Source organism: Lutimonas sp., from assembly GCF_051011215.1.
GTDB lineage: Bacteria > Bacteroidota > Bacteroidia > Flavobacteriales > Flavobacteriaceae > Lutimonas.
Window position 1 is genome coordinate 1 of the sequence record NZ_JBPCUJ010000008.1, and the last position, 57,671, is coordinate 57,671.

The window sequence follows — 57,671 nt, forward strand, 5'->3', positions numbered from 1 at the left end:
GTGTTGACTTAATGGGTAATATTTCATCGAGCCCATCTGAATCTCCAGATCCTTGGGGAATTACAGATTGTTATATAAAAGGTGGTTGTTCATCAGAAGAAGCGCATAGAGATTTTGATATCAATGATTGGACCTTTATCGTATTAGACGATGTAAATGATGCAGATCCAAATACGAATTTGGCTCTTGGAACACAAGTGACGGGTACTACAGAATTCGATGGTTCAACTTGGTCTAATGGAGAACCAGATCAGTCAAGGACGGCGGTAATCACAGGATCTTTTTCAGGTGCTCCTAATAACTTTACTGCTTGTAATTTACAGGTTAATCCGGGTGTTGTTGCCAATTTTAATTCAAATGGAGCAACCAGTAATAGTATTATTTTATACGGAGATTTAATTGTTGATGGAAGTTTGACTATCGGAGATACAGAATCGTTGGTAGTTTTAGATGCCTCCGCAACATTAGGAGTTATTACTAAAATTGAGAATTCTACTCAGTTAGATGATATTAATGACTTGACGTATTGGGCATCTCCAGTGGAAAATTCACAGATTACTACAGTTTTTGCGGGATCTGATCAAAGTCGAATCTTTGATTATAGAGCAGGTAATTTAAATACTGTTCCTAATTGGGGCTATTGGTATAATTCTTCCGGTGCAATGGCACGAGGAAAAGGATATGCCGCTCCAGGACCAGCAACAGGAATTCATACATTGAATTTTGTAGGAGTCCCACATAACGGAACCTGGTCTACAAACTTATACTATAGTGGTACAGCTGATATAGGACCAACCGCGAATGAAAATTTCAATATGATTGGTAATCCTTACCCTGCTGCTGTAGATATTTTAAAGATTATGGAGGATAACGGAAACGTTTCGGAAATAGCCTTATGGACACATGGTACAGAAATCGATCCAGATACGGGTGAATATTTTGATGGAGATTATGTGTATTACAATTCTTTCGGAGAGTCGGTTGATGGAGTGACTCAAAACATTTCATCGAGTCAAGGATTTATGATCAGAACGATTGCAGGAGGTGGATTTAATGTAAATGCATCACATTTATTGATAGGTCAAAATGATCAATTCTATAAAGGAACCAGTAAAAGTAAGGATGTTGTGAATTCAACTGATGAAGGTAAGATATGGTTGCGATTGGTTCATGGAACCGAAAAGAATGATATTTTAATTGGTTTTGACGAAAGAGCTACCGATGATTATGATAAGTATTTTGACGCTGTTGGAAATTTATACGATTCGGAGATTTCGCTGATCGAAAAGAATACCAAGTTTTATTCTAAGATTGCAGACAATAAGTTTGTGATTCAGGGGCTGGGTGTTTTTGGAGCAACAAAGGATGTGAATTTAGGATTTGATACCAAGAAAACAGGGTGGTTCAAATTAAGTATTAATAGAAAAGAAGGCGTTTTAAACGATTCGGACATTTATTTAGTTGATACTTACTTGAATATTAAACATGATCTTTCGAAATCAACGTATGAATTTGAAGCGAATAAAACGGGTGAATTCTCGGATAGGTTTAGATTGGAGTTTGTAAACAAGAATTTTGATCTTGGACCAGATATTGACATTGAAGAAGATCGATTTACAGTTACTAATGAATTTGATACAATGAGTGTTATTTCAGGTAAATCTGTAAGTGAAATCAAAGTATATGATCTACTCGGTAGAATGATCATAATTGATGCTCCTGGAAAGAATTCATTCCAATTGAATACAGGAAATGTCAAAGTAGGAACTGTAATGTTGATCGAGGCAAGAATGGAGGATGGAAGTATGGTCAATACCAAATCAATCAAGTATTAGAATAATTTTGCCAAAATAAACTAACCCTTTAAAAACCGCCAATTGGCGGTTTTTTTTTGATGTATATGTGATTTCAGAATTATGAATGTTCAGGGATTTAATGGCTATCCGGCTGAAAGATTAAACAATTTGTGTTTTTTTTAGTAACTTAGAAACAATAATCTTAAAATCAAACCTTTAGAATATGCCAATATATATGGACAGACACGATCTGGATGATAATATAGATGCAGAACATGTAGCTAGAATTCACCAGGCTGATTTAAAATTTGAAGATGAATTCGGTTGTAAGGGGCTAACCTATTGGTATGATGGGCAGAAGAAGACTGCTTTTTGCCTGATCAAGGCACCTAATAAAGAGGCGCTGAGTGCCATGCACGATAAAGCACATGGTGGAATCCCAAACAGCATCATAGAGGTCAACCCTGGAATTGTTGAATCTTTTTTAGGTCGGATTGTTGATCCTGTTTCAGATACAAAAGTTATAGATGACCCGGCCTTTAGAATTATAATGATGTTAGAAGTTTCTCCGAAAAGTTTGAATGGGATGAATGGTGCCACTCAAAATGATGGCCTTTCTGATTTTCATGGATTCATCATAGATCAAATCTCTAATTTTAACGGACGTTTGGTAAAAAACACCCCACGATCTAATTTGGTGTCTTTTAGATCCGTTTCTGATGCCATTGATTGCACCACTTCCATTTATTCAAATTATGAGTCATTAACAGCGATAAAGAATGCACATTCCTTGCATATCGGAATTAGCTGTGGTTTGCCGGTTGCTGAAGGAAAAGGTTTTTTTGAAGGAACTATTGCTGATGCCAAACGCATGTGCAAAGAAGTGCAGGGAGGTATCGTACTTTCTTCTAATGTATTGGAACTTTGTAGTAATAGTATCTTGAATGAGAAAATTAAACTACATTATTTCCGATATTTAAAACCCCAGGAAGAAAAGTTTCTAAGTTCTTTAATGGAGTTTACTGAGAAGAAATGGAACAAGACCAATTTGAAAGTCGATCATTTTAGTGCTGCATTGGGGTTAAGTAAATCTCAATTATATAGAAAAGTTAAATTTTTAACCGGAAAGTCTTTAAATATTTTTTTAAAGTCATACCGATTGGAAAAAGCAATTAAAATGATTGAGAATCATTCAGGAAATATTTCGGAAATAGCTTTTGATTCTGGGTTTAATTCTGCCGCTTATTTCTCTAAATGTTTTGCAGATACGTATGGCATATTGCCTTCTGATTATTCTAAGAACAGACTGGCTTCCTAATAAAGAATGACCTAATTTTTTACTTCCTTGAATTGTTTATGGCAGAGACTTCGGATTGGATAGGCTAATTTTAGATTCATTTATGGATGTATCCATCCTTTTTGTTTAACTTTTAATCTCTAATTATGAAAACAGCCAACCTTCAGTTCAAACAGCAATTCCTTTTATGTATACTCTCCTTATGTTCAATGGGGTTTGTTTATGCCCAGCAAGCTTCATCAGATGTGGATGAAAACTCAGTTTTACGCTCTTTTAAAGACAAATCCTTGGAATGGGGTGATTGCCCTCCTTTTATGCCTGAAGGATGTAACATTGCCGTTCTGCATGGTGATCCAAGTAAATCGGATTCAGATGTGTTGTTTAAAGTGGAAGGAAAATCAAGTATCCCGAATCATTGGCACAATTCACATGAGCGCATGATTTTACTTACCGGTAAAATGGAAGTAACTTATAAAAATGAAAAAAGTATTACTATGAATGTTGGTGATTTTGCCTTTGGACCAGCCAAAAAGCCTCATTCAGCAAAATGTGTCAGTAAAGATCCTTGTATACTGTATATTGGTTTTGGAGCGCCGGTGGACGCTTTTGCCATAGAGGAATAAGCAATAGTTTATGGTTCTATATATTCCAGTTTGAGTTTGGAAAATAATTCAACTACTTTGTCTTTGTTCGAAATTTCGCAAACAATGTAATCAAAATGGTAATTGTAAATGAGAATGACCAGGCCTCTCTTTTTCAGTAAGGCATTATTTCTATGCAGATAATCATAGGCGTATTCGTCTGGTTTGGCTTGATAAAATTTTAATTTACTCAGCACGATCAACTCGTTAATGGCCTTTTGTGCCACTTTCGCTTTTTCACTATAGGCCATTAAACCTTCAAACGTGAGAATCTGTGTAATTGCCCAATGCATATATATAAATTCATCGGCCGTAACGGTCCATTTAGCAAGATAGGGGTTGGGTTCAAAGTTTGGGTCTTCGAACTTAATTTTAACGCCCCAGTTTTTGATCGTTTTAAGAGAGTAATCTTTGTATACAAAGTCAAACTTTTGTGGATTCGAAACAGCGAGCCAGAGTTTATTGGCCAGGTCAGTTTTTTCATTTTCAGTATAGATGTCCAAAGTGAGAAGATCAGCCAGCTGTACGAATACTTCCTTGTCAATTCCAAATTCCTTGGTTTTAGGTAGTACCTTCGTATAGTTTCTGAGCTTACTCTTGAATTGGATTTCAGTATAATCTTTTTGTTGTGCAAGAATACAGACACCATATAGAAGGGTGAAATATAAAAATATGGCTTTTCTCACATTATCTCGATTTAACACGTTGAATCTGATTTCATTTAAAACGATAAGAAGCATCGAATATTGGGTAAATTTAAAAAAAAAAATCTGCTTTAAATTAGTAAAGCAGATTAATGAGGGGAACTTTAGAAAGAAATTAGGGTTGTACTAATTCCCATCTAAACTTTTCGAATAAATCCGTAAGTTGTTGCTTGCTTTCAATATCACAAACAATAATATTGTAATAACCTTTGGTAACCAATGCCACCAGGCCTTCTTTTTGTAATTCAGTATTCACACTTTCTATGTAGGAATAGGCCCAGTCATCATCTTTAGGTGCTGAAAACTGAAAGTCCTTGGTAATTAACAGTTCGTTGAATGAAGAGGCAACACTATCTGCATCATCTCCATAGGTCATCAATTGAAAATGTTCCAGAATTTTATTCAGCGCAAGTTGAAAATATGGGTATTCATCATCACTTACTGTCCAATCTGTAAGATATGGATTCGGTTCAAGCACAATCTCACCATTGGCATTCTCAGAGCCCCAGTTTTTATTGGAAGTAACCGCAAAATCTTTGTATACATAATCAAAAACCTTTGGTTTTGCCATGGCTAACCAGGTTTTATAAACAATTTCATCCTGCTCCGCCTTTGTGTAAATATCTTTACCAAGTAATTTGACGATTTCAGTAAGTAATTGTTTTTCGATACCAAGCTCCGAAGTTCTGGGTTCTGCCTCTTTGTATTTGTAGATATAGCTTCTAAATTCCACATTAGAGTAATCCATCTGTCCAAATGAGACATAGGTGCATGCTATCAATAAGTAAATTGAGAGTAGTTTTCTTTTCATAGGCGCAATTTCGTTCAACTTCCTTTCTATGATAAACATAAAACACTAATATTTAGGTTATTACCTTAATACTAGCTGATCAGTTTTACTAAAAAATACATTGAACTTTAGGGGATTCAACTATTTTCTTAAGGCGAATATACTAATAACAGTTGAATTGACAAAATATTGCCATGAGTTAATGATAAGAAAATTAGGCGATTAGCTAATTTCGGGCCTTAATTACTAAGCATAACCGGCATAACAAGCATGGTGATTTCCTCTCCTTCTTCCAAACCATCAATCGGTGTTAAGATTCCAGCTCGGTTAGGAAGTGACATTTCCAACAGGATATCATTTGAGTTTAAATGATTCAGCATTTCAAGTAAAAAGCGTGAATTGAATCCAATTTGCATGTCATCTCCTTCGTAGCTACACAACAATCTCTCATCCGCTTTATTCGAAAAATCAAGATCTTCTGCAGAAATCTTCAATTCTGTTCCAGCCATTTTAAGCCTTATTTGATGCGTCGTTTTACTGGAGAAAATAGAGACTCTGCGTACAGAGTTATAGAAAGAATTTCTGTCAAGTGTTAGCTTGTTTGGATTCTCTTTTGGAATAACAGCTTCATAATTAGGATATTTACCGTCAATTAATCGGCAAATCAAGGTGCTGGTACCAAAAGTAAATTTGGCGTTTGTGTCATTGTATTCTATCACAACATCTTCATCATTACCAGAAAGGATATTTTTAAGTAATGTCAAGGGTTTTTTAGGCATGATAAACTCGGCAACTTCACTGGCACTTACATCTTTACGTATATATTTGACCAATTTATGGGCATCTGTCGCTACAAAAATCAGGTTTTCAGGACTCAATTGGAAGAATACGCCGCTCATTACCGGTCTAAGATCATCATTACCTGAAGCAAAAATGGTCTTTGAGATACCACTTGATAATATACTTGCTTTTAGCGTAGTGCTGCTAGGTGCTTCTAATTCTACTGCTTTTGGGAATTCTTCTCCATCGGCGTAAGCCAAAGCATATTTACCACTATCAGAACTTATTTCTATGGTATTGTTATCCTCTACCTTAAAAGTAAGTGGCTGTTCAGCAAATGTTTTAAGAATATCAAGAAGAAGTCTGGCAGGAACAGCAATGGCTCCCGTCGCATCAGCTTCAACATCGATCGAAGTACTCATTGTTGTCTCCAAATCAGAAGCAGAGATTCGCAATTGAGTGTCAGTTAACTCGAAAAGGAAATTATCGAGAATGGGTAAGGTGTTGTTGGTATTGATTACGCCACCTAAAATTTGTAACTGCTTCAATAATTGAGAACTGGAAACTATAAACTTCATCCTTTTATTTTTATGATTTGTTTGAAAACTGTTACAACAAGGGTTTTAATTTTTGATCTAACCACATCTGAAATTCGATATTGATTAGATTCTTTTTACGACCCAAAACAACAGGCTTACAAATATATTATTTTAATGTTTAAAATTGAAAATTTATTTGGCTAGTTAATCAACATTTTAAAAATGTTAAGTTTTTCTTAATACGCATGAAACCACGCGATATTTCTTTAGATTTGTTCCATTATGCCATAGCTATGCGTTTCGTTCATATCTTTTTTTTAGATATGTATACGCAATATGATACATCGTGGTTTAAATTAACAATTAGCTCATATTATTCCCATTTTATTCGATTATGACCAAATATATTGTAACATTATTTTTGTGTTTATTTTTAATTCAGTCTTCATTTTCTCAAGCTCCGGAAAAACCAAATTCGTCAGAAATTCACGAGTCCATTAAAAAACTCAATTTTTTAGGTTCTGTATTGTATTTGGCAGCGCACCCGGATGATGAGAATACGAGGATGATCTCATACTTTTCAAATCAGGTCCATGCACGTACCGCCTACTTATCTATCACCAGAGGTGATGGTGGACAAAATTTGATCGGACCCGAGATAAGAGAATTATTGGGTGTTATTCGTACGAATGAATTGTTGAAAGCACGTCAAACGGATGGGGGAGAGCAATTCTTTACCAGAGCCAACGATTTTGGATATTCGAAACACCCTGATGAAACCCTGGATATTTGGAATAAAGAATTAGTGATGAATGATGTGGTGAAAGTGATTCGTAAATTTAAGCCAGACATCATCATAAATCGGTTTAATGCCGAATCTGCAGGAAAGACTCACGGGCATCATACCTCTTCGGCGATGTTGAGTACTGAGGCTTTTGATTTGGCAGCAGATGAATCCTACATAACAGCATCCTATAAGGCCTGGACAACGCAGCGATTGTTTTTTAACACCCATTGGTGGTTTTATGGAAGTCGTGAGGAATTCGAAAAGGTTGATAAATCTGAAATGCTTTGGTTTGACACAGGTGTTTTTTATCCTTCTTTAGGCTTGTCCAACTCTGAAATTGCTTCCTTGAGTCGAAGTATGCATAAATCTCAAGGATTTGGTAGCACAGGGACCCGGGGAACGGACAAGGAATATGTCCAATTATTGAAAGGAGACATGCCAAAAGACAAGTCTAATGTTTTCGAAGGAGTTGATACGAGTTGGAACCGTGTTGAAGGAGGTGCTGAAATTGAAATAATACTGGCAAAAGTTGAAAGCGAATTTGATTTTTCAAATCCATCGAAAAGTATACCGGAATTAGTGCAGGCATATGTCTTAATTCAAAACTTGAAGGATGAACATTGGAGGGCGTTTAAATCAAATCAAATAAAAGAAATCATTGCAGCATGTTCGGGGCTGTATTTGGAAGCAGTAGCCTCACAAAGTTTTATTACACGGGGAGGAGAAATGTCTGTTGCGATAGAGGCTATCAATAGAAGTCAGCAAAAAATGACATTGAAATCCCTAAATGTTGTGCCTCAAAATAGTTCAGTTCAGCTGAACATGCTACTTGAGAATAATAGTTCTAACAAAGAAGAAGTTTCATTTAAAGTGGCTGATAATGCCACATATACATCGCCGTATTGGTTGGAGGAAAAAGGTAGTTTAGGGATGTATACTGTAAAAGACCAGAACTTGATAGGTAATCCGGTATCAGAACCTGTGGAAAAGATTGTATTTACTGTTGAAATTGCGGGAACCTTGATAGAATTCGAAAGGGATGTTATTTACAAATACAATGATCCTGTTAAAGGTGAAGTTTATCAACCCTTCGAAATATTACCCGATGCAGTAAGTGAAATTGCCTCAAAGGTGGTAATTTTTAATGATGATCAACCCAAAGAGATACCGGTTAAGATCAAGGCTTATAAAGATAGTGTTTCGGGTGTTGCCAGCTTAGGTGCTCCTGAAGGATGGAAAGTGAGTCCTGATAAAATTGATTTTCAAATACAGACAAAAGGAGAAGAAGTAACGGTCGTTTTCACCGTAATTCCTACCAAAGATCAAAGTGAAGGATCTATTAAACCGCAGCTTACCATTGGTACCGAAGTTTTTGATAAAACAATGGTAGCGATTAATTATGATCACATTCCGAAACAATCGGTGTTATTACCATCTGAGTCTAAAGTTGTTCGTTTGAATCTTCAGAAGAAGGGGCAGTCAATTGCCTACATAAAAGGTGCCGGTGATGAAGTGCCTAAGTATTTAAGACAGGTGGGTTATGAGGTAAGTGAAATTGCACCTGAGGATATTTCAATAAATAAGTTGCGTGCATATGATGCAGTGATTTTAGGAATCAGGGCTTATAATACAGTTCCTGAGTTGGCCTCAAAACAGGCTGATATTTTAGGGTATGCAGAACAGGGAGGAAACGTAATTGTTCAATACAATACGAGTCATCGTTTGGTTGTTACAGATAATCTTGCCCCTTATGAATTACAATTGTCAAGGGATCGAATCACTGATGAAAATGCAAAAGTTACTTTTATAGATCAGAAGCATGAGGTTTTGAATTATCCCAATAAAATTACTTCAGAAGATTTTGATGGTTGGGTACAGGAAAGAGGCTTGTATTTTCCTAATAAATGGGGAGATGAGTTTAGCGCGGTGCTTTCCTTTCAGGAAAATGGGGATGCTCCTATGAATGGAAGTCTTTTGGTTGCTAAATACGGAAAAGGACACTATATTTATACAGGACTATCGTTTTTTAGAGAATTACCCGCTGGAGTTCCCGGAGCTTATAAGCTCTTGACCAATATGATCTCCATTGGTAAGAATAATTTTGAGAAGGATATCAAGGAATAATACCATGAAAGAATCAAAAGAAGTATCGGGAAAATGGACAAAGATGTATACCTATCTGCTGGTGGCTAACGCCTTATACATTGTTGCTTTTTATTTAATTACACAGTTTTATTCTTGATGCATGGCAACTTTAGATTGGTCAGTTCTGTTATTTACGCTATTATTTATTGTCATCTATGGTTCCTGGAAAACCAGAGGAAGTAAAAATGTAAAAGATTTTATCAAAGGAGGTAGTGAAGCCAAATGGTGGACGATTGGTCTATCAGTTATGGCAACACAGGCAAGTGCGATCACCTTTTTATCAACACCAGGACAGGCTTTTCACAGCGGAATGGGATTTGTTCAGTTTTATTTTGGACTTCCCCTGGCTATGATCATTATTTGTGTGGTTTTTATTCCCATTTATCATCGTCTCAAGGTCTATACTGCCTATGAATATCTGGAAAGTCGGTTCGATCTAAAAACACGTTCCCTGGCAGCTATTTTATTTCTGATTCAGCGAGGGTTGGCGGCAGGAATTACCATATTTGCTCCGGCGATTATTCTTTCTGCAGTGTTGGGATGGGACTTATTAAGTCTGAATATTATTATAGGTGTTTTAGTGATTATTTACACGGTCAGTGGAGGTACAAAGGCAGTTAGTGTTACCCAAAAACAGCAAATGGCCATTATTTTTGTTGGTATGTTTGCTGCTTTCTTTATCATTTTGAGTTATTTGCCTGAAGATATTTCTTTTTCCAAGGCTTTGCAGATTGCAGGAGCCAGTGGAAAGATGGAAGTGCTTGATTTTTCATTTGACCTCAATAATCGATATACAATCTGGACGGGATTTTTGGGTGGTACATTTTTGATGTTGTCCTATTTTGGGACTGATCAATCTCAGGTTCAGCGGTATTTATCTGGAAAATCGATTCGGGAGAGTCAGTTAGGTTTGTTGTTCAATGGTTTTCTTAAAGTACCTATGCAGTTTTTTATTCTGTTGGTAGGAGTCATGGTATTTGTTTTTTATCAGTTTAATGCATCTCCTTTAAACTTTAATCCGGCGGCTACCAAAGTTGTAAAGAATTCCTCCATGGCAGCAACCTATGCTTCCTTAGAAGAAAAACATAACGAAATTTCCATTCAGAAAAAAGAGCTACAGTTCAATTTGGTGAATACACCTGAAAATGAGCAGATAAAGGCAGCGATAAAAAAACTGAACAAACAGGAGCTTGAAAATCGTGAGGCGGCAAAAGAAGTGATTCTTCAGGCAGATTCGAGTCAGGAAGTGAATGATAAAGACTATGTGTTTATACATTTTATTCTAAACAATCTTCCAAGAGGACTCATTGGCCTTTTGCTTGCCGTAATTCTTTCTGCCGCCATGTCTTCCACCGCATCAGAACTAAATGCATTGGCGGCCACTACGACTATAGATTTGTATAAAAGAAATGATAAGAAAGAGCGAACCGATATGTATTATGTTCGTGTCACCAAATGGTTTACACTGGCTTGGGGAATCTTAGCTATTCTTGTGGCGAGTATCGCGAATTTGTTTGACAATCTGATTCAATTGGTCAATATCATAGGTTCTATTTTTTACGGCAATATCCTTGGCATATTTTTAATTGCTTTCTTTATTAAAATGGTTCGAGGAAATGCTGTGTTTTTAGGAGGAATTGTCACACAGTTCCTGATTATCTGGATTTTTCAGATGGATGTGCTGCCTTATTTGTGGCTGAATTTACTGGGCTGCGTCCTGGTGATTGTCCTGTCAGTAATTATTCAGTTATTTAGCAGGCAAAAAGCAGGGTAGGAAATAAAAAAAGCCCCAAATAAATTGAGGCTTTTTGTTTAAAATTTAGATCGAACTTACTTGACATCAATATGAAGTCTCGCTTTATCCCAGGCAAATACAATTCCTGAATTATCAACAGCATACATTAATTGTTCTTGTACATTACTGTCAAATGTAGGGGTGACCATTACTCTTACGGCATCATCTGCTTCTGAATAAGAATAAGAGCCCCAGGCATCATTCTTTTTGTTGAAAATGGCAACCCAGTCACCAGATTCATTAGGGATGATAAAAAAACCATACTTACCGGCAGCTAATTTCTTTCCGCCAATAGTAACATCTTTATCAAAAGATATGGTCGTGTTTTCGTTTGCACCGGCACGCCAAACCTGTCCATATTTTTCTAAACCACCCCAGATGGTTCTTCCTTTCACACTCGGGGCACCATAGTCAATGGCAACTTGTGTTCCGTTTAGATCTCCTTTGCTTTGTAATCTTGGACTTTTTTGGGCACAACTAACAGATACGACAAAAAAGAATGCTAAAAGTAAATTGAATTTTTTCATAAGGGTTTATTTTTTAATTACTCCATTCAGCGATGGACGCTTTGTTCATTTTCGTATAATCATCATTCCCTGCTTTTTCTGAAGCTGCCAAGGATACTTTGGCTGTTTCAATCGCACCTTTTTTATCACCTAAGTCGGCTTGGATCAAAGATTTTTGGCGAGACATCCAAAAAGCGTCAGGATTCATTTCAACTGCCTTACTGACCCATTCCAAAGCCTTGTTTAGGTCTTTTCCTGAACTTCTGTAATAAGAAGCCGCACTAAAGTAATCGTTGGCAGAAGGACCAGCCATCGCTTTTTCAATGCTTTTAACGGCCATTTCATCGGTAGGGGTTTCAAGTTTTACCCAAACAACTGTTTTGTCCCACATGATGTACATGTTTCCTGAAACTCCGTCTGCAAGATCTCCGAACGCTATCGTGAAGTTCTCGGCAGCCATGTCCATAGCGTTTGCTTTCGCATTTAGTTTTAAGGCCACTTTACTGTCATCGAGTTTAGCTGGAGCACCTCCTGCTTGGTATTCAGTGTAAAAAACAATCTCCCAACTTTCCTTATTTGGAATTGTTAAAATAGCGTAGGTTCCTTTCTCTAATTCTTGACCATCAATTTTTAATTTGGTACTGGTCGTGAATTTGGTTCTCATGTTTGCTCCAGTTCTCCATACTTTACCGTAAGGAACTAAATCTCCAAAAATTGCTCTACCGCGAACGGCAGGTCTTGAATAGTCAACAGATACCTCTGAAAGGCCAATTGTCTGTGTTACTGTAGCAGATGGGCTAGGTTGTGGGGTCTGGATTTGCGCTTGTAATGTAAAAGCGCCAAAAATTAATAGTAGTGTAATTAATTTAAATTGCATAGATTTTAGTTTTTGTTAATAAAACATAAAATTACGCGAAATATAGAGGTATCCCTGCCTAATCTTGATGTTTTAACAAAATTTTATGAAGGCCTGGGATTCAGCAAATAGCTTAGCTATAGCGCCTTTTTCTGAGGAAATTAAACAGCCAGCCAAATCCAAGTAAAATAGCCAAAGGAAAAGCAAGATTTATTAGTTGCCAGTACGATTTCTCCTCAAAGGCTTTTTCTTTATCTAAAAATTGAATCTGAAGTGATTTCGATCTGAGACTTAAAAGTCCGTCATCATCGATCAAATAATGAATGCTGTTCAATAGGAATGCGGTGTTACCATAATTTTGATTGGTCCATTTGTCTTTGTCCAGCGGAAGGGGTTCTCCTCTGAGGGTCTCATTGACCGCCATGTCGCCATCGCTGATGATAATCATTTTGTTGTCAGAACTTTGTTGACTATACGATCCAAGTTGAAAGGGTAAAATTCTATTCCGGTAGGCTGAATTAAAAGATCCTTCAAGTAAGATACCAAAATGAGTATTCGGATCCTGATACTCATTTTTATCGGGTTGCTGTGCTATCTCATTTAATTCAATTCCAGTTGGAGTGCCCACAACTTTCGATAAGGGCGAAGATTGCAAGAGAACCGTCTTTTTTATAGAATTATTCAAAGTGTCTATGCTACTGGGAAATTTTAATAGAACTGGTTCTATATTTTTAGTGATCTCATTAGAATTGTCAGCGAAGATCAAAGGGAAATATGGCCATAAAAAATCTTTGTACTGCACCTGGTTTCCAGTATTTCCTGCGGCAAGTCGAATACTGCCGCTATACAAGTCTTTGGTAACATTGTAATTAATGCGTACTCCATAACTGAACAGCATGTCTGTTAGGTTTAGATCACGGTTAAAGGCCAGCGTTTTACCGGTCTGCATCAAACTATCCATTTCGGCATAAACATTGTCTAATAACCAAATTGTTTTGCCGCCCCTCATGATGTATTGGTCAAGGACTAATTTTTCTTTCTCGCTAAATCTTTGTGAGGGTTTAACAATCAAGGATAAATCATATTGCTCGAGGTTGCTTAAGGTTCCCCCGGGATTATTTACCACTGAATCCAAAGTGAATTCTGCCAATTTATAATGTTCTCCCAAACGCTTGAGAAAACTGTATAAATAAACATCCTCCGGTTGTCCATTCCCTTTTAGAATGGCAACAGATTTGTTCTTTTCCTTACTTATTTTATGTATGGCATTGGCAAATTCATATTCAAGATTTTCAATGGAAAATTGAAGCTGTTGTTCCTGATTCTGACTGGTTCCAAGGGCATCTACTAAAAGAGATACATTTTCTTCTTTTCCGTCATAGTTTACAATAGCCCATGGAAAAATAATTGCCTCCGACATTTTTCCGTCTTCCTCAACCGTCAGACGGCTGGGTTGCAATCCTTTTTTAATTAAACCTTTGGAAGAGCTCAAAGGGTCAATAAATCTAAATTGTACCAAATCATTGATCTCAGCTAATTCTTTGAGTAGTTGATTGGTTTCAATTTGAAGCCTTTTAAATTCTGCCGGAAAGTTACCTTGCAAATACACCTTTATCTGAAGAGGTTCTTCAATTTCTTCTATGAGGTTTATAGTTGTTGCCGACAGGGTATATCGTTTGTCATTGGTTAAATCAAAACGTTTGTAAAGATAAAGGCTCAGTATATTAACAAGCACCAAAGCGATCAAAACCAGTACAATATGTAAATATGATTTATTCTTATTCATAATTTGGTCGGCCATTATTGTTTGAGATCAAAATTGGTTTTACATAAAAACAGGAAGAAAAAAGTCACACTCAAAAAGTAGACAAGGTCCTTGGTGTTAATCACGCCTCTGCCGATGTTGATAAAACGGGCATGAAGACCTAAATTCTTTAATTCAAAATTGCCTACGCTCCCAAGATCTCCAATGGCTTCAAAACCATAAAACATAAAAAACGATACTAACAATCCTATAATAAATGCTACAATTTGATTTTCGGAAAGACTGGAGCTGAACATTCCAATGGCGGTAATGGCACTGGCTAAAAAGAGTAAACCAAGATAGGATCCAAACATACTGCCATAATCCACAGTCTCAGGTGTTGCCGACAATTGGGAAATTGTATAGACATAGGTTAAAGTTGGTATCAACGCAATTAAAATTAACAACAGAGAACCAAAATATTTACCGAGAATAATATCCCAGCTGCCTATGGGTTTAGTTTTGATAATTTCAATGGTACCAAGTCTTATTTCATCAGAAAATGTTCTCATAGTAATCGCCGGAATCATAAAAATGAAAAACCAGGGCGTAATAAAGAAAAAACTGTTGAGGTCGGCGAAACCTGCATTTAAAATATTGAAATCACCTTTAAATACCCATAAAAACAGGCCGTTAATCAACAGGAATATGGCAATGACCAAATAACCAATCGGTGTTGCAAAAAATAAATTGAGTTCTTTTTTTAAAATAGCTAACATCAGCGAATCGAAATTTATAAAGGATGTTTCAAACTTACAATTTTATCTACACTCCATGCTTCCGGTTTTTCTATGAACATTTTTTTTGTTTCTGACCAGACTTCTTTAAAAAATGATGATTTTCTATAGTGATCCAATGCAGCTTCAGAATCCCAGTAGCTATAGGTGAAAAATACGTTCGAATTCGCTTTGTCCTGATAGAGTTCCAGTAAATTACAGCCTTCAAAATTGATAATATTTTCCTTAATGCCTTGGAAGCGATTCTGAAAAGCAGTTACATTTTCATGCGCGAAAGTCATTTTTACGATTCTTATCAGCATCCCGTTAATTATATAAAGCGTATAGTAATATTGTCACGATAGTCCAGGCCCAGAAGGTTGGAAGCGCCACCGACTGTTTTTAAATTACTCCTGTAAATAGAGATTTCCAGGTAGTTGGCACAGTTAAAAATCGCCAGTTTTTTGCCATCATCCTGCCTTTTTTCCAAGGGTATATCAAAATCCACAATGTCATTGTACTTATCGTATATTTTGACGAATTTATAGTTTCTGGCGATGATTTCAAAGGATCTGCCTTTGCCAATATTATGAAAAGCTGCCTTTGAGATATTACTGATCGCATTTCCGAAGTTGTCAATGTAAATGATGCTGCCCACCAATTGGTTTTTTTCTGTATTTACCTGAGGTTGAATCTCATAGATCTTTTTGATGGTTTCAATTCTCTTACCGATAACTTCCAGCGTTCCACCTCTGGCAATATGACACGCCACTTTTATAAACATACCGAGAATGGTCAATTTATCATCTTCAGGTTCCTGGATGGTAATTTCAACTATTTTATCAGGATTTATTTCATTGGTGATCATCGATAGGATGCCATTATCTCCACAGATAAAAAACTGTTCATCCATTTCAATGGCGATAGGTCTGTTCTCTACGCTAATTTCTGAGTCAACGCCTACAATGTGGATGGTTCCCGGAGGGAAATTTTTATAAGCATTTTTTAAAATATAGGCAGTTTCAGTGACACTAAAAGGCGTTATCTCATGAGATATATCAACAATCCGAACCTCTTTTAGTTCACTGTAAATGGATCCTTTGACAGCACCTACAAAGTGATCTTTAGTACCAAAATCGGTTGTTAAGGTTATGATCGGCATATTTTTTTATGATTCCCGATGGGTTGATATAATATTTATAACAATTGGTAAATTGCTATTAAAATGTGCTATTTTTGTTGTACAAATCTAATCAAATTAAAATAGTAAAAAAGCACTTAAGGCTTAATTTTTAAACTAAATATTTTAGTATTGAACGAAAGAATTATTGAACTGGAGAATATTGCTCCAAGTGAGTTTTTTGGCCCTCACAACAGAAATATAGAAATGGTTAAGAAATCATTTCCAAAATTAAAGATTGTCGCTCGGGGAACCAAAATAAAAGTGTTTGGCGAGGCCGTCATACTCGATGAATTTGAAAAGAAATTTGATTCTCTTGTCAAGTATTATCACAGATACAATAAATTAGATGATAATAGCATTGAAAGAATATTAACGACCGTTGTACCACAGAAGAATTCTAAGCATTCTGACGGAGTTCTTGTTCATGGTGTTTCAGGCAGATTGATCAAGGCCCAGTCGGTAAACCAGCGAAAAATGGTTGACCTTATGAAGGATAATGATATGCTCTTCGCGATCGGTCCGGCAGGAACGGGTAAAACATATACAGCAGTCGCCCTGGCTGTGAGAGCTCTAAAGGAAAGGGAGGTAAGAAGAATCATACTGACCAGACCAGCGGTAGAATCCGGAGAGAATCTGGGATTTTTGCCAGGCGATATGAAAGAGAAATTAGATCCCTATATGCAGCCTCTTTATGACGCATTAAGAGATATGATTCCGTATGAGAAGTTAGAATCCTATCTGGAAAAAGGTACTATTCAAATAGCACCTTTGGCTTTTATGCGCGGAAGAACGCTTGATAGTGCCTATGTTATTTTGGATGAGGCTCAGAATACCACCCATAACCAAATGAAGATGTTCTTAACAAGAATGGGAAAGCATGCTAAATTTATCGTTACCGGTGACCCCGGACAGATTGATTTGCCTCGAAGACAGGTTTCAGGATTGAAAGAGTCGTTACTCGCCTTGAAAGGTTTGAAAGGAATTGGTTTTGTTCATTTGGATGAAAAGGATGTGATCAGGCATAAATTGGTAAAGGATATTATAAAGGCTTATAAAAATATTGAATCAGATTAAAAAATCGAATAAATACAATAATGGATACCATAAATAACACAGATTTTAATTTCCCTGGGCAGAAAGCAGTATATAAAGGGAAGGTAAGAGAGGTTTATACTATTAATGATGAATACCTGGTGATGATTGCCAGTGACAGGTTGTCGGCATTTGACGTTATCATGCCCAGACAGATTCCTTTTAAAGGTCAGATTTTGAATCAGATTGCTGAGAACATGTTGAATGCCACAAAAGATATTGTTCCAAACTGGTTGCTGGCCTGTCCTGATGCAAATGTTGCCGTTGGCAAGCTCGCTAAACCGTTTAAAGTAGAAATGGTAATTCGGGGGTATTTGTCTGGTCATGCCTGGAGGGAATACCGCGATGGTAAAAGAATTATTTGCGGGGTAACCATGCCAGATGGGATGAAGGAAAATGATAAGTTTCCTGAGCCTATTATTACGCCATCTACAAAGGCTGATGACGGATTACACGATGAAGATATATCCAGAGAGGAGATCATTTCACAACAAATAGTGTCGGAGGCTGATTACCTTATTTTGGAGGATTATACCAGGAAATTATTCGAAAGAGGGACAGAGCTTGCAAAAGAAAGAGACTTAATTCTGGTAGATACCAAATATGAATTCGGTAAAAGTAGCAGTGGGGAAATAATTTTAATCGATGAAATTCATACACCGGATTCGTCCCGATATTTTTACGCCGAAGGATATCAGGAAAGGCAAGACAAGGGGGAAATGCAGAAGCAATTGTCTAAGGAATTTGTAAGACAATGGCTTATTCGTAATGGATTCCAAGGATTAGAAGGTCAGGTGATTCCAGAAATGTCTGATGAGAAAATCAACGAAATATCTGAAAGGTATATTGAATTATATGAGAACATCACCGGGCAGACTTTTGTAAAGGCTGACACCAGTGATATTCTTCAAAGAATAGACAAAAATGTAACATCCTACTTAGATTCTTTGAAATAAGCAAAGAAGCATAACTTTGAATGGCTTGGTCTATACCTCGGTATGGGCCATTATATGTAAATGTTCCAGACAATATTTCATATCTTGATAGGTACGCTCTATATGATTATCCAATCCAATAGAAAAACGGATAAGTCCATCTGTTAGTCCCATTTCTTTTTGTTCTTCCAAAGGTATTTCAGATGAAGTAGCCGTACCTGGGGCATTGAACAAGGTTTTATAAAAACCAAGGCTCACGGCCAGATATCCAAGATTTCTTTTTTGCATGAGTTCCATTAATTCATCCGCCTTTTCTAAAGATCCGGCGTCGAGTGTAAGCATACCGCCAAAACCGTATTCTTCATTATACAGCGACTTGTATAGTTCATGCTGTGGATGACTTTCTAAGCCAGGATAGATTATTTTATAACCATCATTTTCAAATCTCTCAGCCAGGTATAAAGCATTTTCACTGTGCTTTTTCATACGTATATGAAGTGTCCTTAAATTTTTAAGAACACTGGCTGCCCGTAAACTATCCATAACAGGGCCTAGCAACATACTCGCGCCATCATTTACATTTTTCAGATTTTCTATGAATTCATTTGAACCGCAAATAACACCTCCAACAGTATCACTGGTCCCATTGATGAATTTGGTTAAACTATGAATAACAACATCAGCACCCAGTCGTGCCGGTGAAATTTGTAAAGGAGAAAAAGTGTTGTCCACTATGAGTTTAAGGTTGTTTTCTTTTGCGAGTTGAGCAAGTGCTCTGATATCGGCGATTTCTAAAAGAGGATTGCTGATACTTTCAATATATAAAACCTTTGTATTTTGTTTTATGGCCGCTTTCACGCTGCTAAGATCCGTGATGTCAACAAAGGAAGTGTGGATCCCAAATTTAGGTGTAAAGTTCTTTAAAAAAGCGTAGGTTCCGCCATAAATTGTTCTGGAGGATACAATATGGTCACCTTGAGCACATATTTGAAGCAATACAGAAGAGATCGATCCCATACCGGATGCTGATACATTCGCTGCTTCAGTACCTTCCATCGCAGCTAACGCTTGACCTAAATAAAGGTTTGAGGGGCTACTGTGCCTTGAATACAAGTAACATCCTTCGAGATTTCCCTCAAACGTGTCGATCATCGATTTTGCCGCTAAAAAAGTATAGGTTGATGAATCTGAAATCGATGGATTTACTCCACCAAATTCACCAAAGTATTGTAGATCCTGAATATTATCTGCCGGATTGAACTTCATAAGAATTGATTTTATGTGTTATTTTGGTGTAAAATTACAATCAGGCAGTAAATTAGTCAATGATAATGGTCAATTATAGATAATAAATCTATTATTTAACTAAATAATAGGTATATTTAATTTGTTTTACGGTAATATGATTAAATAATAGATAAAATATCGCTTATGCTCGACGCTATTGACAAGGAAATCCTATCCTTTTTGCAAAATGACAGTAAAATTACGACCAAAGAATTATCGGTACACCTGGGATTGTCCAGCACAGCCATCTATGAGCGTGTACGAAAAATGGAAAGAAAAGGTGTTATTGAAGCTTATTCCATAAGGCTGAATAAGGAGATGGTAGATTTGAGCTTTGTCGTCTTTTGTCAGATCAAATTAAAAGAACACAAACACCAATACGTCGTTCAATTCGAAAAAGAAGTGATAAAATTTGCTGAAGTTCTGGAATGTTATAACGTGAGTGGAGATTATGACTACCTGCTAAAAATTATGGTAAAGGACATGCCACATTATCATCAGTTTTTAAATGATAAACTGACGTATTTAGATCATATTGGCAGTGCACATAGTACTTTTATCATCAATGAAGTCAAGAATACACATGCCATTGAATTCCAATAAAAAAAGCCCCTGGATCTCCAGAGGCTTTCACTTTAAATATTTTTGTGCTATTGGTTGGCGACTACATCAAATGATAATTCGATGTCATCATAAATGAATTTGTCTCCCAGATCAGCAAAAAATGAAGTTGATTTGTACTTCACTTCCCATTTAGAACGGTCAATGGTAAAGGTGTCACTTTTTACATGTAATTTTTTAGCTTCCTGATGAACAGTTGCTAAAAATGATATTTCATGTGTTATTCCTTTGATACTTAGATTGCCGGTTATCAAGGTTTTTTCTCCTTTTACTTCAGATTTTGTCACTTTAAATGTGGCGGTAGGAAATTTCTCTACAGAAAAGAAATCTTCACTTTTTAAATGATTCACCAGTTTCGTGTTGTACTTGCTCCCGGCTTCTAAATCGAGATTGATAATGGAAGTCATGTCGATATCAAATTCTCCCGAAATTCCTTTGTCTGATATATTAAAAAAACCCGTTTTGACCTTCACGGTACCGTTGTGATCTCCGGTTGGTTTTGAACCTTTCCAATAAACGACAGAATTATCGGTGTCCGCGTTGAATTTCTCCTGAGCAAAGGTCAGAACAGAACTGCATAAGAATAAAATTGTCAATGATTTTAAGGCGATTGTTTTCATGTCTCTATCTTTTTAAATGGATACTTAGTCCGTAATTTTTTCTTTTTTAAAAGAATCAAATTTAGACTCACTTTCTTTTCTTGGCCAACTGTTGTTTTCGAGATTAACATCCGCTGTAAGTTGGTTGGGATCAATTACGATACTGCTAATTTCTTTCTCGCTACCTATGATTTTCTTGATTTCTTTGTCATTAAACCTCCAAATCTCGGCGGGATAATATTTATTTTCTTTACTGCCATCTGCATAGGTGATCTCGGCCAAAATTGGCATCACCAAACCACCTGGCTTTTCAAAGATGATTTCATAGAAATATTTGGTGTCTTTTAATGAATTCCTTTCTTCTTTTGAAAAATTATCTGACAGATACTCATTTAAGGTAGCAATGTCTTGGACGGAACCACCACTTGCAGCTGCATCTGTGCTGTTTGCATCGGCTTCAACAAGGTACAAGTTCTTTCCTAACTGGTCAACAGTCATACCATAACGTTTGGCTAATTTTTTAGCTTTTTCTGTTGGTTCTTCCGTAACGATATACTTTTTAATGTCTTTAACACCTATATCATTATAATCAGTTGTATAGAACCATCCTCTCCAAAACCAATCCAAATCTGTTCCAGAGGCATCTTCCATCGTTCTGAAAAAGTCAGCAGGTGTAGGGTGTTTAAACCTCCATCTTTGTGCATATGTCATAAAAGCTTTGTCGAAAAGGTCGTGCCCTAAAACTACTTCTCTCAAAATGTACAGACCTGCGGCCGGTTTAGAATACGCGTTTGGACCACTTTTAAAAACATTGTCATGTTGAGTCATAATCGGAGCGATTTTTGCCTGATCGCCATCCATGTAGTCGACAACATTCTTAGGATAGCCTCGTGACGGGAAGCCAGGTTCAAAATCCTGTTCTGCCAATAACTGTGCAAAAGTATTTAAACCTTCATCCATCCAGCCCCATTGACGCTCATCAGAATTGACAATCATCGGAAACCAGTTATGTCCTACTTCGTGAATAATAACACCAATCATACCGTTTCTGGTTCTTTCAGAATATGTTCCATCTGGTTTTGGTCTCCCAAAATTGAAACAGATCATTGGATATTCCATACCCTGACGTTTGGCATGCACTGAGATCGCCTTATGATACGGATAGTCAAACATTTGCGCAGAATACGATTTTACAGTGCTGGCAACCACTCGGGTTGAATATTCACCCCAAAGAGGATTCCCTTCCTTCGAATAAAGAGAAATCGCCATAACTGTTCTTTCACCTAATTTAACAGCCTGACCGTCTAAGATGTATTTTCTGGATGTGGCAAATGCGAAGTCACGTACGTTTTCAGCTTTCAGTTTCCAGGTTTTGGTTTTTTTAGAAACCTTTTTTTCATTTTCTTCTGCCTCTTCCTGGGTGACGATTACAACGGGTTCGTCATAAGAGGTCAATGCCTGTTCGTATCTTTTCCATTGTTTTGAACTTAGCATCTCTTTTCTATTGGTCACCACTCCTGTACCATCCAATATATGATCTTCCGGCGTGGTAATGTTTACTTCATAATCGCCAAAAACCAAGGCAAATTCTCCACGTCCTAAAAACTGTAAATTCTGCCATCCTTCAACATCATTATACACTGCCATTCTTGGAAAGAATTGAGCGATTACGTAATTGTTGTTGCCGTCTTTTTCAAAATGTTCAAATCCTGATCTTCCTCCATCGATGACGTGATTGGGAATATTATACCACCACTTTATTTTAAAACTTGTTTTATCTCCGGCTTTTAAAATTGCAGGAAGATCAATTCTCATCATCGTCCCGTTTACCGTGTATGTCATGTCACCATCTTCTGTATTTTTAACATAGTCTATGTTAAACCCACCTTGAAAAGGTTTGCCCAAGAATTCTTCCGTAAATTTCTTAGGGCTATAATAGGAAGCAGGTCCCCCTGCTTTTACATCGTTGGTTTTGGCGTCCGGAGCTCTTATATTCTGATCTAACTGTACCCAAAGGTACTCAAGGTCATCCGGTGAATTATTATAGTATGTGATTACTTCTTCACCATAGATTCGTTGCTTGTCATCGTCAAGAATGATATCCATTTTATAATCAGCTTTCTGCTGATAATACTCATGTCCGGGTGCTCCTGAGGCCGTACGGTATGAATTTGGTGTTGGCAGTTCTTGTTTTAACTGTCTGAATTTACTGATATTATAATGCCCTGGCGCTTTTTCTTTTTCTGTTTCCTGTGCAAAAGAGAGCACGCCAGTAAATAACAAAGCGATTAATAATGTAATTTTTTTCATATTCTATTTTATCTTTTTCTTGAAAATACCGGTCGAAAATAGGTAATTTTAATGTAATAATGAAAAGCGCTAGAAATTAAGACGCTCCTTCGGATTGGCTTTGACAAGTATAATTGTTTTGCGAATGTCGTTCACATTAAATTTTAAGTAATTTTGCTGCTCTTCAAATGCTTCGAAAAGCATAGCGTTTTGAACTTCAATACTTTCTATCCCAGAAATATTCTCAAATTCAAGGTAAAACAAAACACTGTCATTTTCATATTCCTTACCGATATAGGAGAACTCTTTTTCCTGCTCATTGATCCAAACTTTAAACTTTTGTTTGATGTAACGCTCTATAAATTGATCTGTTGAAGGATGCTCATCTTTTGTTGTAAGCTGCAAGTCTTCACCATGTCGGTTCTCCAGGGCTGACTCAATATCATCGATAAAGAATTTCATGGTTACCTGTACTACTTCTTTTTCTTTGATAAAATCAACTTTTGTAAGACTTATATAGTGTTTATGGACTCCAAAACTCATGATTGAAATCGTAAGTAAAAAACATAAAAAATAAAGAGGCTGCCTCATTCTTTGAAAAGTGTTAAATTTAGTGGTGCAAATGTACATAGACTCATTAGATAATTTTTTTAAAAAATAGTTAAACTTGAACTCACATCAGGAGATTTTAAAACATTTTAGGGCTGACGAAACACTTTTTCAGGCAATTTCAGCCTTAAATTATGAAATTCGACCTGAACTAGATATTGATATCTATCACTCTTTATTATCATCGATTGTTTCCCAGCAATTGTCTACCAAAGTTGTGAAGGTCATCTGGAAACGGTTTACAGATTTGTTTCCGGACAGTTATCCGGGAGCCGAAATTCTTTTGGCGAAGGAGCATGAAGTACTGCGAGGTATTGGTTTGTCAAATAGCAAGGCGAACTATGTAAAGAATGTTGCCGAATTTTCTTTAGAGAATGACATGAGTTTTGACTATTTGCAACAGATGTCGGATAATGAAATCATTGACTATCTCACTCAGATTAAAGGAGTAGGGAAGTGGACGGTACAAATGATCCTCATGTTTCCCATGGATAGACCCAATGTTTTTCCCGTGGATGATCTGGGCATTCAGAACTCGATGAAGAAATTATACGGTATTGAGTTGGAAAAAAAAGAGCTCAAAAATAAAATGAATGAAATTTCTGACGGATGGATTCCTTATAGAACTTTGGCTTCTAAGTATTTATGGAAACTTCTGGATGTTTAAAAGATGCTTAATCGTCAACCGATTCCAGGGATTGGAAATATTGTTCCTGTGATTTGAGTAAAATGTCAATAACTTCGATAAGTCTTCCTTTGTCATACAGGCTGCCAATATTCTGGGCCAGACAAAAATAGATATAAGGATCTATGTGTTGTTCTTCAATTTTAACTGAGTTGATAAAAAAGTCATCCTGAAAGTGTTCACGCATGGTCCGCACATACTGCAGTTTTCCTTCATTTAAGGCATCCTCCTGAATCAGGGCATTCAATTTACGATCTCGTTTGCGATTTCCGGAAACAATATTATAGATGTCATCAATGCCTCCAGGTTTAAAAAGCAATGCTTCTAAAATAACAATAGGTGTACTTTTCTGACTGTAATGATTGAGGTTTCGTTCAAGCTTATTCAATGGCTTTTTACCGGCGTTGGGAAGGTTTAACTCCTCAGACATATCATCAAATTGTTGGACCAACACCTCGTCCAGTTGATTGGTTAATTCCAGTAAATTAATTTCGATAAACCTATTGAGCAAATGGTCTTGGTTAATGACAATTATTTTATTCTGGTATTGAATATCAGAAATCATCAGAGTATCTTTATCCGTAACGGATATTTTGAATTGTCCCAATCGATTGCTAATGCCTCCTTTAAGAGAGTTTTTATTTATTATATGGACATTTTCGATGGGTAATGAATCATTTTTAACCTCACCGGTAATGAGAACTCTATTTTCTTGAGCTGTAGCAATCAAGCCGAAAAAAAGAAAAAAGATGAGGTAATTTTGATTCATTTTTCAAAGAAACGATTATGCGTGTAAAAATAATATTATTGAACTTATAATATTTTGTTAAAGCGATTAATTAATTTTAAATAAAAAAAAGATGAAAAAAATGATTGTCGCGAGCACTTCTACGCTGCATGGGGGTGGCTTTTTAGAGTATTTAATTCCTCGTTTAACTATTCATTTCCAAGGAATATCTCAACTCTTATTTATTCCATATGCACGACCTGGTGGCATAAGTCATGATGCCTATACTGAAATTGTGCAGAATGCATTGAAACATTTGAATTTTGAAGTTAAAGGAATCCATGAATTCGCGGACCCTCTTGAAGCCATTAAAAAGGCGGAAGCATTTTATGTAGGTGGAGGAAATACGTTTGTATTGGTCGATACACTCCATAAAAATGGATTGATGGATGTTTTAAGAGAAGAAGTGCAAAAAGGAAAGCCTTACCTTGGAAGCAGTGCCGGCAGTAACATTATAGGACCCAGTGTAAAAACCACCAATGATATGCCGATTGTTCAACCTCCAAGCTTGGATTCGCTTGGACTACTTCCGTACAACCTGAATCCTCATTACCTGGATCCCGACCCCAGCTCAACCCATAAAGGAGAAACCAGAGAGACTAGAATAAAAGAATTTCATGTGTATAATGATACTCGTGTCATTGGCCTGCGCGAAGGAAGCTGGATAGAGGTAGAAGGTGAGCGTCAGATTTTAAGAGGGCCTCTTACAGCCAGGATATTTGACAAAAACAAAGAAGCCTCTGAATTCCCTTCTGGTACTGACTTTAGTACTTTATTGGCTTAAGCCATCGCAAGGGCACCAAAAGCACCCAGTAAAATCATTAGAAAGTAAAATACGATAAAAATGATACAAAGTATCCCGATAAATTTATAATGAGATCGTAGTTTTTTCAAGCCAAAAGTAAGCAGGTTATGATCATCTTCTGCAAAGGCCTGCTTTATTTTCTGTCCGAATTGAAACAAGAAAAACACTGGAATAAAATAGATGCCGGCGGCAATGAGGTAAAAGAATGAAAAGAATTTTGGGGATAAACCACCAAGTGACCCTTCGGGGAGGCTTGCCATAATTGTGCCAATAGAAAAAGACATAATAACAAGTAATCCTATGGCAATAAAACCCACGATAGCTATAAAGTTAGCCCATTTTGCGGCTTCTAAAAGATATTTTTTTGCTTGATCTGAAAGTTGCATAATTCGAAATTATTAGGCTTCGAAAGTAAGCAATTTAACAATTTGGAGCGCGTTTTATTTTAAAAAAACCATCTAATATTGATAAACGATCGCATTGATATTCATCCCGGCACCGACTGAAGCAAGAATAATAGCATCTCCTTTCACAATTTTATGTTTTTCCAGATTGTCATTTAAAATCAAATCCAGTAATGTGGGAACGGTCGCTACAGAACTATTGCCTAGTTTGTTAATGCTCATAGGCATGATCCCTTCTGGAACCTGGTTTTTATAAAGGCGATAAAATCTTTTTATAATGGCTTCATCCATCTTTTCATTTGCCTGATGAATCAATATTTTTTTGATTTTATCAATTCCTAAGCCTGATTCGTCCAAGGCTTTTTTCATTGCCAAAGGAACTTTGTTCAATGCAAATTCATAAATTTTTCTACCATGCATTTTCAAATACAAGGTGTCCTCAGTTTCTTCCGTTTTGTTTGATTCACCAAAAAATATATAATTTGACTCTTCAAAAGTATAAGTTTGACAGGCATAACTCAAGATGCCTTTCTTTTCATTTTCTCCTTTTTCCAGAATACAGGCCCCGGCACCATCTGAATAGATCATGGAATCTCTGTCGTGCGGATCGATTACTCTTGACAATGTCTCTGATCCGATGACCAGGCATTTTTTTGACATACCTGATTGTATATATTGATCTGCTTGAATCATGCCTTGTACCCAACCTGGGCAGCCAAAAACAATATCGTAGGCAACACAATCCGGATTCTTAATTCTCAACAAATTTTTGACCTTAGAAGCTAAACTTGGCAGCATATCTGACTGCTTTCCATTGGCATCCATGTCACCAAAATTATGGGCAAATATGATATGATCTATTTCCTCAGGATCAATGTTGGCAGCTTCGATAGCCCTATGAGAGGCGAGCGCTGCAATTTCACTGTTCAATAAGGTGCTTTTGAGATACCTTCTTTCTTCAATCCCTGTAATACTTTGAAATTTCTCAATGATGCTTGGGTTAGGATCAGTAAGTCTATCGTTCTTTTCGCTGTAAAAAGTATTCTCCAGAAAGTCATCATTTTTTTTAACGACATCCGGAATATAGCTCCCAGTTCCAGTAATTATTGAGTTCATAGGGTATGAATTAAATGATTCGAATGGTGTGGTAAGATAAGGTTTATTGGCTAGGGAAGAAAATTTAGCTGATAAAAATCGGTTAAAATTGAAGAACTAATGAACCTTGAGTTTTAACTTCATGACAGTGGCAATAGAAAGCGCCCTGCTTTTTAATGTTTCGGAATTTGGACCTGTAAAGTTGGAATCCACAGCTTTGTTAAAAAGTTGCAACCACTCAGAAAAGTGATTTATTTGAATTTCATTTTTAGCATGAATAGCAACATGAGGCTTCATGGCATTTTTTTTATAAGCACCGGAATAAAACAGTGTGTTATCCCAAAAATCCACCAAAGTATCAAGATGGTGTTTTAAAACTTCTTTTTGTTTAAATGCTTCAAAAAAATGAGAAAGTTCGTCACTTTTAAGCAAATCAACATAAAAGTCACTTACTATAGTCAATAGATCTTCTCGTGAGGTGACATCTTTATTCATGATAACATTGAATTGTCAAACATCCATGGGAGAAGGTCGTTCATGGAATGAGCCTTCACAATTCGACCCGTTTCACCCGTAAAATAAATTTCGATAGGTTCTTTTTGTCTTGTCTCGTATTCTGCAATAGCCTGTCTGCAGGCTCCGCATGGCGCGATGGGCCGATCTACGCTTGTTTTGTCTGAACGGGCTGAAATGTAAATTTGCTTTATGATCCCGTTGGGTATGGTAGCAATCGCACTCCATATAGCCACCCTTTCGGCGCAAACACCTGAAGGATAGGCAGCATTTTCCTGATTATTTCCAACAAATACTTCTTCGGATGCTAAGACCACAGCCGCTCCGACATTGAAGGATGAATAGGGGGCATAGGCCTTGTCTCTGGCTTCAATCGCCTGCTGCAAGAATTTACGCTCCGTAGAACTTAGCTCATTCTGATTTTCGAAAACCGTAAATTTTGTTGAAATATGCTGTTCTTTCATACGAGTGTTAATTATACCTAAATATATAATATATAGTCAAACATTCAAAAAAGAACTCAACTCTTCTAATTGCCTACAGATAGTTACCTGCCGTTCCCTGCTATCTTTTAGAAATAAGCATAGGAATCACCCAAGTTGATCGTTAGAGAAAAACGTAAGGTACTTTCCAGCGGATTGTTGACATCCGATGCATTGATCAAATAGGAGACGTCAAGTGTTGTGCTTCTGAATTTGAATCCTGTTCCAACCGTAAAGAATTGTCTGTTTCCTTTATTTTCTGACTCATGAAAATATCCTGCCCTTACTGAAAATACATCATTGTAAAGGTATTCAGCACTTACCTGCCAGATGAATTCTTCCATTTCTTCTTCAAAACCTCTTGGTGCATCATACCAGGACTGTACCATTCCGGTAAGGAAATTTACGTTGTCATCTTTACCTGCTATAATTTCCCCTGTAGCATTGTCTCTAATTGGGGGTGTTGGTACTAATAAGTTATTCAATTCCAGCCCGGCAGTAATGGTATTGGCATTGTCCAGAATAAAATCGAATCCACCGCCCATTTTTAAGTTGGTAGGAATAAAGCTTTCATCCCCTCCTAAAACTAACTCTACTTTTGGTCCGATATTCGATATATTTACCCCCGCTCTCCAACGTCCGTTGAAATCACCATAATTTTTTTCCTCACTTTGATAGAACATAGATACGTCTACCGCAAAAGTGTTCACTGTTTGAATTTCAGAATTATCGACGCGTACGGCAAGGTCAGAATGTATAAACCTAAGGCCAACAGCCATCGATATGACCTCACTCAATTTTAATGAGTAGGCCCCGTCAATTGCAAATTCATTTGGATTTTCTGATCCTAAACTAATTCCGGACCCATCAGTTAATTCAATCGATCCCAAAGAAAAATAAGTAAGACTGGTAGCCCAGGCGGATCTTTCGTTTATTTTATTCGAAACGAACAAGCTGGTTAAGCTTACATCATTCGTTAAATTTCGCAGCCAGGGCGTGTAATTCAATCCGATTTGCCATTCTGATTCAGAAAAAGCATATTTGGCCGCATTGTAGTGTAATGAACTCGCATCAGTGGAAGTTGCTGCTCCCATATCAGCAATTCCTCCGGCTCTTGCATCAGGTGCAATGAGTAAAAACGGAGCTGCTGTTGTAATTGGATTTACTTCATCTTGCGCATAAGAAGTGAAAATTCCGAGGATTGTAGCGATTGCAATTAGACTTATTTTTTTCATCTAATGTTTAGGATTTTAGGGATTTAGATCTTAATTGTTATTGTAAAATGACAAGTTTCTCAAATTTCTCAGCTGTCGCATTTGATATTTGTGATCTAACATGAAGCTTGTATACATAAACACCCTTACCAATTTTGTTGCCAAAATCATCAAGACCATTCCAGGATATGTCTCTGGATAACAGTCCGTCTGATTGCACAGAACGGTTAAGGGTTTTTACTAGTTTACCTGAAATCGTAAATATTTGCACCTGTACCTCAAGGGTTTCGTTTGGTTTATTGTGATTAAACCAAAATTCAGTGTAATTAACAAACGGATTCGGGTAATTCAATACGTTACTTAATATTAAGTCGTTGTCATTGACTACAATAAAACTTAACGTAGATTCTGATGGATTATTGTATGTATCCCAACATTTAAATTTAATTGTGTGTAAACCCGCGTCCAGATTGCGAAACGGGAACTTAACTTTTCCTTTTTGAAAGTCATTTAGCTCCGTTTCATAGTAGTCATTGAGCACATAAGGGTTGTTATTATTGTCATCCAAAATTGCGATGATATCATGATCAACTGCCGTAATTGAGGTGTTTATTCCTGAGAGATCTTCCAGGACCGCATACAATACAGGAGAAGAATTGGTGTTTCCCCCGTCAACAAAGGACTCATCATTCATATACAACCTGATTTCCGGCCCTTCCGTATCAGAAGGAGCATTGGGGTCAATTCCGCCCACAATGATGTTCATATCGGCACCTGCTCTGTCGGAAGTCTGATTCTCAGCATATAGGCTGATCTTTGAATTTCCATAAGCAATTCGGATATCTTTAGGAACAATAAAATCAAAGGAAAATGTACCCGCATTTACACTGGCTCTTCCTCTGAAGATTTTACTTTCAATGGCGGTAAATTCCATCTTCTTGCCGAGATTGTCATTGTCCAGCGTTGTTTTGTCGAGTGGTTTGTCGTAAATGGTGGCACTTAAGGTGCCGTTAAAATCATTGAGTATTTGCTGATTTTGATCCAGAATAACACCTTCAAGTTTGATTTTTGACAATGCTTTTAAGGTATCCGTGGATTGACTTATAGCAACATCATTCATTTTGGTAATTCGAATCTGTGGTTTGGCTTCTGCCATTTTCATGGCCGGATCTCCAAAACTATACACAAAAAAACGTTGGGAAGTAAATGATTGGTGTTTGGTATACATCAATGCTTCAGAGATGGTATAGTCTTGTCCTTCGTAGCCCAGAAGGTTGGCAATCAGGTTGCGATTAAACACTTCACCCACGCTTATGAAAATCTCTCTGGTAGTAGATATCAAATGAGAGGTTCCTCCCTGAGCATTCCACAGAGTATATTCACCGGCGGTAGGTCTTGCTGGATTGTCAAATCTTGCAAACTCACAGGTTACCGTTATGAGCAAGGGAAGCGCATCATAATTGTTCCAGTCCTGAATCTGTGGGATTTCTAAAATCCGTTCCTCTGCCCAGCCATTAACTCCACCATGCCCGAAATAATCTAAAAACAAAGTGCCGGTTTCTATCGCGTTGTTGATGGCCTCATTTACCGTAGGGTAGAGTTCTCCACCAGCTGAACTTTCTTGTTGATGTGCATCAGCGTAGATCTTCTTAATGTTAAAAGCGGGTTTTTTTTCTTCAATTTCCTTGGTTATATTATCAAGGGCCTGCTGCAAAATGAATTCGCCTGCATTATCCGGATCATCCGCTACAAAACTCAAGGTGTTTCTCCAATCTCCTAAGGAAGAAGTAGCATAATATTTTAAAGTCTTATCGATGAGGTCCTTAGCTTCTTTGAGAGAAGTCACCGGGTAGCGGCCAATGGCAACATCCTGCATGTCAGCACTTCCCAGATTACCTTCATTATCATCCATCATTCCAAAATAGTCATCTGTAACATAGGCAGAGGCAAGGTTAAAGCTCTCAAAGGATTGGAAAGCAGGGATGATATTGTTATTATCCCCGATTCGATCTTTAAAATCAAAGGAAGCATCCCCGAACAGACAAACATATTGAATGCTTTTCTGATTCCCAGCACCACCTTGATATAAATACCTGATAAAATCTCTGATGGCTGTGAGATCCGGGCTTCCTGAACCGAATTCATTATAAATTTCATTCAAATCGACTACAGCTACCGAATAACCTGAAACTTCCTTGTGATAGGTGGCCAGTCTTTCAGCCTCGGATAACAAATAGTCTGGACTGATCATTACATATTCAATATCGGCCAGACTGTGCAGGTTTTGGTTTTTTATTTCGTTGGATGCAATCGATTCAGGAATCAGGTAATCATCTGAACCTAATAACATAAATTTGTTCATCCCACCAGGTTTTCGAAAGCTAAAATTCGCATCATCACCTTGGTTTGCAATACGTTTGATGTTTAATGGGTCGCTGATGTCCCAAAGTTGTTCAATATTTTGGGCATTTTGAATGCTAAATTCATAGGTGGTATTTGGATCTGATGCCTCTGTATTTTGAAATCGGAATTGATTGCCACGGGCTATCAGCTTTTTGCTCCCAATGAGCTCAATATAATCTAAATAGGCTCTCGAAGAAGGATTGCCGTTATTGTTATAACTGATCTGAATCGCTATATTCTCGTTATTCAAAAGAACACTTGCTTCATCTTCGTCTGTAGAAGCCTTTGTAAGACTGTTATTAGCAATTAACGAGTAATTTAAATTCAATGATTCCTGACCATTTACGCTGATATTCATTTGAGTATTACTACTTGAGATGGCCACCCCACGTGCCCGTACCTGTAAAGGCTCGCTTGTGCTCAGATCCGTAAAATCAAAATTCAGCGTTTGAGTCTCTTCAAAACTAAAATCTTCACCGAACCATTGCTGACCGTTGGCAAACAAGTTCAGTAAATCCAATTCATGAAACACAAAATCATGATAAGTGTTCAGCTGCACATCAGCTGCAAGCTCCACAGGAGTTGCGGTTGTTATCCTTTTTCCGGGTCCCTGATCAATGCTAATAAAATAATAAGCGAAATCGCTGTATAAATTTTTAACATGTCTTGACAATGCGGGCTGTTCGTTATTTATGCTCCAATAATCGGGCCCTTGACCATAAAACAGGATATAGTCATCATCATTAAAAGCGCCATCAGCTTCACCTTGAATAAAAATCGCGTTTTCCTGAAGGTCGTCATAGCGAAATTGACTGTTTAATTGTGGAAGCATTTTGCCACCATTTCCAAAAATACTGATATTACGAGGGTCTAAATTTGCGGTGCTGATGCCTATTTGTTCCAATAGTTCTTTATCAATTTTATAAACACCTGTACTGTCAATTTTGAATTTGAACCAATTACCTGCAGACAGGACGGAATTCGCAACCACACGAACCTGAGAACGCTTCGAAATATTTTGCATACCGTTTTCTGAAGTCAGGGCATACTCAAGGGTAAAAGAGCTTACTTTTTGAATAAGACCATCTCTTTTGACCAATCCCTGTAACTTTAGAACTGCCACAGATTTATTCTTTATTTTTGTTGTCTGAAAATCACTGCTAATCTCGGCTGGAATAGCAGCGGTATTCACATTTTTTAATAAGGATGGATTTATTGTTGAAAGTTTAACATTATTTATTTGGTATTGCTGTACTATTGTGTTGTTTTGCACGTTGAATATATGTGTGGAGGTAGGAATGTTATTTTCATCGAAAAAATTACCCTCAACAAGGGGTAAAACAATGGTTTCCTCCGCAGAAAATTGAACAGAACTCTGGTCATCCCAGGAAAGTGTAATTGTCTTGGATTCAGAAATTTGTGTGAATCCAAAAAAACACTGGAGAAGGATAAATACGAAAGTAGAAGACTTTTTTAAGGACATATGGGCTCGAAAACGTTCAAAATTAAACATTTTACAACATTATACATACTAAAGAAATAAAAGAATCGTTATACAAGCATTGAAACCGGAATTATATCAGGTGAAGACCTTTTAAAATCGGTGACAATCGTTTTTGTATTTATCTAAAAAATAGTCAATCAATAATTATGAAAAAGTTTAGCAGTAACAAAGTTTTACTCATATTATTAGCATCTGTTCTTCTGGCAAGTTGCTCTAAAAGTAATAAGAGTGTATCCACTTTAACGGGTTGGGAGTATAACAATCCCAAGTATGGTGGGTTTCAGGCAAATGCCAATTACAAAGAACTTGGACCACCACCAGGAATGGTGTTGATCGAAGGAGGAACTTTTACAATGGGAAGTGTTCAGGATGACGTTATGTTTGATTGGAACACAACTCCTGTAAAACAACAAGTGCGTTCATTTTATATGGATGAAGCAGAGGTAACGAATATTGAATACTTATTGTATTTGCAATATTTGGAAAAAGTATTTCCACCATCTGACGATACATACAGAAAAATTTACCAGGCAGCATTACCTGATACCTTGGTATGGAGAAATACCTTAGGATTTAACGAATTGTTAACCGAAAACTATTTAAGACACCCGGCCTATGCTGAGTATCCTGTAGTTGGGGTTTCCTGGAGACAGGCTGCTGAATTTTGCAAGTGGAGAACTGACAGGGTAAATGAAAAGATTCTGATCGACAAAGGGGTATTGCATACACTTTTTGATATGGATTCTTTGGATGTTGAAGGAGCGAACAGATTTGATACAGAAACCTATTTAACCAATCCAAACTTATTATTTGATGGTGATTCTACGATCTATTATAAAGGAATTAAAGACTATTCTTCGAAAGAGAAGAAATCTGAAGGTTCATTTACAGGTCGTCATGTAAAAACATCAGATGGTATTCTTGCACAACGCTTCAGACTGCCAACAGAGGCAGAGTGGGAGTATGCTGCAAAAGCTGAGATTGAAAACAGAGAATACAATTCTTTACGAGGTAGAAAAAAATATTCATGGAACGGAAGTTCAACACGTGAAGATTCAAGAAGATACAAAGGAGACCAAATGGCCAATTTCAAACAAGGAAAGGGAGATTATAGTGGTCTGGCTGGATGGAGTAATGATGGTGCAGATATTACTATGAGAATTAAGTCTTACAAGCCAAATGCTTTTGGATTGTATGATATGAGTGGAAATGTTGCCGAATGGGTAGCTGATGTATATCGTCCAATTATTGATAACGATGCTAATGACTTCAGTTATTTTAGAGGAAATGTTTTCAATAAAAAACAGATCGATAAAGAAGGAAATGTAGTAGTTGTAGATTATAACAACGTCGAATTTGATACGCTTGATAACGGAAAAATTGTACCTAGAGATTTACCTGGTAGTGTGAAGTACGTTCCAGTGACCAAAAGAGATGCCTTTATGAGAAACAATTATGAAAAGGCCTATAATATTGATAATGGTGATGGTGATTTAGCTTCTACCAAACAATTTTTCAGAGATGAAGATGAGTCAGAGCAGAAGCCAAGAATGTATAACTCGCCAAAAATCCCAAGACAAATTGGAGAAAGCGGTTTGATCATTCAACAGTATGATACGAAAACAAGAAACACCCTGATCAGTGACCAGACAAGAGTATTTAAAGGTGGATCATGGAAAGACAGAGCCTTTTGGTTGGATCCTGCTCAGAGAAGATATTTGCCAGAATACATGGCAACAAACTTCATCGGATTTAGATGTGCGACTGATAAATTGGGTCAGATGTCCTATTCAAGAAGAAGAAAAGAATCAAAATAAGATTCAATAGTTACCATATTTAAAAACTCAATATCATAAACAGATATTGAGTTTTTTTTTACATTTACTTTATGAGAATAGAAGAAATATACGAGCTCTATAAAAAAAGCTATAAGGTTGTTAAAGACACCAGAGACGATGTGAAAGATGCTATTTATTTTTCTTTGAAAGGAGAAAGTTTCAATGGAAATAAATATGCCATGCAGGCTATTGATAATGGTGCCAATTATGCCGTTATTGACGAAGAGGCATATCAAATAGATGAGCGCTTTATTTTGGTGGAAGATGTCTTAATATGTCTTCAGGATCTGGCTACTTTTCACAGACAGCAATTAGCAATTCCAATTGTTGCTTTAACGGGTAGTAATGGTAAAACGACCACCAAGGAGTTGATCAATGTAGTGCTAAATAAAAAATTTAATTGTTATGCTACCAAAGGTAATTTTAACAATCATATTGGTGTGCCTCTCACTTTATTGGCCATGACACCTGATCATAATTTTGGTGTTGTAGAAATGGGGGCAAATCATCAGCTGGAAATTGAAGCACTCTGTAAGATTGCACTGCCAGATTATGGATATATTACCAATTTTGGTAGGGTGCATTTGGAAGGCTTTGGCAGTTATCAAGGCGTTATTAAAGGAAAGACAGAAATGTACAGACATCTTTTGGCGCATGGAAAGAAAGTTTTTGTCAATCAGGAAGATCGCATTCAGATGGATAAATCGGAAGGCATGGATAGGATTTTGTTTGGTCAGGGAGCTAAAGATTGCGCTGTTGCATTTAAAGGAGCGGATCCGTTTGTAAGCATCGAATTCGATGCAGTGGAGGTTCAAAGCAATCTTATCGGGGCCTATAATTTTGCCAATATTGCGGCGGCCGTATGTATGGCGGATTATTTTGGAATTTCACCCTCAGATATTAAAGAGGCCTTGGAGCAGTTCGTACCAGATAATAATAGGTCTCAGATTATTCAGAAAGGATCGAATAAGATCATTTTAGATGCTTATAATGCGAATCCCAATAGTATGGATGCAGCGATTGTAAACCTTGCCAGTTTATCGGACATGCACAAGGTGGCAATTTTAGGAGATATGTTTGAGATAGGAGATGATACTATGAAAGAGCATCAAAAAATTGTTGATCAGGTAAGCAATTTAGGCCTTGATAAAATCTATGTGATTGGGGAAGCTTTTAAAGACACCAAAGGTGAAAATAAAGCCATACTTAGGTTCAAAAACTTCGATGATTTTGCGAAGGAATTCAGAAATACTTCCTTTTCAGAAACGACCTTTTTGATAAAAGCTTCCAGAGGAATGGCTCTGGAACGAACCCTTGACTATTTTTAATAACTACCAGTCGTCTTCCTCGACCTCCATTTTGTTGTTGGAGACATAATAATTCAAACTCGCAATAGCTTTGGTAATTTCAGTGTCAATAGGTTCTTCGATAAGAATTTGATAGTCTGTCGGAAACCTGTCAATGTATTTTTTAAGCGGCATGGCCTGCAAATCTCCTTTCGACATTTTACCTACTCTGAAATTATTAAAGTCATATTTATACCTATTGTCTTTTGCCTTTATAACAACATCGAAAAACAAATCTACGTCAATAGATTTTCTGATCAGTGTCCATTTGAAGTGATAGGTATTTAACTGATTGATTCCAGCAGTATCAACACGTACTGAATCGATTTGTGTATAGTACTCTTTCAGCCAGGCTGCTGCTCTGGATTTAATTTCTGAACTACTAACTCCTTCTGCCCTTGCTACATCTTCATATCGAAATTCGCCAGTTTCATCGTCAATCATTATTAATTGTGCCTGACCAAAATAAAAAGATAAAAATAAAATGAGGGGTAAAATTATTCTTCTTTTTTTCATAATAATTTAAATCAAAAAAATACACCTAAAAGCAGTGTATTTTTACATATAATTAGCTGACGAAGTTACCAATTTAATTTAATTAATCAAATTATAGAAGGGATTTTCATCGATTATTTCGACTTACATTCTTTCCGGTACCTGGATTCCTAACAAGGCAAAAGAGGATTTTATCACCGCAGATACTCCATAAGATAATTGAATTCTCAGGTCTTTTTCATGCTCATTCTCAGCACCAAAAATGGGAACACTCTGATAGAAAGAATTGTAACTCTTTACCAACTCATAAGTAAAATTGGCAATCAAAGCAGGGCTTAAATTTTGAGCTGCATTTTGAATGATTTCAGGATAGGTTTGTAATAATTTTATCAGCTCCTTTTCTTTTGGATGCAGTTGGTCCACCTGTAGCTCTTTTTTTGCCTTGAAATCAGCTTTTCTCAGAATCGATTGAATTCGGGCATAGGTGTATTGTATAAAAGGTCCGGTATTACCGTTAAAATCAATAGACTCTTTTGGATCAAAAAGGATTCTTTTTTTTGGGTCTACCTTTAGGATATAGTATTTTAAGGCTCCCAAGCCAATTGTTTTAAACAAACCTTGTTTTTCCTGATCGCTATAGCCTTCCAGTTTCCCAAGATCCTGCGAAATATCACCTGCGGTCTTCGTCATTTCCTTCATCAAATCATCGGCATCAACAACAGTACCTTCTCTAGATTTCATTTTACCCTCAGGAAGGTCAACCATCCCGTAAGAAAGATGGTGTAGATTCTGAGCCCAGTCAAAGCCCATTTTTTTAAGAATCAAAAACAGCACTTTAAAGTGGTAATCCTGCTCATTTCCTACTGTATAGACCAAGCCGTCAATGTCTGGAAAATCATTAATTCGTTGAATGGCTGTTCCTATATCCTGTGTCATATAAACCGCTGTACCGTCTGCTCTTAATACAATTTTCTCGTCCAGGCCATCTTCGGTCAGGTCGATCCAAACGGAGCCGTCTTCTTTTTTATAAAAGATTCCCTGTTCCAGTCCGTCTGCGACAAATTCCTTTCCTAATAAATAGGTATCACTTTCATAGTAGTTTTTGTCAAAGTCCACACCAAGAGCCTTATAACTTTCATCAAAGCCTTTGTAAACCCATTCATTCATTTGTTTCCACAAGGAGACTACTTCCTTGTCGCCTGCTTCCCAGCGTCTCAACATCTCCTGGGCCTCAAGCAAAATAGGAGCTTGTTTTTTGGCTTCATCTTCTTCAACTCCCTGACCAACCAAGGTCTCAATTTCTTTCTTATATTCTTTGTCAAAAATAACATAGTAGTTTCCTACCAGTTTATCGCCTTTTAAACCTGTGCTTTCCGGTGTTTCGCCATTTCCGAATTTTTGCCAGGCTACCATACTCTTGCAAATATGGATGCCTCTGTCATTGATGATCTGGGTTTTGTATACTTTTTTTCCCGCTGCACCAAGAATCTCTGCTACAGAGAAACCCAATAAATTATTTCGAATATGTCCAAGATGTAAGGGTTTATTGGTGTTGGGAGAAGAGTATTCAACCATTATGGCGCCTTCCTTATCGGTCACTGAACCGAAATTCTCAAAATTATTGATATCATTGAAAAAAGAAAGATAGTAGGCGTCACTGATTACCAGGTTCAAAAAACCCTTTACCACATTGAATTCAACAACAATGGCTGAATTCTCTTGTAGGTATTTACCAATGTTTTCTGCAATCTGGGCGGGATTTCCTTTGATGAATTTTAAAAGAGGGAATACCACAATGGTAATGTCTCCCTCAAAGTCTTTTCTGGTTTCTTGAAATTCAATCTTTTCAATTTCAATGTCATAAAGGGATTTTATTCCGTCTTTGGCAGCAGAGTAAAGCATATGTTGAACCACGATCATCTTTGTTTTAAGCCGCAAAAATAATTATTTTCAATTGATAATGGATAAGATATAGTACATTTGATTCAAGGAAGAATAGAAATGGAGAAAATAATTGAGGAATTGCCCGAAAAGGCGAAAGAAAAGTGGCTTGAGAATAAAAAGTATTTTGCCAAACTAAAAAAAAAGCAGCGTAAAAGGCTTGATCTTTTGATGAATGAAATTCATGATGAAGAGTTTGAAAGAACAGATTGTTTGTCCTGTGCTAATTGCTGTAAAACAACAAGTCCTATTTTTACTGAAAAAGATATCAGCAGGATTGCGAAATTCCTGAAAATGAAGGAGAATAAGTTTGTTGATCACTATTTACAACGAGATGGTGATGATTTTATGGTGTTAAAAACAGCACCATGTGCTTTTTTAGATCAGGATAATTCTTGTTTTATTTATGACGTACGACCGAAAGCCTGCAGTGAATACCCCCATACAAACAGAAAAAAATTTATACAACTTACTGACCTCACCTTAAAAAATACAGAAGTGTGCCCGGCCGTCTTTAATATTGTGGAAACCTTAAAAACAAAATTGCCGCTTTAAACCTGAATGATCAAAAATTAATTCCTCAGATCTAAGGATATAAAAGATATTGTTCTCTTATTAACTTGAATTTTTCAATGCCAGCCTGCCAGGATTTATGAATCTCATCAACGCTCATCCCAGCTTCGATTTGCTGTTGAAGTTGTTCATTTCCAGCATGAATTGTAAACGTCTTACCAAAAAAACTCTTGTCTTTAGGCGTTTTTTCATAGGCGTCAATCAACCATCCAATATCAATAGCTGCTAAATGATCGGTTTCACTTAAGTCGACTCCATGGCATACTTCACCTTTAAATTTAGGATGTTTTGAACCAAAATTAGCCTCCGGAATATAGACCAGGTCAGATTTTGGAAAAAAGGGCGCTCCATATCGTTGAAATTGAAATTCGGTTCCTCTGCCTGCATTGATGATCGTACCTTCAAAAAAGCCCAGACTGGGGTATAGGTTAATGGAGTGATCATTGGGCAGGTTCGGTGAAGGCCTGACGGCTAAACTATAAGCCCTTTCATGGCTGTAGTTCAAACTTTTAATGATTGTAAGATCACATGTCACACTGTCTTTAAGCCAGCCTTCTCCATTGACCATCGTTGCATATTCCCCTATGGTCATTCCATATACCAATGGTACTTCATGCATGCCAACAAATGAGCTATGGGCAGCCTCCAGCATCGGACCATCTATATAATGTCCGTTAGGGTTCGGTCTGTCAAGAACGATGAGTGGGATGTTTTGTTCAGCACAGGCTTCCATCACCAAGCTTAAGGTGGATATATAGGTGTAGAATCGAACACCTACGTCCTGAATGTCAAACAAGACCAGTTCAATGCCTTCCAGCTGTTCTTTTTGAGGTTTCTTATTGGCTCCGTACAAAGAAAGAATGGGTAAACCTGTTTTTACATCCTTGTCATTGGCCACCTTTTGTCCGGCATCCTCTTTGCCTCGGAAACCATGTTCAGGTGCAAATACTTTTGATATAGAAATGTTATGACTTAAAAGTGTGTCTATAAGGTGTGTTTGTTGATTCTTTTCAAGTGTCCAACCTCGACTCACCATGCTGGTCTGGTTCGCTACCACCGCTATGTTTTTATCACTTAATAGCGGTAAATAGCTGTTGAGCAAATCTGCTGCAGGAACGATTCTCAACTGCGTGGAATCAAGTTGTTCTTTGCGTCCATCTCTCAGAATTGAATCCAGGTTTTCGGTGCTATGACCATGAAAAGAACCTACTATAAAAAGGAAAACGATTAATTCAGTTACTAAAATTAAATATGTATTTTTGGACCGAATTAATCTTTTCATATCAATTGAATTACGAGTTATTTATAGCCAGGCGAATTATTGCCTCTAAGGAGCACAAAAATAGTGTTTCGTCGCCTATAATAAAAATTTCAATTCTCGCGATTGCCATCGGAATTATAGTCATGCTTTTTTCTGTGGCCACCGGTGTTGGTCTGCAAAAAAAGATCAAGGAGAAAATATCTGGTTTTAACGGAGATATTCAGATTAGTCATTACGACGGAAACAATTCAAAAATTACGGTCAGCCCTATTTTAAAGCAACAGGATTTTTATCCAGCGTTCAAATCGGTGCCAAATGTAAAAAAAGTACAGGCTTTTGCTACCAAAGCCGGGATTATAAGAACGCCAAACGAATTTGAAGGAATCATTTTAAAAGGGGTGGATGCGGATTATGATTGGTCGTTCTTTGAGGAATATATCAAAGTTGGTGCCCCTCCCGTTTTTGAAACAAAAGTTTCGAATCAGGTACTAATCTCTTCAAAGACTGCGGCACGTTTGAATCTTGAACTGAAGGATGAGTTTCACATGTTTTTTGTGAAAGATGATCCTAACAAGGCACCGAATTCCAGAAAGTTTGTGGTGAGCGGCATTTTTGATTCAGGTTTTGAGGAATTTGATGAGACCTTTATCATAGGCGATATCAGACATATACAGCGAATCAATAAATGGAGTTCGGATCAGGTAGGTGGATTTGAGTTGTTTATCCATGAATTTGACCAACTGAACGAAACAGGTTTTAAGGTGTATGAAGAAATTGACCCTTCATTAAATGCTTATACCATACAGGAAAAATTTCCCTCAATTTTTGAATGGTTGAGTCTGTTTGATACCAATATCATCGTAATTATTGGCATTATGATATTGATAGCAGGCATCAATATGATCACCGCACTTTTGGTTTTGATTCTTGAAAGAACGCAGATGATCGGTATCTTAAAGGCGCTGGGTAACAACAATTGGAGTATTCGTAAAATATTTCTTTACAATGCAGCTTTTTTGATTGGGAAGGGATTGCTATGGGGGAACATCATAGGGATCGGATTGTTGTTTGTACAGAAGTTTACAGGAATAATTGCTTTGGATCCAGAGACATATTATGTAAATCAGGCGCCGGTGTATATCAGTATGCCAGCTTTAATATGGATCAATGTTGGTACCTTAAGTCTTTGTATTTTGATGTTAATTGTACCTTCATTTATTGTAAGTAAAATTAGTCCTGTAAAAGCAATAAAATTTGATTAAATTTGCATTCCGAAATTCAGTCAGTTGTTAGAACTGATTGACTCAAAAATAGAAACAAAATATTTTGAACATATGAAATACGATATTATTGTCATTGGAAGCGGACCTGGTGGATATGTTACCGCAATTAGAGCTTCTCAATTAGGTTTTAAAGTAGCCGTAGTAGAAAAAGCTGAATTAGGAGGCGTTTGCCTGAATTGGGGTTGTATTCCTACAAAAGCCCTGTTGAAAAGTGCTCAGGTGTATGAGTATCTGAAACATGTTGATAGTTATGGTTTAAAGGCCAAAGAGATTGACAAAGATTTTTCTGCAGTAGTCAAAAGGAGCCGTGGTGTGGCCGAAGGAATGAGCAAAGGTGTTCAGTTTTTAATGAAGAAGAATAAAATTGATATTATAGAAGGTTTTGGAAAAATCAAAACAGGTAAGAAGGTTGATGTTACAGATGCAGCAGGTAAAGTAGTTGAATACAGTGCCGATCATTTAGTAATTGCCACAGGAGCGAGGTCAAGAGAATTACCATTTTTGCCAATGGACGGTAAAAAGGTGATAGGTTACAGACAGGCAATGGTGTTGCCAAAACAACCAAAGAAAATGATCATTGTTGGTTCGGGAGCTATTGGTGTTGAATTTGCATATTTTTATAATTCTATGGGTACAGAGGTGACCATTGTAGAATTTTTACCAAATATTGTTCCTCTTGAGGATGAAGAGATCTCAAAGCAGTTTGAAAGATCACTGAAGAAATCTGGAATCAAAGTGATGACCAGTTCAAGTGTAACAAAAGTAGATACTTCTGGAAAGGGAGTCGTAGCCAGTGTTACAACCAAAAAGGGTGAAATCAGTTTAGAGGCTGACATCGTTTTATCTGCAGTTGGAATTAAGTCCAATATAGAAGATCTTGGTTTAGAGGATGTTGGTATTGTAACCGATAAAGACAAGATTTTAGTAAATGATTTTTACCAGACTAATTTGCCTGGATATTACGCCATTGGTGATGTGGTTCCGGGGCCTGCCCTGGCTCATGTTGCTTCTGCCGAAGGAATCACTTGTGTGGAAAAAATTGCCGGTTTAAATCCAGAGCCAATTGATTATGGAAATATACCTGGTTGTACCTATGCAAGTCCGGAGATTGCCAGTGTTGGATTGACTGAAAAACAAGCCAAAGAAAAAGGGTTTGATATCAAGGTTGGAAAGTTTCCATTTTCGGCTTCAGGAAAAGCGTCGGCCGCAGGCACAAAAGAAGGTTTTGTAAAAGTAATTTTCGATGCTAAATACGGAGAGTGGCTGGGCTGTCATATGATAGGTGCAGGCGTGACAGACATGATCGCTGAAGCGGTACTCGGAAGAAAACTTGAAACAACCGGACATGAGGTTCTAAAAGCAATTCATCCGCATCCTACGATGAGTGAGGCTGTGATGGAAGCAGTGGCAGATGCCTATGACGAAGTGATTCATTTATAAGAAATTAATAAACAAGAAAAGAGGCTATTTTAGCCTCTTTTTTTTTTGGGATATTTATACTTTATTTAAGAGATCTTATAGGCTTATTGCTTTATCTTTGCATGCTGAATTTCAACTGTTTTTTACACGGTTGAAAATTGATTTTAAGGAGTATAAGTAAAATCTATTTCAGTATAAAAATTTGAGATGATTTTAATTGGAATTCAAAGTACATTTTGACTTAATTTTGCAGTCAGAAAAAAATTAGATAATAAATTTAAAAACAATAAATTATGGCATTAGTAGGAAAAAAATTTCCAAATTTTGATGTAGACGCGATGAACGAAATGGGAGATACGTTTAAAATTAACGTATACGACGAAGCAGTAAAAAACGGTAAAAAAGTATTGCTTTTTTGGTACCCGAAAGATTTTACTTTTGTTTGTCCAACAGAAATCAGAGCATTTCAGGATGCCCTTGCTGAATTTGAGAAAAGAAACACTATTGTTATTGGAGCATCAGTTGATACTGCAGAGGTGCATTTCGCCTGGTTGAATACTTCAAAAGAAAATGGAGGAATAGAAGGTGTTACTTTCCCTTTATTAGCAGACACAAACCGTAATCTTTCTTCGCAATTAGGAATTCTGGACATCGTTTCTGAGTCCTATGACGAGGCAACAGGAAATGTTATGATTGATGGTTCTTATGTTACTTACAGAGCGACTTATCTAATTGATGAGGAAGGTAAAATATTTCATGAAAGTGTGAATGACATGCCTTTAGGAAGAAATGTTGCAGAGTACCTAAGACTGATAGATGCGTATACGCATGTACAGGAAAAAGGAGAAGTTTGTCCAGCCAACTGGGAAGAAGGTAAAGATGCCATGAATGCAGACAGAGATGGTGTAGCTGCTTATTTAAGCACTCATTAAGACCTTAGTTATTCACTTTAATATAGTTAGATATGTTAACAGAATTGAATACTGATAGTTTGGCGGAGCTTGTGAATGACAAACCAAAAGTAGTTGTTCAATATATGGCCACCTGGTGTGGTAACTGTAGAATCATGAAGCCGAAATTTAAGAAATTAGCTGCTGAGAACGAAACCATGGAATTTGTTTTGGTCGATGCAGAAAAGTTTCCTGCTTCCAGACAATTGGCTCAAGTTGATAACCTTCCGACCTTTGCAACATTTGTTGATGGGGCAAAAGTAAATCAAACTCAAACGAACAAGTTTGACGTGTTGAAGGATCTTGTAAATGAAATTGTATAATAATTGACCTTTAAATTGTTTAGACATGAAATTGCCGGTTATAAAACATTTGAATACGTTTATTGAGAACAATGACGAAGACTATCTGGTGGAGACCTTGGAGGTACTGGAAGATCTGACGGAACTAAGTTCTTTAAAAGACGAGGAATTAGATGTAATTGGAGAATTAATTTCGAATCTTTACGGTGCACTGGAAGTACATGCGGAGGTAAAAAAAGGAACTCCAAAAAAAGAAGCCTTGAATGGTTTTATGAAGCGGGTTATGGGCTCCATTGATCAGTAAACGGTTTTTCTAACTTTATATATAAAAACTCCCTAATTGTTTAGGGAGTTTTTTATTTTATGTAACTTTGAGTATCAATTTTAATATTTTAAAAAATGACTAAAATAACATTAAAAGGAAACCAGATCAAAACCATAGGTAAGTTGCCAAAAGTGGGTAAAAAAGCGCCTAAGTTTAAGCTGGTTCAAACAGATCTGTCGACCGGTAAACTCAAGGATTTTAAAGGCAAAAAAGTGTTGCTTAATATTTTTCCAAGTATTGATACAGGAATTTGTGCAGCCTCGTTGCGAAAATTTAACGAAACAGCAGCAGGTCTTGAAAACACAGTGGTGTTGAATATTTCAAAAGATTTGCCTTTTGCACACTCCAGATTTTGTGCTGCTGAGGGAATTGAAAATGCCTTGACCTTCTCCGATTTTATGAAAGGGAAGTTTGGTCGTAAATATGGGGTGACTATAAAAACAGGGCCTATGAAAGGCTTGTTGTCCCGAGCTGTGGTTGTTGTTGATGAACATGGCAGGGTAGCTTATACAGAACAAGTACCGGAAATTGCACAGGAACCTGATTATGCTGCTGCGCTTGAGGCTCTTAAGTAAGCGTTGACTTCTTTTTTATAGAAACCATTAATTTTCAGCAACAATGAATCTTCAGAAAGATGGCTTTGTTAAGGGAAGGATCAAGAGTTTTAAATATGCCTTTAAAGGAATGTGGCTCTTGATTACAACCGAACATAGCATCATGGTTCAATGCTTTATTGGCTTGACTGTGATGTTGTTAGGATGGTGGCTGGAAATTTCATCAACAGAATGGATGTTGCAGATTCTTGCTACCGGATTGGTGCTGGTGACGGAATCTTTAAATACAGCTATTGAAAAGATATGTGATTTTATACATCCTGATCATCATAAAAAAATAGGATTTATTAAAGATATTTCGGCTGGAGCTGTGAGCTTTGCTGCGGTTTCAGCCCTAATTATTGGATTCATCATTTACTTGCCTAAATTGCTTTAGAAATCGCTTTTTTTGGATTTGAATACGTAGGTTTGTAACCTAAATTATTTATGTACTTTTGTGACCTATGGCTAAAGGAAAAAAAAGAACTTCCAAACCCAAAAAGAAAGTAAAAAAACCGAATAGAATTGTCAGCTTGTTCAAAAGCCAGCAAACTCATTTGGTTTTTGGCGTTCTGGTATTTTCTACAGCCATCTTCTTATTGATCTCTTTCTATTCTTTTTTGCAACATTGGAAGGAGGATCAAAGTATTTTAGATAGTTTTTCCGATAAAAATGTGAGTGCTAATAACCTTCTGGGAAAACTGGGAGCTACATTAAGCAATTTCTTTGTTTATGATGGTTTTGGTGTAGCGACTTTTATCATACCCATACTATTGTTTTTTACAGGATTGTATATCATTTTACATATTCCTGTGAAACAACTTTACAGATCTTGGATCAATGGTTTAATGGCAATGATATGGTTTTCATTGGGATTGGCCTATTTAAAACCACAGTATCCGTTACTTGGAGGGAAAGTAGGATTTGAAATTAATGAGTTTTTACAAATCTATATTGGTAGTATTGGAGTGTTATTACTTTTATTAATTACATTTTTAGTCTTTATCATCGCTTCCTTTAAAATAACTCCGGCAAAGATAAAAGGCTGGATGCCTGCTCCCAAACCAAGAAAGAAAAAGGAATCTACAGTGTTGGATGATGTGACGGATGAAGGTTTTTTAAGCGAAACGACCTATGACAGTCTGGATGAGGAGTTGGATATTGAGTTAGAATCATTTGAAACCATCGAGGCAGAGCCACAGAAAGAAGCGGTCATACTTGAACCTGAAGTGACCTTCAAGGGGGAAGAAATTGTGAAAGAGGAGTTGGTTGCTGAAGAAAAAGTAAAGGAAGAAGAGGTAAAAGCAGAGGAAGAAATTGAAATAGAAGTTGAGGGGCCGGTAGAAGAGGAGCATATTGTCAAAAATCTTTCCAATAGTTTGTTACAGGATTTTGGAGAATTTGATCCCAGATTGGAGTTGTCAAAATTCAAATTTCCTGAATTGAACCTGCTGAAAGATTATTCAAACGAGAATATTCATATTAACAAACAGGAACTAGAGAATAATAAAAACAGAATTGTTGAGACGCTCAATAATTATAAAATAGGAATTGCCAGTATCAAGGCCACTATTGGTCCAACGGTTACTTTATATGAGATCGTGCCTGAAGCGGGTGTTCGTATTTCGAAGATTAAGAATCTTGAAGACGATATCGCATTGTCACTTTCTGCCTTGGGAATTAGAATTATTGCCCCCATTCCTGGTAGAGGAACCATAGGAATTGAGGTGCCCAATAAGAAGCCGTCGATTGTATCGATGAAATCCGTTTTGTCATCACAGAAGTTTCAGAACACCAAGATGGAACTCCCCATTGCTTTGGGAAAAACAATTTCTAATGAAACTTATGTAATTGATCTGGCGAAAATGCCACATTTATTGATGGCCGGTGCAACGGGTCAGGGTAAATCAGTTGGTTTGAATGCCGTGTTATCATCTTTATTGTATAAAAAGCATCCAGCCGAAGTTAAATTTGTACTGGTGGACCCAAAGAAGGTAGAACTTACCCTGTTCAATAAGATTGAACGACATTATCTTGCGAAATTACCAGATACAGAAGATGCCATTATTACAGATACAACCATGGTTATTAATACCTTGAATTCCTTGTGTATTGAAATGGACAATCGATATGACATGCTCAAAAATGCCTATGTCAGAAATATTAAGGAGTACAATGCGAAATTTATCGCCAGGAAATTAAACCCTGAGAATGGGCATAAATTCTTGCCTTATATCGTTTTGGTGATTGATGAGTTTGCCGATCTTATCATGACAGCAGGAAAAGAGATTGAGGCTCCGATAGCCCGATTGGCTCAGTTGGCGAGGGCGATTGGAATTCATTTGATCGTTGCCACTCAAAGACCATCGGTCAATGTGATTACGGGGATTATTAAAGCAAATTTCCCTGCACGTGTGGCTTTTAGAGTGACATCAAAAATTGATTCAAGAACAATTCTCGATTCACAAGGTGCGGATCAGTTGATAGGTAAAGGAGATATGCTGATATCAACAGGGAATGAATTAACAAGATTGCAGTGTGCTTTTATTGATACGCCGGAAGTTGAAAATCTCACAGATTTTATAGGTTCTCAAAGAGCTTATCCCACGGCATATAATTTACCGGAATATGTGGGTGAAGAAAATGGCACGAGTCTTGACATAGATATTGAGAGCAGGGACAAACTGTTTGGTGAAGCGGCTAAATTAGTGGTCATCGCACAACAGGGTTCTGCGTCCTTGCTGCAAAGAAAATTAAAACTAGGATATAACAGAGCGGGAAGAATCATAGATCAATTGGAGGCTGCCAATATAGTGGGTCCATTTGAAGGAAGTAAAGCAAGACAGGTGCTTGTATCGGATATGGTCTCGTTACAACAATTATTAGACAATGAATAAACGTATTTTAATGTTCGGGCTGACTATTTTCGCAGTCATATGTACAAGTATTTCTGCAGTGGCTCAGAATGATGCCGCTGCCAAAAGCATTTTAGACAAAGCTTCGTCAACCATGAAAGGGTATGAGGATATTTCAATGGAATTTGATTATGTGCTCGATAATGAAGCTGAGGATGTTAAACAGGAAATGTCGGGAGATGTATTGTTAAAAGGAGAAAAATATAAAGTTAATTTGTTCGGCTCTACCCAGATATTTGATGGCTCAAAAACCTATACCATTATCCCGGAAAACGAAGAAGTGAATATCAATGATGCTGATCTTGATGAAGAAAGTAGCTTTACTCCTTCGAAATTTTATTCTTTTTATGAGTCTGGCTATACCTATAAAATGGATGAATTAAAGCAGGTAAATGGAAAAAAAGTTCAGTTTGTGAAATTGACTCCTATTGATACACATTCTGAAATTAGTAGTATTTTAGTGGGGATTGATGTCAAAACCAATCACATCTATCAAATTATTGAAACCGGGACCAACCAGACCAGAACAATTTTAACGGCTAAGAATATTAAGACAAATCAGCAGGTTAATGCCGCTGCTTTTGCTTTTGATGAAAAAAAATACGAAGATTTGAATTATATGATCAACAAATAAGTTGATCCAAGACATGAAGTAATTAAATGAAAATCTTAAACAGATATATTCTCAAGAGTTTTCTGTCTCCTTTTGTCGCGACTTTTTTTATCATCCTGTTTGTATTGATCATGCAGGCACTGTGGCTACAGTTTGATAAAATAGCAGGAAAGGGTATCAGTCTTGTAATTATACTGAAGTTCCTTGGGTATATGGCTTTGATGATGGTACCCACTGCATTACCGATTGCTATTTTATTATCTGCGATTATGGCTTTGGGTAATATGGCTGAAAATTATGAGTTTGCCGCCGTTAAATCGGCAGGAATTTCGCTACAGCGTTTTATCAGACCTCTTGTGATGCTGATGCTCGTGTTGAGTGTTTCCAACTTTTTGTTTTTAAATTACGTATTTCCGTATGCTTCTTTAAAGTCTAAAAATCTTATTTATAATATGAAAATGAAAGAGCCTGGACTGGCATTGGTCCCAGGTACTTTTAATACAGAAATTCCAAATTACAGCATAAAATTTGAAGAAAAATATGGGGAAGATGAGAATCTTCTCAAGAATGTGTTAATCTATGACCTGCGGTCTAACACGGTGAATAATAAAGTAATTACAGCAAAGAAAGGTGAAATAGTATCTGAAGAAGGGAGTCGTTATTTGACTTTGATCTTAGAAGACGGTTATTATGCTGAAGACATGATTCCTAATAAGACGACTGTAGAATCGAGAAAAAGAGCTCCTTTTACCAAGGCACATTTCGACCATTACGAGGTGAATATTGATGTGTCGAGTATTGGTGATTTTGATCCGGATGATGTTAAATACAAAACAGGAAAAGAAATGTTAAGTTTGAGACAACTGGACTTTTTTATTGATTCCCTGCAGGCACCCTACCATGAGTTCGTTGCAAACAGAGCACAACGTGTATATAAAACAATGAGGGCGAGTTCTTTGATGAAGGATACTGTTAAAGGCGAGCTTTTGAAGCCTGAAATTTTAGATAATTTTGATGAAAAGAACAAAAATTTAATTGCGGATAATGCCTTTATTGCTGTTCAGGGCAATCTCGAAAATCTTCGAAGTTTTAAGAATACCTTAAAAGACAAGCGTAAAATTATCAATGGATACAATGTGGAGTTTCATAAAAGAATTGCTTTTTCCATTGCCTGTTTGGTCTTGTTTTTTGTTGGAACCCCTTTGGGTTCCATTATTCGAAAAGGAGGGTTTGGTTTGCCGATGATCATAGCAATAACAATTTTTGTGATTTACTTTTTTCTGTCCATATTCGGAAAGAATATGGCGGAATCCAATAAAGTTTCACCATTTATTGGAGGTTGGCTGGCAACGTTTATTTTACTTCCTTTTGGAGCCTTGTTGATGAAGAGGGCTACCAATGATAAAGGAATATTTAATTTTGATGCCTTTATGCAGCCTGTTTATACTTTTTTCAATAAAATTTTTAAATTAAACAAGAATTAATTCCGTAGATATGGATAATAATATAAAACCAATGATTAAGCTGAATACGATTGAGGATGCTATTGAAGATATTAAAAATGGAAAGATGATCATTGTTGTGGATGATGAGAGCAGGGAAAATGAAGGTGATTTTGTGGCAGCTGCTGAAATGGTTACGCCGGAAATGATCAATTTTATGGCTACCAATGGGAGGGGATTGATTTGTGCTCCTCTTACCGAATCAAGATGTGAAGAGTTAAACCTTGATTTGATGGTAGGGAAAAATACGGTATTACATAATACCCAGTTCACCGTTTCCGTTGACTTAATCGGTCACGGTTGTACCACCGGGATTTCAACTCATGACAGGGCAAAAACAGTAAAGGCCCTCACTTTGAATGAAACCAAGCCAGAAGATCTTGGAAGGCCGGGACATATCTTTCCGTTGCGAGCAAAGGACGGTGGTGTTTTGAGACGTACGGGGCATACTGAAGCTGCTATTGATCTTGCGAGATTAGCGGGCCTAAAACCTGCGGGCTTACTCGTTGAAATTCTTAATGAAGATGGAACCATGGCACGTTTGCCACAATTGATGAAGGTGGCTGAAAAGTACGATCTTAAAATTATTTCTATTGAAGATCTGGTGGCGTACAGGATGAATCACGATTCATTAATTGATAAAATTGAAGATTTTAGCCTGGAAACCAGGTTTGGAAAATACTGTTTAAGAGCCTATAAACAAACCACGAATGGTCAAGTACATATCGCTTTGACCAAAGGACAATGGGAGATGGGTGAAGAGGTACTGGTGAGGGTTAATTCGACATTGATCAATAACGATATTGTAGGAACACTTACCAATAATCCTGATGATAAGCTGGCAAAAATGTTTGACATTATCAATAAGGATGGTAAAGGTGCCGTTGTATTTATCAATCAGGAATACCAATCTTTTGACCTTATCAATCGATTGAAGTACTTAAAGAATTCTCAGCAGGAAAATGAAGTTTCAGAACCTTTGCTGCGGATGGATGAGAAAGATTTCGGGATTGGAGCTCAGATTCTTCACGACTTAAAAATCAACAAAATTAAACTGATTACCAATAACAAATATTCAGGGAAACGCGTTGGGATGATCGGTTACGGTTTAGAGGTGGTTGATAATATTTCATTTTAGATTTTTCTGTTTGGATTTTTGTATTTTCGTCTAAGTGAATTCACTTCGAAAAATATTATTTCCTTTTTCCATCCTTTATGGACTGATCACCGGGCTACGGAATTTTGCATTTGATATTGGTATTCTTACTTCGAAATCATTTGATATTCCAATTATTTTGGTGGGTAATCTGAGTGTTGGTGGCACGGGAAAGTCTCCAATGATTGAGTATTTGATAGGTCATTTCTCTGACTCTTTAGAAATGGCTGTTCTGAGTCGCGGTTACGGAAGAAAAACCAAAGGATATCTATTGGCTGATACCCGCAGTACAGCAAAAGATATAGGAGATGAGCCCTTTCAGTTTCATCGAAAATTTCCTGCTGTTAAAGTAGCTGTGGATGAAGAGCGGGTTCATGGGGTTGAACAACTGCTAAAATTAAAGCCCTCTGTGGATTTGTTGTTGATGGACGATGGTTTTCAGCATCGTTATGTGCAGGCTGGTTGTGCTGTTTTATTGACGTCATATGAAGATTTATATACCAATGATTTGTTATTACCTGCAGGGAATTTAAGAGAGTCGAGAAGAGGAGCCAGACGCGCTCAAATTATAGTTGTGACGAAGTGCCCGGATGATATATCCGGAGAAGATCGAAACAGAATAATTGATCAATTAAAGCCAGCTGAAGATCAGCATGTCTTTTTTAGTTGTATAAAATATTCTTCCCGAATATTTGATGGTTCAGGTCATAGGTCTTTAGAAGAAATTACTGGAAGTCAGGTGGTTTTGGTAACGGGTATTGCGAATTCTTTGCCCATGGAGCGATTTTTATCTTCACGAGGCATTGATTTTAGACATATAAAGTTTTCAGATCATCAGCGAATTGATGGCGATGATATGCAAAAAATAAAGGATGGTTTAGATGAATTGCCTGCGGATCAACGAATCGTAATCACTACCGAAAAGGATTATGTCAGAAGTTTTATCGACATCGATCTTCCGGTATTTTACCTCCCTATTTCAACAGAAATAAAAGGTGATAGCGAAAAATTTAATGAATTAATACAAGTATATGTACGAAAAAATAAAAGAGACAGCAAGGTTTCTTAAGGATATTGGGGTTGATAAACCAGATTTAGGAATTGTTTTAGGCACAGGTTTAGGAGGTGTCGTAAATATGATTACTATTGAGAAAAGTATTCCTTATCACGATATTCCCAATTTCCCTGTGAGTACGGTTACCGGGCATTCGGGAACGCTAATTTATGGGACATTGTCTGGTAAAAAAGTGTTGGCCATGCAAGGAAGGTTTCATTATTACGAGGGATGGGAAATGCAGGAAGTCACTTTCCCAATTCGTGTGATGCACTTATTGAGTGTGAAAAAATTAATGGTTTCTAACGCATGCGGAGGTGTGAATCCTGAGTTCAAGGTGGGTGATGTAATGATTATCAATGATCATATTAATATGATGCCTGAGCATCCGTTGCGAGGAGAGAATGAGGAACGGTTTGGTCCTCGATTCGTGGATATGCACGAGCCTTATAATAAAAAGATGATCAGTTTGATGAAATCTGTGGCATTTGATCTTAAAATAGATGTGAAAGAAGGTATCTATCTGGCATTACAAGGACCAACCTTTGAAACACCTGCCGAATATAGAATGGTTAAATTGATGGGGGCTGACGCTGTAGGAATGAGTACTGTTCCTGAAGTAATAGTTGCCAAGCATATGGGGATGGATTGTTTTGGTCTTTCAGTTATTACTGATCTGGGAATTGAAGGAAAGGTGGAAGAGGCATCTCATGAGGCTGTGCAACTTGTGGCAAAGTCCTCGGAAATTAAAATAAGCAAGCTTGTTGAAACTTTTATTAGTAAGTTGTAGAAATAAATAAAGCACTTCTGGATGTCGAAGTGCTTTAGCTTACTAACTCAAAATTAATTTTTAATGAAGAACAAAATTTTGTGAGGAATTTTGTCTGCTTCGAAAATAAGGAAATATTAAGGTATTCACAAGAATAATCTTATTTTTTTTGATATTTTACCTAAAAATCTCATTTTTTCTTAAGAATAATTGCTTTTTTCGCTGTTGTAATTGATAATGACATAATATTAGTAAGCAATTATTTAGATCCTTAGAACTAAAAAGCACCTCCGAGAGGAGGTGCTTTTAGCTTACTAACTCAAAATTAATCATAATGAAAACAAAATTAGTGGGGAATTTTGCTTCAACTAAATAAGTGCAAATCTCATGCCAAAAACACTTTGAATTGTTAAAAATTTATTAAATCCGTTATTTTTTTGGAAAATGAGTGGTGAAATATGATTTTTTCAGGATAGATTTCCTAGAATTCGTCTATTTCGGAAAAGAATTGACTGTGTATAACATAAAAGCACCTCTAATAGGAGGTGCTTTTAACTTACTAACTCAAAATTAATCATATGAAGTCAAAATTAATGGGGAATTCTGCTTCATAACTATATCATCAAAATTCGTACCAAAAGTTTGAATTTAGATGTTAATCATATGTTAATATGGTATTTAGCTTAAAAAAGGTGCTTTTCTGCCCTGTATGAAGAACGAACCAAGGCTCCACTTTCTACATATTTAAAGCCAAGATCTAAACCAATTTTTTTGTATGTATCAAACTGTTCCGGAGTAATAAATTCGTGTACAGGTAAGTGTTGTTTACTTGGTTGCAAATACTGACCGATAGTTACAATATCCACCTTCGCTTTATGCAGATCGTGCAAGGTTTCAATAACTTCTTCCTCCTTTTCACCTAAGCCAAGCATAATACCTGATTTTGTTCTTTTCTGTCCTGCATCTTTAATATAAGATAAGACTTCAAGACTTCGATCATATTGTGCCTGAATTCGAACTTCACGAGTAAGTCTTCTCACAGTTTCAACATTATGAGAAATTACATCAGGCGCCACTTCAATGATTCGATCTATATTGTTTTTCATCCCTCTGAAATCAGGAATCAGGGTTTCCAACGTTGTATTTGGATTTGTTCTTCGAATTGCTTCTACTGTTTCGGCCCATATAATCGAGCCACCATCTTTAAGATCATCCCTATCAACAGAGGTGATGACGGCATGTTTAATTTTCATTAGATAAATCGAACGGGCCACTTTTTCGGGTTCATCCCATTCAACAGTTTCAGGTTTTCCGGTTTTGACTCCACAGAAACCACATGATCGGGTACAAATATTCCCCAAAATCATAAAGGTAGCCGTACCCTCTCCCCAGCACTCTCCCATATTTGGGCAGCTCCCACTGGTGCAAATGGTATTTAATTTGTACTTATCTACCAGACCTCTGAGGTCCGTATATTTTTTACCGACCGGTAGCTTGACTCTTAACCATTCTGGTTTTTTTGTTCTTGGAGTAATCACTGAGTTGTCCGACATATTTCTAAATTATTGTTTGCAAATTTACAAAGAATAATCGTATTGATTTATCATCAATCCATGTCAATTTTCCTGAAATGCATCAGGATGTTTAGGCTTTTTGTTTTTTGATTAAATTATGGATAAGTCCTATTTGTCCCAAATGGTATATGTCATGTTGAAGAACCCCCTTTAACAGGAAGTCATAAGAATAATAGCCTTTAAAATCGGTATCAAAATAGGTCTCTGATAAATAGGAATCATTTTTTGATTCAAGAAGCAGAATGATTTGTTCTAAACTTTCGTTATAGGCAGCGATAATTTGATCCTTTCCAATCTTTCTCAAAAATTCATTAGATATCCAGTTTGTCGGATCAGCATCCGTAATGCTTCCTGTGCCTGTTTTGAGTTTTAAAATACTCTCTTTTCTCCAGGTGGTCAAATGAGAAATGATCTCGGCTATGCTATGCAGGTCAGCAAGCTTGCTGAAAAAATCTTGTTCGCTAAGAGCGTTCAATTGATCGTTAAAATTTGTGCCAATCCAGCTTTTTTCTTCCTGGACAGCGGCTAACTCTTTTACAAGATTATTTATTAAAACTGTCATCAATAGGCTATTTAGATAAAAGTACCCTTGATCATTACTTTGTCAATCACATTACTGCCAAAGGCATAAGGTATAAAATTATAACTGGGAATATCTTTGGTAATGATCAGGTTTGCAAACTTTCCTTTTGTAATACTTCCATGTGATGAGCTCAATCCCATGGCATAAGCTCCATTGATGGTCGCTGCATTGATGGCCTCTTCAGGGGTTATTTTCATTTTGATACAAGCCGTTGCTACAACAAAATTCATGTTGCCACTGGGTGTTGATCCGGGATTAAAATCTGTAGCAAGAGCTAATGGAAGCCCCTGATCGATCATTGTTCTGGCCGGTGTATAAGGAATACTTAAAAAATAAGAGCAGGAGGGGAGGGCTACCGGCATAACTTCAGTATGCTTTAGACTATCTATATCATCCTGGGTCATTACTTCGAGATGATCAACGCTTAAGGCATTATGACTTATACCAACCTGTATACCTCCAATACTGTTGAATTGATTTACATGGATTTTCGGTCGCATACCATACCTGGTACCTGTTTCTAGTATCTGAGCTGTTTGTTCAGTGTCAAAGTATCCTTTTTCACAAAAAACATCTATAAAATCAGCTAATTGATGTGCTGCTACCAAAGGTATCATTTCCTTGCAAATCTGATCGATATAAGCACTTTGATCGTCTTTAAAAAGGGCAGGGAAGGCATGTGCTCCTAAAAAAGTCGATTTTATGGTTACGGGATAAGATTTTGAAAGGGTTTTGATCACGCGCAACATTTTTAGTTCTGCTTCGGGGCTCAAACCATAGCCTGATTTAATTTCAACAGCACCTGTGCCAAGTTGCATTACTTCCTGCAGTCGCTGAGAAGATTGTTCAAATAATTCCTGTTCTGTACTGTTTTGTAATTTTTTTGCAGAATTCAAGATGCCACCACCTTTCGCAGCAATTTCTTCATAGCTAAGACCATTTATTCTATCGACAAATTCTCCCTCTCTGTTGCCGGCATAAACAATGTGTGTATGTGAATCGCACCATGCGGGCAAAATGATCTGACCTCGGGCATCAATCACCTGGTCGGCATTGTAATCTGTTAATTCCTGCATAGATCCATAGTCTATGATTTTTTCATCCTCTACCAGGAGATACGCATTCTTAATTGCGGGTAATTCCTTCATGTCCGCACCTGCTACTTTTTGGATGCCTTCATCTCTAATCTGTAACAGCTCTTTTATATTAAATAATAAGGTTTTCATATTTCTCTTGACAGGATTCAGATTTATATGCAATTTACTCATTAAAAATTGTGAACCTCAGGAATAAGGAATAATTGTTACATAGAAAACCATAAATAATTTATTCATATAAGTATCTTTGTGAAAATTTTTTTAAGATGAGTAGAGCCATTTATATAGCGACCGGAGAAGCTGAAAGCGGGAAATCGATTCTTACGCTGGGTTTGATGAGAATTCTTCTGGGAAGAACCAGAAAGGTCGGATATTTCAGACCGATCATTGAGGTCCTTGATCCTGCGAAAAAAGATAAT

Annotated in this window: 53 protein-coding genes (1 of these 53 running past the window's edge); 27 read left to right on the top strand and 26 right to left on the bottom strand. The window is 36.9% G+C overall.

Going from position 1 to position 57,671, the window contains the following annotated elements; all coding sequences use genetic code 11:
* The 3 genes from ACR2MV_RS00975 to ACR2MV_RS00985 form a co-directional block, all read left to right on the top strand.
* A partial coding sequence (locus tag ACR2MV_RS00975) for a hypothetical protein (RefSeq protein ID WP_434020001.1) occupies positions 1–1,835 on the top strand: 1,835 nt, incomplete at its 5' end.
* A 184-nt stretch (positions 1,836–2,019) separates the two neighbouring features.
* Positions 2,020–3,114: a nickel-binding protein gene (locus tag ACR2MV_RS00980; protein ID WP_434020002.1), complete on the top strand. Its 1,095-nt coding sequence runs from the start codon at positions 2,020–2,022 to the stop codon at positions 3,112–3,114.
* Positions 3,115–3,239: 125 nt separating this feature from the next.
* Positions 3,240–3,716: a cupin domain-containing protein gene (locus ACR2MV_RS00985; protein ID WP_434020003.1), complete on the top strand. Its 477-nt coding sequence runs from the start codon at positions 3,240–3,242 to the stop codon at positions 3,714–3,716.
* A gap of 8 nt (positions 3,717–3,724) precedes the next feature.
* Here the strand turns inward: ACR2MV_RS00985 and ACR2MV_RS00990 are convergent, their stop codons facing one another.
* The 3 genes from ACR2MV_RS00990 to dnaN form a co-directional block, all read right to left on the bottom strand.
* The gene (locus tag ACR2MV_RS00990; protein WP_434020004.1) at positions 3,725–4,420 is read right to left on the bottom strand and encodes a hypothetical protein; all 696 of its coding nucleotides are present in this window, start codon (positions 4,418–4,420) and stop codon (positions 3,725–3,727) included.
* Positions 4,421–4,553: 133 nt separating this feature from the next.
* On the bottom strand, positions 4,554–5,249 hold the full coding sequence (locus tag ACR2MV_RS00995) for a hypothetical protein (protein ID WP_434020005.1): 696 nt from the start codon (positions 5,247–5,249) through the stop codon (positions 4,554–4,556).
* A 218-nt stretch (positions 5,250–5,467) separates the two neighbouring features.
* Positions 5,468–6,586 carry a DNA polymerase III subunit beta gene (dnaN, locus tag ACR2MV_RS01000; RefSeq protein ID WP_434020006.1) on the bottom strand — a complete coding sequence of 373 codons (1,119 nt, stop codon included), beginning with the start codon at positions 6,584–6,586 and terminating at the stop codon, positions 5,468–5,470.
* 382 nt (positions 6,587–6,968) lie between these two features.
* Between dnaN and ACR2MV_RS01005 the strand changes: the two genes are divergently transcribed.
* Positions 6,969–9,458 (top strand): PIG-L family deacetylase, encoded by a 2,490-nt coding sequence (locus ACR2MV_RS01005; RefSeq protein ID WP_434020007.1) that lies wholly within the window; start codon positions 6,969–6,971, stop codon positions 9,456–9,458.
* 121 nt (positions 9,459–9,579) lie between these two features.
* Positions 9,580–11,253, top strand: coding sequence for a sodium:solute symporter (locus ACR2MV_RS01010; RefSeq protein WP_434020008.1), 1,674 nt, complete (start codon positions 9,580–9,582; stop codon positions 11,251–11,253).
* Positions 11,254–11,309: 56 nt separating this feature from the next.
* Here ACR2MV_RS01010 and ACR2MV_RS01015 read toward each other — a convergent pair whose 3' ends face one another.
* The 6 genes from ACR2MV_RS01015 to ACR2MV_RS01040 all read right to left on the bottom strand — a co-directional run bounded on the left by ACR2MV_RS01015 (position 11,310) and on the right by ACR2MV_RS01040 (position 16,318).
* On the bottom strand, positions 11,310–11,801 hold the full coding sequence (locus ACR2MV_RS01015; RefSeq protein ID WP_434020009.1) for a DUF2911 domain-containing protein: 492 nt from the start codon (positions 11,799–11,801) through the stop codon (positions 11,310–11,312).
* A 13-nt stretch (positions 11,802–11,814) separates the two neighbouring features.
* Positions 11,815–12,657: a DUF2911 domain-containing protein gene (locus ACR2MV_RS01020; protein WP_434020010.1), complete on the bottom strand. Its 843-nt coding sequence runs from the start codon at positions 12,655–12,657 to the stop codon at positions 11,815–11,817.
* A gap of 112 nt (positions 12,658–12,769) precedes the next feature.
* A complete protein-coding gene (gene gldG / locus ACR2MV_RS01025) occupies positions 12,770–14,422 on the bottom strand; it encodes a gliding motility-associated ABC transporter substrate-binding protein GldG (RefSeq protein ID WP_434020011.1) in 1,653 nt (550 codons plus the stop codon).
* 14 nt (positions 14,423–14,436) lie between these two features.
* A complete protein-coding gene (gene gldF, locus ACR2MV_RS01030) occupies positions 14,437–15,159 on the bottom strand; it encodes a gliding motility-associated ABC transporter permease subunit GldF (RefSeq protein WP_434020012.1) in 723 nt (240 codons plus the stop codon).
* A 14-nt stretch (positions 15,160–15,173) separates the two neighbouring features.
* Complete coding sequence (locus ACR2MV_RS01035; RefSeq protein WP_434020013.1) at positions 15,174–15,479, bottom strand: putative quinol monooxygenase; 306 nt, start codon at positions 15,477–15,479, stop codon at positions 15,174–15,176.
* Between the two features lie 8 nt (positions 15,480–15,487).
* The gene (locus tag ACR2MV_RS01040; protein ID WP_434020014.1) at positions 15,488–16,318 is read right to left on the bottom strand and encodes an SAM hydrolase/SAM-dependent halogenase family protein; all 831 of its coding nucleotides are present in this window, start codon (positions 16,316–16,318) and stop codon (positions 15,488–15,490) included.
* Between the two features lie 150 nt (positions 16,319–16,468).
* Between ACR2MV_RS01040 and ACR2MV_RS01045 the strand changes: the two genes are divergently transcribed.
* Both ACR2MV_RS01045 and ACR2MV_RS01050 read left to right on the top strand, forming a co-directional pair.
* The gene (locus ACR2MV_RS01045; protein WP_434020015.1) at positions 16,469–17,413 is read left to right on the top strand and encodes a PhoH family protein; all 945 of its coding nucleotides are present in this window, start codon (positions 16,469–16,471) and stop codon (positions 17,411–17,413) included.
* 20 nt (positions 17,414–17,433) lie between these two features.
* Complete coding sequence (locus tag ACR2MV_RS01050; protein WP_434020016.1) at positions 17,434–18,387, top strand: phosphoribosylaminoimidazolesuccinocarboxamide synthase; 954 nt, start codon at positions 17,434–17,436, stop codon at positions 18,385–18,387.
* Between the two features lie 30 nt (positions 18,388–18,417).
* On the opposite strand, the gene ACR2MV_RS01055 is transcribed toward ACR2MV_RS01050, so the two are convergent.
* Positions 18,418–19,632 carry an aminotransferase class I/II-fold pyridoxal phosphate-dependent enzyme gene (locus tag ACR2MV_RS01055; RefSeq protein WP_434020017.1) on the bottom strand — a complete coding sequence of 405 codons (1,215 nt, stop codon included), beginning with the start codon at positions 19,630–19,632 and terminating at the stop codon, positions 18,418–18,420.
* 165 nt (positions 19,633–19,797) lie between these two features.
* On the opposite strand from ACR2MV_RS01055, the gene ACR2MV_RS01060 reads away from it, so the two are divergent.
* Positions 19,798–20,256, top strand: a complete 459-nt coding sequence (locus tag ACR2MV_RS01060; RefSeq protein ID WP_434020018.1) for an Lrp/AsnC family transcriptional regulator — start codon at positions 19,798–19,800, stop codon at positions 20,254–20,256.
* Positions 20,257–20,303: 47 nt separating this feature from the next.
* Here the strand turns inward: ACR2MV_RS01060 and ACR2MV_RS01065 are convergent, their stop codons facing one another.
* The 3 genes from ACR2MV_RS01065 to ACR2MV_RS01075 all read right to left on the bottom strand — a co-directional run bounded on the left by ACR2MV_RS01065 (position 20,304) and on the right by ACR2MV_RS01075 (position 23,705).
* Positions 20,304–20,894, bottom strand: coding sequence for a YceI family protein (locus ACR2MV_RS01065; RefSeq protein ID WP_434020019.1), 591 nt, complete (start codon positions 20,892–20,894; stop codon positions 20,304–20,306).
* Between the two features lie 24 nt (positions 20,895–20,918).
* Positions 20,919–23,183, bottom strand: a complete 2,265-nt coding sequence (locus tag ACR2MV_RS01070; RefSeq protein ID WP_434020020.1) for a M1 family metallopeptidase — start codon at positions 23,181–23,183, stop codon at positions 20,919–20,921.
* Positions 23,184–23,252: 69 nt separating this feature from the next.
* Positions 23,253–23,705 carry a DUF6702 family protein gene (locus tag ACR2MV_RS01075; protein WP_434020021.1) on the bottom strand — a complete coding sequence of 151 codons (453 nt, stop codon included), beginning with the start codon at positions 23,703–23,705 and terminating at the stop codon, positions 23,253–23,255.
* Positions 23,706–23,829: 124 nt separating this feature from the next.
* On the opposite strand from ACR2MV_RS01075, the gene ACR2MV_RS01080 reads away from it, so the two are divergent.
* The gene (locus ACR2MV_RS01080) at positions 23,830–24,438 is read left to right on the top strand and encodes a DNA-3-methyladenine glycosylase family protein (protein WP_434020022.1); all 609 of its coding nucleotides are present in this window, start codon (positions 23,830–23,832) and stop codon (positions 24,436–24,438) included.
* Positions 24,439–24,445: 7 nt separating this feature from the next.
* On the opposite strand, the gene ACR2MV_RS01085 is transcribed toward ACR2MV_RS01080, so the two are convergent.
* Complete coding sequence (locus tag ACR2MV_RS01085; protein ID WP_434020023.1) at positions 24,446–25,225, bottom strand: carboxypeptidase-like regulatory domain-containing protein; 780 nt, start codon at positions 25,223–25,225, stop codon at positions 24,446–24,448.
* A 91-nt stretch (positions 25,226–25,316) separates the two neighbouring features.
* Here ACR2MV_RS01085 and pepE point away from each other — a divergent pair, with 91 nt between their 5' ends.
* Positions 25,317–26,027: a dipeptidase PepE gene (gene pepE, locus ACR2MV_RS01090; protein ID WP_434020024.1), complete on the top strand. Its 711-nt coding sequence runs from the start codon at positions 25,317–25,319 to the stop codon at positions 26,025–26,027.
* Here pepE and ACR2MV_RS01095 read toward each other — a convergent pair.
* The 6 genes from ACR2MV_RS01095 to porU form a co-directional block, all read right to left on the bottom strand.
* Complete coding sequence (locus ACR2MV_RS01095; protein ID WP_434020025.1) at positions 26,024–26,434, bottom strand: hypothetical protein; 411 nt, start codon at positions 26,432–26,434, stop codon at positions 26,024–26,026. The genes pepE and ACR2MV_RS01095 overlap by 4 nt on opposite strands.
* Before the next feature lie 72 nt (positions 26,435–26,506).
* Positions 26,507–27,568, bottom strand: coding sequence for a 3-oxoacyl-ACP synthase III family protein (locus ACR2MV_RS01100; protein WP_434020026.1), 1,062 nt, complete (start codon positions 27,566–27,568; stop codon positions 26,507–26,509).
* A gap of 96 nt (positions 27,569–27,664) precedes the next feature.
* Entirely contained in the window at positions 27,665–28,042 is a 378-nt protein-coding gene (locus ACR2MV_RS01105; RefSeq protein ID WP_434020027.1) for a group III truncated hemoglobin, read from the bottom strand.
* Complete coding sequence (gene cdd, locus ACR2MV_RS01110) at positions 28,039–28,524, bottom strand: cytidine deaminase (protein ID WP_434020028.1); 486 nt, start codon at positions 28,522–28,524, stop codon at positions 28,039–28,041. The genes ACR2MV_RS01105 and cdd overlap by 4 nt, the downstream gene beginning before the upstream one ends.
* Positions 28,525–28,631: 107 nt before the next feature.
* Entirely contained in the window at positions 28,632–29,777 is a 1,146-nt protein-coding gene (gene porV, locus ACR2MV_RS01115; RefSeq protein ID WP_434020029.1) for a type IX secretion system outer membrane channel protein PorV, read from the bottom strand.
* Between the two features lie 37 nt (positions 29,778–29,814).
* A complete protein-coding gene (gene porU, locus ACR2MV_RS01120; protein ID WP_434020030.1) occupies positions 29,815–33,672 on the bottom strand; it encodes a type IX secretion system sortase PorU in 3,858 nt (1,285 codons plus the stop codon).
* A 137-nt stretch (positions 33,673–33,809) separates the two neighbouring features.
* On the opposite strand from porU, the gene gldJ reads away from it, so the two are divergent.
* Positions 33,810–35,480, top strand: coding sequence for a gliding motility lipoprotein GldJ (gldJ, locus tag ACR2MV_RS01125; RefSeq protein ID WP_434020031.1), 1,671 nt, complete (start codon positions 33,810–33,812; stop codon positions 35,478–35,480).
* 71 nt (positions 35,481–35,551) lie between these two features.
* On the top strand, positions 35,552–36,829 hold the full coding sequence (locus tag ACR2MV_RS01130) for a UDP-N-acetylmuramoyl-tripeptide--D-alanyl-D-alanine ligase (RefSeq protein ID WP_434020032.1): 1,278 nt from the start codon (positions 35,552–35,554) through the stop codon (positions 36,827–36,829).
* Positions 36,830–36,832: 3 nt separating this feature from the next.
* Here the strand turns inward: ACR2MV_RS01130 and ACR2MV_RS01135 are convergent, their stop codons facing one another.
* Together ACR2MV_RS01135 and argS are read right to left on the bottom strand one after the other, a co-directional pair.
* Complete coding sequence (locus ACR2MV_RS01135) at positions 36,833–37,363, bottom strand: DUF4468 domain-containing protein (protein ID WP_434020033.1); 531 nt, start codon at positions 37,361–37,363, stop codon at positions 36,833–36,835.
* 123 nt (positions 37,364–37,486) lie between these two features.
* Positions 37,487–39,262 carry an arginine--tRNA ligase gene (gene argS, locus ACR2MV_RS01140; protein WP_434020034.1) on the bottom strand — a complete coding sequence of 592 codons (1,776 nt, stop codon included), beginning with the start codon at positions 39,260–39,262 and terminating at the stop codon, positions 37,487–37,489.
* An 81-nt stretch (positions 39,263–39,343) separates the two neighbouring features.
* Here argS and ACR2MV_RS01145 point away from each other — a divergent pair, with 81 nt between their 5' ends.
* Positions 39,344–39,838 carry a YkgJ family cysteine cluster protein gene (locus ACR2MV_RS01145; RefSeq protein ID WP_434020035.1) on the top strand — a complete coding sequence of 165 codons (495 nt, stop codon included), beginning with the start codon at positions 39,344–39,346 and terminating at the stop codon, positions 39,836–39,838.
* A 31-nt stretch (positions 39,839–39,869) separates the two neighbouring features.
* On the opposite strand, the gene ACR2MV_RS01150 is transcribed toward ACR2MV_RS01145, so the two are convergent.
* Positions 39,870–41,138: an exo-beta-N-acetylmuramidase NamZ family protein gene (locus ACR2MV_RS01150; RefSeq protein WP_434020036.1), complete on the bottom strand. Its 1,269-nt coding sequence runs from the start codon at positions 41,136–41,138 to the stop codon at positions 39,870–39,872.
* Between the two features lie 5 nt (positions 41,139–41,143).
* Between ACR2MV_RS01150 and ACR2MV_RS01155 the strand changes: the two genes are divergently transcribed.
* The 13 genes from ACR2MV_RS01155 (at position 41,144) to ACR2MV_RS01215 (ending at position 54,019) form a co-directional block, all read left to right on the top strand.
* A complete protein-coding gene (locus tag ACR2MV_RS01155) occupies positions 41,144–42,379 on the top strand; it encodes an ABC transporter permease (protein ID WP_434020037.1) in 1,236 nt (411 codons plus the stop codon).
* Positions 42,380–42,451: 72 nt separating this feature from the next.
* Positions 42,452–43,840 (top strand): dihydrolipoyl dehydrogenase, encoded by a 1,389-nt coding sequence (lpdA, locus tag ACR2MV_RS01160; RefSeq protein ID WP_434020038.1) that lies wholly within the window; start codon positions 42,452–42,454, stop codon positions 43,838–43,840.
* A gap of 272 nt (positions 43,841–44,112) precedes the next feature.
* Positions 44,113–44,751 carry a peroxiredoxin gene (locus tag ACR2MV_RS01165; RefSeq protein ID WP_434020039.1) on the top strand — a complete coding sequence of 213 codons (639 nt, stop codon included), beginning with the start codon at positions 44,113–44,115 and terminating at the stop codon, positions 44,749–44,751.
* A 32-nt stretch (positions 44,752–44,783) separates the two neighbouring features.
* A complete protein-coding gene (locus ACR2MV_RS01170; protein ID WP_434020040.1) occupies positions 44,784–45,092 on the top strand; it encodes a thioredoxin family protein in 309 nt (102 codons plus the stop codon).
* Positions 45,093–45,117: 25 nt separating this feature from the next.
* Positions 45,118–45,375, top strand: a complete 258-nt coding sequence (locus tag ACR2MV_RS01175) for a DUF6952 family protein (RefSeq protein WP_434020041.1) — start codon at positions 45,118–45,120, stop codon at positions 45,373–45,375.
* 95 nt (positions 45,376–45,470) lie between these two features.
* Positions 45,471–45,971 carry a thiol peroxidase gene (gene tpx, locus ACR2MV_RS01180; protein WP_434020042.1) on the top strand — a complete coding sequence of 167 codons (501 nt, stop codon included), beginning with the start codon at positions 45,471–45,473 and terminating at the stop codon, positions 45,969–45,971.
* A 43-nt stretch (positions 45,972–46,014) separates the two neighbouring features.
* Positions 46,015–46,386 (top strand): diacylglycerol kinase family protein, encoded by a 372-nt coding sequence (locus ACR2MV_RS01185; RefSeq protein ID WP_434020043.1) that lies wholly within the window; start codon positions 46,015–46,017, stop codon positions 46,384–46,386.
* Between the two features lie 67 nt (positions 46,387–46,453).
* Entirely contained in the window at positions 46,454–48,886 is a 2,433-nt protein-coding gene (locus tag ACR2MV_RS01190) for a DNA translocase FtsK 4TM domain-containing protein (protein ID WP_434020044.1), read from the top strand.
* Positions 48,879–49,538, top strand: a complete 660-nt coding sequence (locus ACR2MV_RS01195; RefSeq protein ID WP_434020045.1) for a LolA family protein — start codon at positions 48,879–48,881, stop codon at positions 49,536–49,538. The genes ACR2MV_RS01190 and ACR2MV_RS01195 overlap by 8 nt, the downstream gene beginning before the upstream one ends.
* Positions 49,539–49,564: 26 nt before the next feature.
* A complete protein-coding gene (locus ACR2MV_RS01200) occupies positions 49,565–51,001 on the top strand; it encodes an LptF/LptG family permease (RefSeq protein WP_434020046.1) in 1,437 nt (478 codons plus the stop codon).
* 10 nt (positions 51,002–51,011) lie between these two features.
* Entirely contained in the window at positions 51,012–52,157 is a 1,146-nt protein-coding gene (gene ribB / locus ACR2MV_RS01205; RefSeq protein WP_434020047.1) for a 3,4-dihydroxy-2-butanone-4-phosphate synthase, read from the top strand.
* A 34-nt stretch (positions 52,158–52,191) separates the two neighbouring features.
* Positions 52,192–53,244 (top strand): tetraacyldisaccharide 4'-kinase, encoded by a 1,053-nt coding sequence (gene lpxK, locus ACR2MV_RS01210; RefSeq protein ID WP_434020048.1) that lies wholly within the window; start codon positions 52,192–52,194, stop codon positions 53,242–53,244.
* Positions 53,207–54,019 (top strand): purine-nucleoside phosphorylase, encoded by an 813-nt coding sequence (locus ACR2MV_RS01215; RefSeq protein WP_434020049.1) that lies wholly within the window; start codon positions 53,207–53,209, stop codon positions 54,017–54,019. Before lpxK ends, ACR2MV_RS01215 begins: the two co-directional genes overlap by 38 nt.
* A 662-nt stretch (positions 54,020–54,681) precedes the next feature.
* Here ACR2MV_RS01215 and lipA read toward each other — a convergent pair.
* The 3 genes from lipA to hutI form a co-directional block, all read right to left on the bottom strand.
* Positions 54,682–55,551 carry a lipoyl synthase gene (lipA, locus tag ACR2MV_RS01220; protein WP_434020050.1) on the bottom strand — a complete coding sequence of 290 codons (870 nt, stop codon included), beginning with the start codon at positions 55,549–55,551 and terminating at the stop codon, positions 54,682–54,684.
* A 91-nt stretch (positions 55,552–55,642) separates the two neighbouring features.
* A complete protein-coding gene (locus ACR2MV_RS01225) occupies positions 55,643–56,134 on the bottom strand; it encodes a DinB family protein (protein WP_434020051.1) in 492 nt (163 codons plus the stop codon).
* A gap of 11 nt (positions 56,135–56,145) precedes the next feature.
* Positions 56,146–57,381 carry an imidazolonepropionase gene (gene hutI / locus ACR2MV_RS01230; protein ID WP_434020052.1) on the bottom strand — a complete coding sequence of 412 codons (1,236 nt, stop codon included), beginning with the start codon at positions 57,379–57,381 and terminating at the stop codon, positions 56,146–56,148.
* A 137-nt stretch (positions 57,382–57,518) separates the two neighbouring features.
* Between hutI and pta the strand changes: the two genes are divergently transcribed.
* Positions 57,519–57,671, top strand: the 5' end (the start) of a protein-coding gene (gene pta, locus ACR2MV_RS01235) for a phosphate acetyltransferase (protein ID WP_434020053.1). The gene runs 1,935 nt beyond the window's last position; only the first 153 of its 2,088 coding nucleotides appear in the window; it begins with the start codon at positions 57,519–57,521; its stop codon lies beyond the right edge, outside the window.

Excerpts from the sequence above, each read along its gene's own strand:
- ACR2MV_RS00980 (WP_434020002.1), top strand. The coding sequence starts at position 2,020 with ATGCCAATATATATGGACAGACACGATCTGGATGATAATATAGATGCA.
- ACR2MV_RS00985 (WP_434020003.1), top strand. The coding sequence starts at position 3,240 with ATGAAAACAGCCAACCTTCAGTTCAAACAGCAATTCCTTTTATGTATA.
- ACR2MV_RS00995 (WP_434020005.1), bottom strand. The coding sequence starts at position 5,249 with ATGAAAAGAAAACTACTCTCAATTTACTTATTGATAGCATGCACCTAT.
- dnaN (WP_434020006.1), bottom strand. The coding sequence starts at position 6,586 with ATGAAGTTTATAGTTTCCAGTTCTCAATTATTGAAGCAGTTACAAATT.
- ACR2MV_RS01010 (WP_434020008.1), top strand. The coding sequence starts at position 9,580 with ATGGCAACTTTAGATTGGTCAGTTCTGTTATTTACGCTATTATTTATT.
- ACR2MV_RS01015 (WP_434020009.1), bottom strand. The coding sequence starts at position 11,801 with ATGAAAAAATTCAATTTACTTTTAGCATTCTTTTTTGTCGTATCTGTT.
- ACR2MV_RS01020 (WP_434020010.1), bottom strand. The coding sequence starts at position 12,657 with ATGCAATTTAAATTAATTACACTACTATTAATTTTTGGCGCTTTTACA.
- gldG (WP_434020011.1), bottom strand. The coding sequence starts at position 14,422 with ATGAATAAGAATAAATCATATTTACATATTGTACTGGTTTTGATCGCT.
- gldF (WP_434020012.1), bottom strand. The coding sequence starts at position 15,159 with ATGTTAGCTATTTTAAAAAAAGAACTCAATTTATTTTTTGCAACACCG.
- ACR2MV_RS01035 (WP_434020013.1), bottom strand. The coding sequence starts at position 15,479 with ATGCTGATAAGAATCGTAAAAATGACTTTCGCGCATGAAAATGTAACT.
- ACR2MV_RS01040 (WP_434020014.1), bottom strand. The coding sequence starts at position 16,318 with ATGCCGATCATAACCTTAACAACCGATTTTGGTACTAAAGATCACTTT.
- ACR2MV_RS01050 (WP_434020016.1), top strand. The coding sequence starts at position 17,434 with ATGGATACCATAAATAACACAGATTTTAATTTCCCTGGGCAGAAAGCA.
- ACR2MV_RS01055 (WP_434020017.1), bottom strand. The coding sequence starts at position 19,632 with ATGAAGTTCAATCCGGCAGATAATATTCAGGATCTACAATACTTTGGT.
- ACR2MV_RS01060 (WP_434020018.1), top strand. The coding sequence starts at position 19,798 with ATGCTCGACGCTATTGACAAGGAAATCCTATCCTTTTTGCAAAATGAC.
- ACR2MV_RS01065 (WP_434020019.1), bottom strand. The coding sequence starts at position 20,894 with ATGAAAACAATCGCCTTAAAATCATTGACAATTTTATTCTTATGCAGT.
- ACR2MV_RS01070 (WP_434020020.1), bottom strand. The coding sequence starts at position 23,183 with ATGAAAAAAATTACATTATTAATCGCTTTGTTATTTACTGGCGTGCTC.
- ACR2MV_RS01075 (WP_434020021.1), bottom strand. The coding sequence starts at position 23,705 with ATGAGTTTTGGAGTCCATAAACACTATATAAGTCTTACAAAAGTTGAT.
- ACR2MV_RS01085 (WP_434020023.1), bottom strand. The coding sequence starts at position 25,225 with ATGAATCAAAATTACCTCATCTTTTTTCTTTTTTTCGGCTTGATTGCT.
- pepE (WP_434020024.1), top strand. The coding sequence starts at position 25,317 with ATGAAAAAAATGATTGTCGCGAGCACTTCTACGCTGCATGGGGGTGGC.
- ACR2MV_RS01095 (WP_434020025.1), bottom strand. The coding sequence starts at position 26,434 with ATGCAACTTTCAGATCAAGCAAAAAAATATCTTTTAGAAGCCGCAAAA.
- ACR2MV_RS01100 (WP_434020026.1), bottom strand. The coding sequence starts at position 27,568 with ATGAACTCAATAATTACTGGAACTGGGAGCTATATTCCGGATGTCGTT.
- ACR2MV_RS01105 (WP_434020027.1), bottom strand. The coding sequence starts at position 28,042 with ATGAATAAAGATGTCACCTCACGAGAAGATCTATTGACTATAGTAAGT.
- cdd (WP_434020028.1), bottom strand. The coding sequence starts at position 28,524 with ATGAAAGAACAGCATATTTCAACAAAATTTACGGTTTTCGAAAATCAG.
- porV (WP_434020029.1), bottom strand. The coding sequence starts at position 29,777 with ATGAAAAAAATAAGTCTAATTGCAATCGCTACAATCCTCGGAATTTTC.
- porU (WP_434020030.1), bottom strand. The coding sequence starts at position 33,672 with ATGTTTAATTTTGAACGTTTTCGAGCCCATATGTCCTTAAAAAAGTCT.
- gldJ (WP_434020031.1), top strand. The coding sequence starts at position 33,810 with ATGAAAAAGTTTAGCAGTAACAAAGTTTTACTCATATTATTAGCATCT.
- ACR2MV_RS01130 (WP_434020032.1), top strand. The coding sequence starts at position 35,552 with ATGAGAATAGAAGAAATATACGAGCTCTATAAAAAAAGCTATAAGGTT.
- ACR2MV_RS01135 (WP_434020033.1), bottom strand. The coding sequence starts at position 37,363 with ATGAAAAAAAGAAGAATAATTTTACCCCTCATTTTATTTTTATCTTTT.
- argS (WP_434020034.1), bottom strand. The coding sequence starts at position 39,262 with ATGATCGTGGTTCAACATATGCTTTACTCTGCTGCCAAAGACGGAATA.
- ACR2MV_RS01145 (WP_434020035.1), top strand. The coding sequence starts at position 39,344 with ATGGAGAAAATAATTGAGGAATTGCCCGAAAAGGCGAAAGAAAAGTGG.
- ACR2MV_RS01150 (WP_434020036.1), bottom strand. The coding sequence starts at position 41,138 with ATGAAAAGATTAATTCGGTCCAAAAATACATATTTAATTTTAGTAACT.
- lpdA (WP_434020038.1), top strand. The coding sequence starts at position 42,452 with ATGAAATACGATATTATTGTCATTGGAAGCGGACCTGGTGGATATGTT.
- ACR2MV_RS01165 (WP_434020039.1), top strand. The coding sequence starts at position 44,113 with ATGGCATTAGTAGGAAAAAAATTTCCAAATTTTGATGTAGACGCGATG.
- ACR2MV_RS01170 (WP_434020040.1), top strand. The coding sequence starts at position 44,784 with ATGTTAACAGAATTGAATACTGATAGTTTGGCGGAGCTTGTGAATGAC.
- ACR2MV_RS01175 (WP_434020041.1), top strand. The coding sequence starts at position 45,118 with ATGAAATTGCCGGTTATAAAACATTTGAATACGTTTATTGAGAACAAT.
- tpx (WP_434020042.1), top strand. The coding sequence starts at position 45,471 with ATGACTAAAATAACATTAAAAGGAAACCAGATCAAAACCATAGGTAAG.
- ACR2MV_RS01185 (WP_434020043.1), top strand. The coding sequence starts at position 46,015 with ATGAATCTTCAGAAAGATGGCTTTGTTAAGGGAAGGATCAAGAGTTTT.
- ACR2MV_RS01190 (WP_434020044.1), top strand. The coding sequence starts at position 46,454 with ATGGCTAAAGGAAAAAAAAGAACTTCCAAACCCAAAAAGAAAGTAAAA.
- ACR2MV_RS01195 (WP_434020045.1), top strand. The coding sequence starts at position 48,879 with ATGAATAAACGTATTTTAATGTTCGGGCTGACTATTTTCGCAGTCATA.
- ACR2MV_RS01200 (WP_434020046.1), top strand. The coding sequence starts at position 49,565 with ATGAAAATCTTAAACAGATATATTCTCAAGAGTTTTCTGTCTCCTTTT.
- ribB (WP_434020047.1), top strand. The coding sequence starts at position 51,012 with ATGGATAATAATATAAAACCAATGATTAAGCTGAATACGATTGAGGAT.
- ACR2MV_RS01215 (WP_434020049.1), top strand. The coding sequence starts at position 53,207 with ATGTACGAAAAAATAAAAGAGACAGCAAGGTTTCTTAAGGATATTGGG.
- lipA (WP_434020050.1), bottom strand. The coding sequence starts at position 55,551 with ATGTCGGACAACTCAGTGATTACTCCAAGAACAAAAAAACCAGAATGG.
- ACR2MV_RS01225 (WP_434020051.1), bottom strand. The coding sequence starts at position 56,134 with ATGACAGTTTTAATAAATAATCTTGTAAAAGAGTTAGCCGCTGTCCAG.
- hutI (WP_434020052.1), bottom strand. The coding sequence starts at position 57,381 with ATGAAAACCTTATTATTTAATATAAAAGAGCTGTTACAGATTAGAGAT.